The 56148-nt window shown below is 46.6% G+C and carries 57 protein-coding genes; 33 read left to right on the top strand and 24 right to left on the bottom strand.

Annotated elements, in window-relative coordinates; translation table 11 throughout:
* Window positions 1-509: 509 nt before the first annotated feature.
* The gene (locus MHM93_RS01590) at window positions 510-2648 is read left to right on the top strand and encodes a hypothetical protein (RefSeq protein WP_239447697.1); all 2139 of its coding nucleotides are present in this window, start codon (window positions 510-512) and stop codon (window positions 2646-2648) included.
* A gap of 2 nt (window positions 2649-2650) precedes the next feature.
* On the top strand, window positions 2651-3511 hold the full coding sequence (locus MHM93_RS01595; RefSeq protein WP_239447699.1) for a hypothetical protein: 861 nt from the start codon (window positions 2651-2653) through the stop codon (window positions 3509-3511).
* A gap of 257 nt (window positions 3512-3768) precedes the next feature.
* On the opposite strand, the gene MHM93_RS01600 is transcribed toward MHM93_RS01595, so the two are convergent.
* Window positions 3769-4077: a hypothetical protein gene (locus tag MHM93_RS01600; protein WP_239447700.1), complete on the bottom strand. Its 309-nt coding sequence runs from the start codon at window positions 4075-4077 to the stop codon at window positions 3769-3771.
* Window positions 4078-4254: 177 nt separating this feature from the next.
* Here MHM93_RS01600 and MHM93_RS01605 point away from each other — a divergent pair, with 177 nt between their 5' ends.
* The 4 genes from MHM93_RS01605 (at window position 4255) to MHM93_RS01620 (ending at window position 7748) form a co-directional block, all read left to right on the top strand.
* Complete coding sequence (locus MHM93_RS01605) at window positions 4255-4866, top strand: hypothetical protein (protein WP_239447701.1); 612 nt, start codon at window positions 4255-4257, stop codon at window positions 4864-4866.
* Window positions 4867-5095: 229 nt separating this feature from the next.
* Complete coding sequence (locus tag MHM93_RS01610) at window positions 5096-5482, top strand: hypothetical protein (RefSeq protein ID WP_239447702.1); 387 nt, start codon at window positions 5096-5098, stop codon at window positions 5480-5482.
* An 821-nt stretch (window positions 5483-6303) separates the two neighbouring features.
* Entirely contained in the window at window positions 6304-6984 is a 681-nt protein-coding gene (locus MHM93_RS01615; RefSeq protein WP_239447704.1) for a hypothetical protein, read from the top strand.
* A gap of 122 nt (window positions 6985-7106) precedes the next feature.
* A complete protein-coding gene (locus tag MHM93_RS01620) occupies window positions 7107-7748 on the top strand; it encodes a lysoplasmalogenase (RefSeq protein ID WP_239447706.1) in 642 nt (213 codons plus the stop codon).
* Between the two features lie 45 nt (window positions 7749-7793).
* Here MHM93_RS01620 and MHM93_RS01625 read toward each other — a convergent pair whose 3' ends face one another.
* Entirely contained in the window at window positions 7794-8558 is a 765-nt protein-coding gene (locus MHM93_RS01625; RefSeq protein ID WP_239447708.1) for a transporter substrate-binding domain-containing protein, read from the bottom strand.
* Window positions 8559-8729: 171 nt separating this feature from the next.
* Entirely contained in the window at window positions 8730-9776 is a 1047-nt protein-coding gene (locus tag MHM93_RS01630; RefSeq protein ID WP_239447710.1) for a hypothetical protein, read from the bottom strand.
* A 323-nt stretch (window positions 9777-10099) separates the two neighbouring features.
* On the opposite strand from MHM93_RS01630, the gene MHM93_RS01635 reads away from it, so the two are divergent.
* Window positions 10100-10411 (top strand): hypothetical protein, encoded by a 312-nt coding sequence (locus MHM93_RS01635; RefSeq protein ID WP_130147540.1) that lies wholly within the window; start codon window positions 10100-10102, stop codon window positions 10409-10411.
* A 73-nt stretch (window positions 10412-10484) separates the two neighbouring features.
* On the opposite strand, the gene MHM93_RS01640 is transcribed toward MHM93_RS01635, so the two are convergent.
* Window positions 10485-11294, bottom strand: coding sequence for a sulfite exporter TauE/SafE family protein (locus tag MHM93_RS01640; protein ID WP_239447712.1), 810 nt, complete (start codon window positions 11292-11294; stop codon window positions 10485-10487).
* A gap of 487 nt (window positions 11295-11781) precedes the next feature.
* On the opposite strand from MHM93_RS01640, the gene MHM93_RS01645 reads away from it, so the two are divergent.
* Both MHM93_RS01645 and MHM93_RS01650 read left to right on the top strand, forming a co-directional pair.
* Window positions 11782-12759 (top strand): DUF1852 domain-containing protein, encoded by a 978-nt coding sequence (locus MHM93_RS01645; RefSeq protein ID WP_239447714.1) that lies wholly within the window; start codon window positions 11782-11784, stop codon window positions 12757-12759.
* 28 nt (window positions 12760-12787) lie between these two features.
* Window positions 12788-13819 (top strand): methionine synthase, encoded by a 1032-nt coding sequence (locus MHM93_RS01650; RefSeq protein WP_239447716.1) that lies wholly within the window; start codon window positions 12788-12790, stop codon window positions 13817-13819.
* Window positions 13820-13938: 119 nt separating this feature from the next.
* Here MHM93_RS01650 and MHM93_RS01655 read toward each other — a convergent pair whose 3' ends face one another.
* On the bottom strand, window positions 13939-14598 hold the full coding sequence (locus MHM93_RS01655) for a hypothetical protein (RefSeq protein WP_239447718.1): 660 nt from the start codon (window positions 14596-14598) through the stop codon (window positions 13939-13941).
* Between the two features lie 289 nt (window positions 14599-14887).
* Here MHM93_RS01655 and MHM93_RS01660 point away from each other — a divergent pair, with 289 nt between their 5' ends.
* Window positions 14888-15415 (top strand): hypothetical protein, encoded by a 528-nt coding sequence (locus MHM93_RS01660; RefSeq protein WP_239447720.1) that lies wholly within the window; start codon window positions 14888-14890, stop codon window positions 15413-15415.
* Window positions 15416-15512: 97 nt separating this feature from the next.
* Here the strand turns inward: MHM93_RS01660 and MHM93_RS01665 are convergent, their stop codons facing one another.
* Window positions 15513-15857, bottom strand: coding sequence for a mannan-binding lectin (locus MHM93_RS01665; RefSeq protein WP_022946214.1), 345 nt, complete (start codon window positions 15855-15857; stop codon window positions 15513-15515).
* Between the two features lie 321 nt (window positions 15858-16178).
* Between MHM93_RS01665 and MHM93_RS01670 the strand changes: the two genes are divergently transcribed.
* Complete coding sequence (locus MHM93_RS01670) at window positions 16179-18578, top strand: TonB-dependent receptor (protein ID WP_239447722.1); 2400 nt, start codon at window positions 16179-16181, stop codon at window positions 18576-18578.
* A 142-nt stretch (window positions 18579-18720) separates the two neighbouring features.
* A complete protein-coding gene (locus tag MHM93_RS01675; RefSeq protein WP_239447724.1) occupies window positions 18721-19743 on the top strand; it encodes a kelch-like protein in 1023 nt (340 codons plus the stop codon).
* Between the two features lie 86 nt (window positions 19744-19829).
* On the opposite strand, the gene MHM93_RS01680 is transcribed toward MHM93_RS01675, so the two are convergent.
* Window positions 19830-20519, bottom strand: coding sequence for an alpha/beta fold hydrolase (locus MHM93_RS01680; RefSeq protein WP_151173065.1), 690 nt, complete (start codon window positions 20517-20519; stop codon window positions 19830-19832).
* A gap of 115 nt (window positions 20520-20634) precedes the next feature.
* Here MHM93_RS01680 and MHM93_RS01685 point away from each other — a divergent pair, with 115 nt between their 5' ends.
* A complete protein-coding gene (locus MHM93_RS01685) occupies window positions 20635-21720 on the top strand; it encodes a hypothetical protein (RefSeq protein ID WP_239447726.1) in 1086 nt (361 codons plus the stop codon).
* Window positions 21721-21833: 113 nt separating this feature from the next.
* Window positions 21834-22082: a hypothetical protein gene (locus MHM93_RS01690; RefSeq protein ID WP_022945335.1), complete on the top strand. Its 249-nt coding sequence runs from the start codon at window positions 21834-21836 to the stop codon at window positions 22080-22082.
* Window positions 22083-22116: 34 nt separating this feature from the next.
* Here MHM93_RS01690 and MHM93_RS01695 read toward each other — a convergent pair whose 3' ends face one another.
* Window positions 22117-23286 (bottom strand): hypothetical protein, encoded by a 1170-nt coding sequence (locus MHM93_RS01695; RefSeq protein WP_239447728.1) that lies wholly within the window; start codon window positions 23284-23286, stop codon window positions 22117-22119.
* Window positions 23287-23519: 233 nt separating this feature from the next.
* On the opposite strand from MHM93_RS01695, the gene MHM93_RS01700 reads away from it, so the two are divergent.
* The gene (locus tag MHM93_RS01700; protein ID WP_022945333.1) at window positions 23520-23765 is read left to right on the top strand and encodes a DUF3297 family protein; all 246 of its coding nucleotides are present in this window, start codon (window positions 23520-23522) and stop codon (window positions 23763-23765) included.
* Window positions 23766-23843: 78 nt separating this feature from the next.
* Here MHM93_RS01700 and MHM93_RS01705 read toward each other — a convergent pair whose 3' ends face one another.
* Entirely contained in the window at window positions 23844-24005 is a 162-nt protein-coding gene (locus tag MHM93_RS01705; RefSeq protein WP_239447730.1) for a hypothetical protein, read from the bottom strand.
* Here MHM93_RS01705 and MHM93_RS01710 point away from each other — a divergent pair.
* Window positions 24004-26019, top strand: a complete 2016-nt coding sequence (locus MHM93_RS01710) for a TonB-dependent receptor (protein ID WP_239447732.1) — start codon at window positions 24004-24006, stop codon at window positions 26017-26019. The two genes, MHM93_RS01705 and MHM93_RS01710, sit on opposite strands and share 2 nt — an antisense overlap.
* A gap of 45 nt (window positions 26020-26064) precedes the next feature.
* Here the strand turns inward: MHM93_RS01710 and MHM93_RS01715 are convergent, their stop codons facing one another.
* From MHM93_RS01715 to MHM93_RS01735, 5 genes are all read right to left on the bottom strand, one after another.
* A complete protein-coding gene (locus MHM93_RS01715; RefSeq protein ID WP_239447734.1) occupies window positions 26065-26697 on the bottom strand; it encodes an SDR family oxidoreductase in 633 nt (210 codons plus the stop codon).
* Between the two features lie 129 nt (window positions 26698-26826).
* A complete protein-coding gene (locus MHM93_RS01720) occupies window positions 26827-27450 on the bottom strand; it encodes a trimeric intracellular cation channel family protein (protein ID WP_045978255.1) in 624 nt (207 codons plus the stop codon).
* Between the two features lie 122 nt (window positions 27451-27572).
* The gene (gene dbpA, locus MHM93_RS01725; protein ID WP_022945329.1) at window positions 27573-28973 is read right to left on the bottom strand and encodes an ATP-dependent RNA helicase DbpA; all 1401 of its coding nucleotides are present in this window, start codon (window positions 28971-28973) and stop codon (window positions 27573-27575) included.
* 82 nt (window positions 28974-29055) lie between these two features.
* On the bottom strand, window positions 29056-30102 hold the full coding sequence (locus tag MHM93_RS01730; RefSeq protein ID WP_239447736.1) for an NAD(P)-dependent alcohol dehydrogenase: 1047 nt from the start codon (window positions 30100-30102) through the stop codon (window positions 29056-29058).
* Window positions 30103-30155: 53 nt separating this feature from the next.
* Window positions 30156-31217: an alpha/beta hydrolase gene (locus MHM93_RS01735; protein ID WP_239447737.1), complete on the bottom strand. Its 1062-nt coding sequence runs from the start codon at window positions 31215-31217 to the stop codon at window positions 30156-30158.
* A 334-nt stretch (window positions 31218-31551) separates the two neighbouring features.
* Between MHM93_RS01735 and MHM93_RS01740 the strand changes: the two genes are divergently transcribed.
* Window positions 31552-31992 carry a cupin domain-containing protein gene (locus MHM93_RS01740; RefSeq protein WP_239447738.1) on the top strand — a complete coding sequence of 147 codons (441 nt, stop codon included), beginning with the start codon at window positions 31552-31554 and terminating at the stop codon, window positions 31990-31992.
* Here the strand turns inward: MHM93_RS01740 and MHM93_RS01745 are convergent.
* Window positions 31989-32909, bottom strand: a complete 921-nt coding sequence (locus MHM93_RS01745; RefSeq protein ID WP_239447739.1) for an AraC family transcriptional regulator — start codon at window positions 32907-32909, stop codon at window positions 31989-31991. The genes MHM93_RS01740 and MHM93_RS01745 overlap by 4 nt on opposite strands.
* Before the next feature lie 208 nt (window positions 32910-33117).
* Here MHM93_RS01745 and MHM93_RS01750 point away from each other — a divergent pair, with 208 nt between their 5' ends.
* Genes MHM93_RS01750 through MHM93_RS01760 form a run of 3 tightly spaced genes read left to right on the top strand, consistent with a single transcriptional unit; the run spans window position 33118 to window position 35160 of the window.
* A complete protein-coding gene (locus MHM93_RS01750) occupies window positions 33118-33600 on the top strand; it encodes a cupin domain-containing protein (RefSeq protein ID WP_239447741.1) in 483 nt (160 codons plus the stop codon).
* A gap of 12 nt (window positions 33601-33612) precedes the next feature.
* The gene (locus tag MHM93_RS01755) at window positions 33613-33960 is read left to right on the top strand and encodes a cyclophilin-like fold protein (RefSeq protein ID WP_239447743.1); all 348 of its coding nucleotides are present in this window, start codon (window positions 33613-33615) and stop codon (window positions 33958-33960) included.
* Window positions 33961-33963: 3 nt separating this feature from the next.
* Window positions 33964-35160 carry an MFS transporter gene (locus MHM93_RS01760; protein WP_239447745.1) on the top strand — a complete coding sequence of 399 codons (1197 nt, stop codon included), beginning with the start codon at window positions 33964-33966 and terminating at the stop codon, window positions 35158-35160.
* Window positions 35161-35262: 102 nt separating this feature from the next.
* Here the strand turns inward: MHM93_RS01760 and MHM93_RS01765 are convergent, their stop codons facing one another.
* On the bottom strand, window positions 35263-35670 hold the full coding sequence (locus tag MHM93_RS01765) for a hypothetical protein (RefSeq protein WP_053910244.1): 408 nt from the start codon (window positions 35668-35670) through the stop codon (window positions 35263-35265).
* A 462-nt stretch (window positions 35671-36132) separates the two neighbouring features.
* Between MHM93_RS01765 and MHM93_RS01770 the strand changes: the two genes are divergently transcribed.
* On the top strand, window positions 36133-36606 hold the full coding sequence (locus tag MHM93_RS01770; RefSeq protein ID WP_239447747.1) for a VOC family protein: 474 nt from the start codon (window positions 36133-36135) through the stop codon (window positions 36604-36606).
* Between the two features lie 30 nt (window positions 36607-36636).
* Here the strand turns inward: MHM93_RS01770 and MHM93_RS01775 are convergent, their stop codons facing one another.
* Entirely contained in the window at window positions 36637-38520 is a 1884-nt protein-coding gene (locus MHM93_RS01775) for a propionyl-CoA synthetase (RefSeq protein WP_239447749.1), read from the bottom strand.
* A 152-nt stretch (window positions 38521-38672) separates the two neighbouring features.
* On the opposite strand from MHM93_RS01775, the gene MHM93_RS01780 reads away from it, so the two are divergent.
* The 3 genes from MHM93_RS01780 to MHM93_RS01790 are packed head-to-tail and all read left to right on the top strand — an operon-like array spanning window position 38673 to window position 41307.
* Window positions 38673-39506, top strand: a complete 834-nt coding sequence (locus tag MHM93_RS01780; protein ID WP_239447751.1) for a LytTR family DNA-binding domain-containing protein — start codon at window positions 38673-38675, stop codon at window positions 39504-39506.
* Window positions 39507-39553: 47 nt separating this feature from the next.
* A complete protein-coding gene (locus MHM93_RS01785; RefSeq protein ID WP_239447753.1) occupies window positions 39554-40093 on the top strand; it encodes a cytochrome b/b6 domain-containing protein in 540 nt (179 codons plus the stop codon).
* On the top strand, window positions 40090-41307 hold the full coding sequence (locus MHM93_RS01790; RefSeq protein ID WP_239447755.1) for an erythromycin esterase family protein: 1218 nt from the start codon (window positions 40090-40092) through the stop codon (window positions 41305-41307). Before MHM93_RS01785 ends, MHM93_RS01790 begins: the two co-directional genes overlap by 4 nt.
* A 38-nt stretch (window positions 41308-41345) precedes the next feature.
* Here MHM93_RS01790 and MHM93_RS01795 read toward each other — a convergent pair whose 3' ends face one another.
* Complete coding sequence (locus MHM93_RS01795; RefSeq protein WP_239447757.1) at window positions 41346-43385, bottom strand: S9 family peptidase; 2040 nt, start codon at window positions 43383-43385, stop codon at window positions 41346-41348.
* Window positions 43386-43593: 208 nt separating this feature from the next.
* Between MHM93_RS01795 and MHM93_RS01800 the strand changes: the two genes are divergently transcribed.
* A complete protein-coding gene (locus tag MHM93_RS01800; protein ID WP_239447759.1) occupies window positions 43594-43977 on the top strand; it encodes an MmcQ/YjbR family DNA-binding protein in 384 nt (127 codons plus the stop codon).
* Window positions 43978-43984: 7 nt separating this feature from the next.
* Here MHM93_RS01800 and MHM93_RS01805 read toward each other — a convergent pair whose 3' ends face one another.
* Window positions 43985-44410, bottom strand: coding sequence for a CBS domain-containing protein (locus MHM93_RS01805; RefSeq protein ID WP_239447761.1), 426 nt, complete (start codon window positions 44408-44410; stop codon window positions 43985-43987).
* 207 nt (window positions 44411-44617) lie between these two features.
* Here MHM93_RS01805 and MHM93_RS01810 point away from each other — a divergent pair, with 207 nt between their 5' ends.
* Window positions 44618-45208 (top strand): VTT domain-containing protein, encoded by a 591-nt coding sequence (locus MHM93_RS01810; RefSeq protein ID WP_022945313.1) that lies wholly within the window; start codon window positions 44618-44620, stop codon window positions 45206-45208.
* Here MHM93_RS01810 and MHM93_RS01815 read toward each other — a convergent pair.
* Entirely contained in the window at window positions 45198-46697 is a 1500-nt protein-coding gene (locus MHM93_RS01815; RefSeq protein WP_239447763.1) for an amidase family protein, read from the bottom strand. The genes MHM93_RS01810 and MHM93_RS01815 overlap by 11 nt on opposite strands.
* Window positions 46698-46841: 144 nt before the next feature.
* On the opposite strand from MHM93_RS01815, the gene MHM93_RS01820 reads away from it, so the two are divergent.
* Both MHM93_RS01820 and MHM93_RS01825 read left to right on the top strand, forming a co-directional pair.
* Window positions 46842-47192 carry a hypothetical protein gene (locus tag MHM93_RS01820; protein WP_053910254.1) on the top strand — a complete coding sequence of 117 codons (351 nt, stop codon included), beginning with the start codon at window positions 46842-46844 and terminating at the stop codon, window positions 47190-47192.
* 89 nt (window positions 47193-47281) lie between these two features.
* Window positions 47282-47635 (top strand): hypothetical protein, encoded by a 354-nt coding sequence (locus MHM93_RS01825; protein WP_239447765.1) that lies wholly within the window; start codon window positions 47282-47284, stop codon window positions 47633-47635.
* A 17-nt stretch (window positions 47636-47652) separates the two neighbouring features.
* Here the strand turns inward: MHM93_RS01825 and MHM93_RS01830 are convergent, their stop codons facing one another.
* Together MHM93_RS01830 and MHM93_RS01835 are read right to left on the bottom strand one after the other, a co-directional pair.
* Window positions 47653-48039, bottom strand: a complete 387-nt coding sequence (locus MHM93_RS01830; protein WP_239447767.1) for a hypothetical protein — start codon at window positions 48037-48039, stop codon at window positions 47653-47655.
* A 75-nt stretch (window positions 48040-48114) separates the two neighbouring features.
* Complete coding sequence (locus MHM93_RS01835; RefSeq protein WP_239447768.1) at window positions 48115-49284, bottom strand: GGDEF domain-containing protein; 1170 nt, start codon at window positions 49282-49284, stop codon at window positions 48115-48117.
* A 234-nt stretch (window positions 49285-49518) separates the two neighbouring features.
* On the opposite strand from MHM93_RS01835, the gene MHM93_RS01840 reads away from it, so the two are divergent.
* Window positions 49519-50214: a LiaF domain-containing protein gene (locus tag MHM93_RS01840; protein ID WP_239447769.1), complete on the top strand. Its 696-nt coding sequence runs from the start codon at window positions 49519-49521 to the stop codon at window positions 50212-50214.
* A 38-nt stretch (window positions 50215-50252) separates the two neighbouring features.
* Here MHM93_RS01840 and MHM93_RS01845 read toward each other — a convergent pair whose 3' ends face one another.
* On the bottom strand, window positions 50253-51593 hold the full coding sequence (locus MHM93_RS01845) for a sigma-54 dependent transcriptional regulator (RefSeq protein ID WP_239447771.1): 1341 nt from the start codon (window positions 51591-51593) through the stop codon (window positions 50253-50255).
* A 163-nt stretch (window positions 51594-51756) separates the two neighbouring features.
* Here MHM93_RS01845 and MHM93_RS01850 point away from each other — a divergent pair, with 163 nt between their 5' ends.
* From MHM93_RS01850 to MHM93_RS01860, 3 genes are read left to right on the top strand one after another with little or no spacing between them, the layout of a single operon-like run.
* Window positions 51757-52233: a DUF2383 domain-containing protein gene (locus MHM93_RS01850; protein ID WP_239447773.1), complete on the top strand. Its 477-nt coding sequence runs from the start codon at window positions 51757-51759 to the stop codon at window positions 52231-52233.
* A 45-nt stretch (window positions 52234-52278) separates the two neighbouring features.
* Window positions 52279-52920 carry a sulfotransferase family protein gene (locus tag MHM93_RS01855; protein ID WP_239447775.1) on the top strand — a complete coding sequence of 214 codons (642 nt, stop codon included), beginning with the start codon at window positions 52279-52281 and terminating at the stop codon, window positions 52918-52920.
* 58 nt (window positions 52921-52978) lie between these two features.
* Window positions 52979-53551 carry a tRNA-(ms[2]io[6]A)-hydroxylase gene (locus MHM93_RS01860; protein ID WP_053910374.1) on the top strand — a complete coding sequence of 191 codons (573 nt, stop codon included), beginning with the start codon at window positions 52979-52981 and terminating at the stop codon, window positions 53549-53551.
* A 24-nt stretch (window positions 53552-53575) separates the two neighbouring features.
* Here the strand turns inward: MHM93_RS01860 and MHM93_RS01865 are convergent, their stop codons facing one another.
* Window positions 53576-54127, bottom strand: coding sequence for a DUF308 domain-containing protein (locus MHM93_RS01865; RefSeq protein WP_022945301.1), 552 nt, complete (start codon window positions 54125-54127; stop codon window positions 53576-53578).
* A gap of 215 nt (window positions 54128-54342) precedes the next feature.
* Between MHM93_RS01865 and MHM93_RS01870 the strand changes: the two genes are divergently transcribed.
* On the top strand, window positions 54343-55992 hold the full coding sequence (locus tag MHM93_RS01870) for a mechanosensitive ion channel family protein (protein WP_239447777.1): 1650 nt from the start codon (window positions 54343-54345) through the stop codon (window positions 55990-55992).
* Window positions 55993-56148: the final 156 nt, after the last annotated feature.

Here is a 56148-nt window from a genome sequence, read left to right on the forward strand (position 1 = left end):
CAGACTTCAGTCTGACATCTTGATATTCCTGATAAATCTAAACCCAGGCTTTTCAAATTACTCTCTTGTCGGGCCGCCGACTTCGGGTCAGAGGAAATGTGCGCCCATTTCCTCTAACAACTCCTAGGGCGCCCGTAATTCGCTCATGCTTCCGAACTCATATCTTTTGTTAAACGCTGCGCTTATCTGCTGACGCGATTTAACAGCACTTCCCTATGCTGGTAAATCTAGCTCGGCGTCGTGCCTCACTGTCAGCAACAAAAGCTGATATCTACAGCGCGAATTTAAACGGGGGATAGGGTGCTGTGAATTGGGTGAACAAAAATTTCTACTAAGTTTGCTTTAAAGTGGCGAAAAGCGAGACTTGAAAGCGGCTGTGTGCTTCACTCAAATTTGGCATATTAAATCAATGTACAATAATTTGGCTGCGACTAAAGCTGATTTCCATGATAATTGAATTCACTATAACTTAATGATAAATTTGAAAAAAAGCAAGGAGGCGTCCTGCAATGAAAAATAGTGTTATAGATATCTTTCAGAGATATGGATTCACTTACAAAGAAAAGCAATCTAACAATTCTTTTTTAACTTTTACATTTAAATCTGGTTTTTTTCATAACGCTGAGATTGTTAAAATTGGAGATGACTCCTCTGATCGGGAGAGTATAGCTCGGGTCATAACTGACTTGGAGCGTTTAGGTGTATCGCCAAAAATAACAGAATATACAAATTTAACCGAGGTTCATAATAAGCTATTTAATGGTTTCTTCCAAATTGAAGAGTGGATAGAGAGAAACCTCGACGAATACGAAGAATATAAGAATAAAGTTCTAGGTGCTCTGCCAAAAGGTGTTACTGAGTATAAATATATTACAGCACCTTACTCATGCAATGATGGGGATTTACAAAATGATTCAAAGCTCTTAAGTCATATTTTAGAGGTCATCAAGTCTGAAGGCGCTAAACTCATTTTGATAGAAGCGCCGGCTGGCTTTGGTAAAACATGCACATCTTTTGAGATAAGTAAAAAGTTGTCTGATGATGATAATTTACCAACCCCTTTTCTTACAGAATTCTCCCGAGATAGGCAAGCCAGAGTCTTTAATCATGTTTTCGTTCAAGAAGTTGATCGCTATTTTCGAGATGTAAAGTCAGAAATCGTCAGCTACGAAATCCAAAGTGGAAGAATTGCAATGGTTCTAGATGGCTTTGATGAGCTTTTAAGCGATAAAAAGGATATAGACAAAGATGATGATTACGAAAATGCAGAGCCTATGCTCGAGACTATCGGGGAGCTCCTTCGTAAAGAAGCTAAAGTGATAATAACATCAAGACGTTCAGCGATGTTTGATGGTGAGTTGTTTAACGAGTGGCTGGAAAAGTTTGATGATCAATTCGAATTCGTTCGTTTCAGAATATTTTCCCCTAGGGTTTCAGACTGGTTGAACGAATCAAGACTATTTAGCTTACGGGAGGCTGGAATAGATATCTCTAAGTTATCAAACCCTGTGTTGCTTTCCTATTTAAGAGCTTTGGATGCGCAAAAGTTTAATGATGTTATTTCCAAACCGTCAGAGGTTGTTTCTCACTACTTCGAGAGTATGTTGGAGCGAGAACAAGAACGACAAAACCTGTTGATGAATCCGAAAGAGCAGAGTCAATTCTTAACAGCTGTCGCAGCTGATATGATCGAATTAGATTATACCTCTGATACAAAAGACAATATCACATCAGTTATAAAATCTAGATGCATGGAGCTGTTGGAAAAGGCGAGGAAAAACTATCCAGTAAGAGACCGTCCAACAGTAGACTCGTTAGCTAATACTTTATCTAATCACGCATTCTTTGACAGAAGCAATAGTGGTAATAATCGGTTGGAATTTATTAATGAGTTTGTGTTTGGTAATTATATAGTACAAGACATATTAAATAGCAGTTCAGAATGGATAGCTAGTGATGAACGATTTGTTGAGCCAGCCGTAATTTCATATGCGCCAAGAACAAAAGATGAGAAGGAAAAGCTTTGGGAACTATTAATACCCATGCAAGAGTTTCTGAGTGCGTCAGATAAATTTAAATTTGAAATACAGCTTTTAAATAATGTTAACAGTGCTTTTTCCAAAGTTTCGATTAACTCCATAGCTATTAATGAAGCTAACCTTTTCGAAGAGAGCAGAATAGAAAATAGCGTATTTAATGAATGCGTATTCAGAGATTCAAACTTTTTTGTCGATAATATGGCTGATATTGTTTTCATAAACTGCAAGTTTTATAACTGCAAAATAACTGGAAGAAAAGAATCAATAAGCTTTAATTATGAATTCGTTAATTGTTATTCTGATAATGATTTTGATGTATTATCTAAAAGTGATGAAGATAATAAGAAAGTTGATATAAATATTTCAGAACTGTCTACACAAATTTTGGAAAGGTTTTTACCTAAGGGCTCACAAAGTATCGAGAGACTACACATCCCACTTGCAAGTTTATACAAGGCAGACTTAAACGGAGCTCAGAAAAAACAAGTTACACATGAAATTAAGATGCTGAAAAGTAAAGGTTTACTTCAGGATGCAAAAAAAGCTAGTTATATAGCCATTAATAAAAATGAAATCGCAAAAATAAAACTAGCGCTAGGGAGAGTGTGATTTTGAGTAATCTAATACAGGATGGGGTAGTTAATGCTATTGTTAAGGATATATCAGATTCATTAGATCAAGTTGGTTTAATGTATAGAATATTCCAAAGAGTAAAGACTAAGGAGTCGTTAGATAAGAAAATAAGTCGTGATTCTGAATATGGTAAATCAAAGAGGATACAGGACTTAGTTGGTATTAGGGTGGTTTTATATTTCGCTGATGATATATCTATTGCACATAGGATAATTTCTGGAATCTATTCAGAAAGAAGTAAAGATAATAGTATAGATAGCTATAACGAATCTCAGTTTAAACCCGTTAGGTATAATCTTGTATATGACTTTCCTCCCGATAGTCACATTAGTATTGCCAATGATTTTGAAGCTTATATTGATCATACATTTGAATTGCAAATCCGTTCTGTATTATCTGAAGGTTGGCATGAAGTAGAGCATGATTTCAGGTATAAATGCGCTGATGACTGGTGTAGTCATCAGGACAAATCTCGGAAGCTAAATGGAATATATGCTTCTTTGGAAACTAACGAATGGACGATGATTAAAATTTTTGATGAAATCTCATATGGTCACTATAAGGGGTCTAGCTGGGATGCAATGATCAGGCATAAATTTAGACTCAGATTTAAGTCAGAGAAGTTAGATAGTGATGTTGTTTCAGTATTTGATGATGATATTTCTGTAGCTAAACAATTTTTCAGGCTCGACAGAGAGCAGCTGATAATGGAACTACAGCGTTACAATTTCCCATTTCCAATTACACTCTCTAACCTAATATTTTTTGCTAATGAAGTGCTTGTTAAGAACGATCGGCTCTCAGAAATTGTTCCCCAAATGCTTAAGGATGAGCTGTAAAGGACGCGAATAAACTTAAGCAGGTAGCTTTTTGCCAATGTCACAGCCACGCTTGATTTAGCGTGGCTGGAATTCCCTGAACTTCATTTTATTTGTGATAAAAGAATAATAGACAAGATACTCATTCAAAAGGGGGCAAGTCTTGCTTTTTGCCTCCAGAACAATCAAAAGACGAAATAACATAGCCTCCCACTCTAAAAAAGAAATGAGGTGGGCCTTGCGTCCATCACATTCACCTGCCTCATGTTTCTTCTATCTCAATCCTCTGGCCCTTTCAGGGTAAAGGTTAAGTGCTTACGCATATCTTTTAGGATCACACCTTTTTTCAGCATGGCGGCGCTTAAGCGTTTTTGCCATTTGAGTAGTTGAGGTTCGGCGGCCTTGAGTGCTTGGTCATTTTCGAATTGAAAACACAGGAGCAGGGAGCCGGGGAACAAGTGGTACTCCACATCAAACCAGCATAGCAACATGCCGGGTATTTCTGCGCGCGCTTGTTGTTCGAGTGCATCGGCCACATTGAGTACCAGTGCTTGTTGTTTTAGCTGGACCTTGGAGAGCTTTTTCATGGAAGTTTGAGATAAGGATTAACGATGATATAGCATAATTATAACCGGGTGGAGGGCGCTATGGAATGTAGAGTGTATTAGGGAGGGAGTGCTAGGGCAGCTCTTGCATTTTGCATTGACGTTTGAAGTTGTTGTACTTTAGGGATATGAATTCAGATATGGAATTAATCAATAAGAATGGATGTCTACCTTGGTCAAGCAGGTTTAGTCGTTGGTATATTTGTTGGCGTTACATCAATAGCTGTTGCCTTTAACCGTATTTATACAAACTATAGCTCCCAAAACTATAAGAAAGTTGAGCTATATCGGCAGTTGCAAAAGCTTTGCGGCACAGATGCTAGCACCAACTTACCTGAAATATTAGTCACTTTGCGTTTTTTCACACGCGCTCATCTTACAAACAAAGAAATTGAATGGTTTATTTGGGCACCCGGCGCCTTCCGCTACCTTCCTGAATATGGGAGAAAGATTGAGTTTATAGAAATCAATTACGAAACAAACTCATTTAAGTGGAGGAGCAAATTTACTAGTGCATGGTGTCGGCTTTGGGCTCTTACTTTAATGTTTATCGGCTACTTCATTGCTGGCGTACTGGGAGTGGTACTTTTAATGCTCGTTTGGAAATATTTCGATTTCAATGGTGCCATTCAGGTTATATTGCTTAGCTTTCTGGCTTTATCAGGTGTCATTTTACTTGCTCTTGCATATATTTTCCTGCGTCGGTTCCTCACTCTTTTGCCTCCGGAGCGTTTAGTCGATACTAACCTGCGTGGTGATACAGCCGACTAACACGTTGGAGAGGTTGCTACTCATATTAAAGGGAAAAAGCGGCGATATATTCATTTATAGATGGAGCGGTAAATGTTGGACAAGAAGCTGATCACTATAAAGCCTGTCAACAATGCGAGGTGGGGAGCTTTGGGGCTAATTATCGTGTTCTTTGTCTATTTGTTGACAAAGTTCAACGCTGGCGATTAAATGCGTCCCTAATATTTACTAATAAGAAATTCAACTAACAATGAAAATATGCAAGGACGTATCGTTAATCATTTTCACCATGTTAGCTCTACAAGCATGTGTCTCCGCAGATATTGTATACACCGAAACCCATGCCATAGGGGATAAATCAAAAATCACCGAAGATGCGAAGCAAGTGTTTCATCACGACGGCAACTACAAATGGGCAGGTATTGTTGTTGGCCCCGTTGTTCCCCTTCCCATTCCTTTAACCATTCCCTATGGTCAAACAGGCACAACGTCATGGATTGTTGACGGAAAAACAGTGTATTCAGAGTATGTAACAACGAAAGTAGATGGGGCGACCTGTACCATATTAATTGGGCCGTACTGTGGCACTGAAGTTACATGGGGTAACCTTCTTTTTGGCAGCATTCGCTGGCACTAGCTCTATCAGCTAAATTAAGGTATTCACTGCATGAGGTTGGGCTTTGCTCAATGCAAAGCTTACAGAGATGTATGGGCAATTAAAGCTATATAAACAGTTTTACTCAGTTGTGACGCGTTACCTTGTGATTTCGCCTCTGCCTCTAGGTATTGTTGGGGCCTGCGAGGTAAGTTTAGTTAGATTGGATACCATGCTTTCACGCATGGATTAGCTAACTTTACATCTGACTGAATAAACGTGTGTTGTTAGTGCTATCGTCAATTGCTCCTGTATTCCTTATTACCGATAAAAATTGACCTGCAAGGGTTGTATATGTTCGTCAGGCTAAAGCCTGACCTACAAGGGTTGCACTGTGCTTGTTAGGCTAAAGCTCGGCCTACCAGGGTTTCACTATGATTGTTAGGCTAAAGCCTAACCTACAACGATTCACTAGCCCGACCTACGATGGTTGCACTGAGCTTGTCAGGCTAAAGCTCGGCCTACAAGGGGTTGCACTATGCTTGTCAGGCTGAAGCCTGACCTACAACGGTTGCACTGTGTTTGTCAGGCTAAAGGCTGACCTACACGCCTGGAAGGTTGGCCCTCAGCGGCTTTGTGGGTGCCATATTATTATGGGATTTGCTTTGCTAATGATTGAAAAAGTGAGAATATTATCAATCTGCTGTATATGGAGGTGTCAGCGTGGGTGTTATCTTTCCTATGATCATGTCGTTACCGGCTTATTTCTTTGTATTTTTGCCTTTGGTTTGGTTGACGATATCAAGCTATTCGCAGGTTTATGTCTTATCGGTGTGCTCTTAAGCCTGTCTAATATTTACTTTTTGAGTAAGGCTAACTTTAAGGAAAGCTGGCAAGAACTAATAAGGGCTTTTACTGATTCAACACGCCTCGATGCGCTACAAGAGCAAGTGGCTAAAAAAGAGAACCAACATCTCTATGATTGGCACAAAGTAGAACCGTCGAGCTCTTTTACCATGCTAGCGCCCTATGCGGACGGCTACAGGTCAGCATTGTCGTTTAAAGATAAAGTCGTGTCGTTTAAAGATAAAGTCGTGTCGTTAAATATCCTTGGCTTGGTTATGTTTTTCGTTGCAATCGTCGCAGCTATTATCGTGCCAGAGGAAGGAGTTATTCCAGGATATGAACTGACTCGCTCACCCACCTTGGAAGGAGGCATCTTTTTATTACTGTTACTTTTTGCCGCCTATAAAACCTTTTCCCCTAAAAACACGTTCTACTTTGACGGGCAGGGAGTGTATTTGTCGAACGAGGCGTGTTGGTCAAAGGACACCTGTATTATGGATACCAGCGACATCGATAGCTTGCAGATCATCCGCTATGCTAGGCGCAACCAGCCACTACTTATTGACTATCAGCTCAACGTTGTAGCGCGCAGCGGCGAGCGCATCAATATTTTGGAAACTAACAGCTTAAGTGCAGCCTCTGACTACGCTAATAAGCTTGCTAATCTATTCAAGAGCAAAGTGATAACGCTAAGCTAGAGGCATTTTGGATACATGGGTATGGGAATCGCTGAGATAAGAAGCACTCAAAGGCTTAAGTGCCATCGTACTTTATCCACCTCACACGGCAGTTAGAGCCTAAGGTAACTACAACGATTACTATGTTATTTCACACCTTATTACTGTTAATTTTTGTCTCTGCATGCACCCATATTATTGCTGATAGTCGCCATAGCAGCGCGCTGTGCTATATGTTTAAGCCCTTAACGACCGTGCTAATTGCCGTGTTGGCATATACCCAAACAAGCGGGCTTACACTGATAGAGTATTGGGTATTTGCAGGGTTAGTCTTCTCCCTTTTAGGCGACATCTTTTTAATGTTGAAAAAAGACTACTTTTTACAAGGGTTGGTCGCGTTTTTTATCGCTCATTTAGCTTATATCATCGCTTTCATTTACAACACCGAGTTCGTTCTGAGCCCTTTATTGCTGGTGGCACTAGTCATATACGCGGGTGTTCTTATCCGGCTACTAAATAAGCACCTAGGTGCGTTGCGTGGACCTGTTTACGGCTATGCTGCTGTGCTTAGTCTCATGGTTTTGGCAAGTTATACCTTTTGGCAGAGCTCAGGTTATTCGCTCAGCGTGTACGCTTTTATTGGCGCACTCCTGTTTATGGTGTCGGATTCCATCCTGGCTTACGGTCGCTTTGTTAAAAATTATCAATGGGCTCAGCCGATGTTACTTGCAACTTACTACCTAGCCCAGAGCTGTATTGCCCTGAGTGTAACTCATCAAAGTTAGCTATGAGGCTCAGCTAGGGCATATGAATCTTCTCGGTAACGCATCTCAATAAGCTGAGAGAGTCAATTGCCACTTGTTTAGCAAGGCTTGATATTGCCCTGATGCTTTGATGGCTTTAAGTGACTGGCGAAGTCGGATGGCAAGGTCTGCTGAAAGCTTCTTATTGGCAGTAATATGCAGCTCGCTGGGGAACTCGGGGAGGTGCAGTTTCTTTTCAAGCCGATTGGGGTCAAGGCCGATACTGCGAAGTTCTTTATCTAACGACAAGGTGTTGGTAAGTACTAAGTCGGTGCGCTGTTTGTAGAGCATTTTCATTAAGCTGGCAGGCTCGGGCGCCAGCACTAAGTCATGTTGCAACGAAAAGCCAGCTTTTTGTAAGTATTGGTGGCTATAATAACCGCGCACCGTGCTTACTCGTAGCCCGCGAGCACTTTGCAAGTCGGTTAACTTAAATTGCCGCTCTTTAAGGCCAACCAGATAGGCGTGAGCATTGAAAACAGAGCCTAAAAAGATGAATTCAGTCTCTCGCTGTGGAGTTTTTAGTAACGAAATCATCAGTGTGTTTGGTGTTGTTCGCAGCTCTTTAAATGCTCTTGCTTGAGGCATAATTTCCACCTGCCCTTGGCAACGGCACTGTGCTAAAACAATATTGACCACATCGACTAAGAAGCCTTGTGGTTGTTTTTCAGAGTCTGCAAAGTGTAACGGGTATAAATCTTCCGCTACAAACCTTAGCGGTGCTGAGGACCACGCTGAGGTGGGCAAAGCTAGCATTAATAACCACGCCAAAAGAGCAATGCATGTGCGCATAAGTTACACTTTATTTACATCTTAAAAGACTAGCTTGCCGCAGTTATGCACATTTTTCCAGTGCTTTGGCATGCCCAGGTGAGTTTTAATGCAAAAAATAGCTTTATAAATGGTTAAGCGCTGAAAATATAAGCTCGTCCGGTTCTCATCCTCAGCGCTCATTGGGTTTTATCACTCTTTAATTATCAGCTTAAACGGATAGTAGCGGTCGATGCTGTCTTTATAGCCACCAACAATCACCTTGCCGTTGGATGAGATGTTACTGATAGTGACTCTTTTCATCGCTTTATTTGCGTTGAGCTGTTTTACAATGTCATCAAGAAAGTAAATGTGCTTTTGATGCCATAAGATAGGGCGATAAGTATCAATGTAATTTTCACCTTTATACTTTGCTGAGCCGAGGAATTTTGTGCCATCCCCTGACATAGCTGTGATCATGGCTGCTGCCGCCTCAGCTGGTATTGGCAAGGTGCTAAAACCATTAAACTCGTTCCATACCATGGGCGTATCGATGCTACAACGTCCACCAATAGTGTGTCCGTCATGAGAGACGTCCTCGGCAATAAAGTGGCAGCTCTCTGGCGCGATGATAGGGGTTATAGTGTTATCACTTTTCCACACATAAACTTGCCCAGGTGTGCTGCCAACAATCACGCTGGCGTCTTCTGAGCTGTATGTTGCGTTACGCCACTTTACTTTGTCTTTGCCTGTACCAATTTCGTGTAATGATTTACCTATTTCCCAACGGAAGGCTCGTATATCCGATTGCCAGCCGGTATAGCCGACCACGGTTTTACCGTCCGCTGAAATGGATATCGCGGTGTTGATGTAATGGCTTTTTAGTTTGGGCACGGTGCGCATTTTTTGCTGCTTGGTCCACACAAAACTGGCCCCTCCATTATGGCCGACGATGACCTTGCCATCATCAGAGATATCCATGGGGAGCAGTACGTTGCGGTTATTTAACAGGCCAAGGTGGGTATGGCCGTCGCGCTCACTCCAATGAAATGCCATAGGGATTTTATCATCATGCTCATCCACTTTTTTGCCGTACACAACCACGTGCGAGCCGTCACCATTGACTAGTATGGCTCTTGTCCCTTTAGGTGCTTGATAAGGGTTAGGTATCATTTCTAATTGGAAGCTTAACTGGGCGCGGGCGGGTAGTGATTGCAAAAGAAGAAAAAAGCAGGCGATCAGCCAATGGAGTTTGTTCATCGTTTTTCATTTCCCTAAATGATTGAAGTGATAGTGCTGGCGGCACTACAAAAGTCCTTAACTGATTAATAATAAACTGTAATTTTGTCTTATGAAATAGCGAATAGAGAATGGTTATCAGGCTTTCGTGGCAACCTATATGAGCTTGGATTTTTATCAGGGCGGATAAAGTTCATAATTAAAGGGCCCAGCTCTGGGTTGTCGCCTTGTAGATATGGCGTGTTATATTTATTCTTACTGTGTTGGCTTTGCTTTACTCAAGTGCGAGAAGAGTGATTAAGCCAGCTTATAAATAATCTGCAATTAAATAACGAAGAGGCTGTATGCAAGAGTCTGAATTAATGTCACAAGTGGGCCAGCGTAAGCAGCAGCAAAGCGAACTGGTTAACATTGTGCACCAGCACTATGGCGATTATGTGTTTGATTCTCCCGACGCCATCACCACCAGTGAAAGTGTTTATTTCCCCATAAAGGAAGGAGTGTTAGCTGGCTACTGGCTCGATACTGATGCCTCGGATTACCCCATGTTGCAGGGCAGAGCAGTGGCGACAATTGAAAATCTCTATTTCTTTGTATTCACGCCACAACAAATGCAGGAACTGGTCCTTGACGCCAGCGCAGACGAAGAACAATAACGCCGGTATAAAAACGCCCAGAAACCAAGAGCAAGGTAGGTGTTCAGCCCAGACTTTATGGCCGATTTGCTCGCTACTTTAAAAGCATATTAACCGCCATAATAACCAACAACAGTGCAAATATTTTCTTAATGGTGGCCACAGGTAGGGATTGCGTGGCCTTGGCCCCTAGAGGCGCGCTAAACCATGAAGTACAAACTATTCCCGCTAACGCTGGCAGGTAAACAAAGCCAGCAAAACCGTCTGTAAGGGCGAGATGTTGCGCGCCTGCGCTGATGTAACCAATTGAGCCGAACAAGGCAATAACAATGCCGCATGCAGATGCACAGCCAATGGATTTTTTCATATCCACAGAGAAAAAGTTCAACAGCGGCACTAAAACTGCGCCGCCGCCGATACCGATCATAGCCGATAAGCCACCGGTAAGAGTTGTTAACGTCGTTAGTACTGCTTTATTAGGCAAGGAGCGTGCATTGGTGCTGGTACTTTTATTGCCTACCAGCATTTTTATAGCGATGGCAAACACACTAACAGCAAATACCCAGCGCACCACGTGCTCAGGTAATAGCGCTGCCATAAAGCCGCTGATCAGGGCGCCTAAACCAACACCTAGCATCACCCAAGGCGCTAACTGCCAGGGAACGTTGCCATGTTTATGATGAGCGATGGCTGACGACGTAGATGTAAACAAAATCGATGCCAATGAGGTGGCAATGGCGGTAACTACAACCTGCTCAGGGGGCAACACGTCAAAGTGCAGCAAAATCATGCTCAGAATAGGCACAATGACGAGCCCGCCACCAATGCCAAGTAAACCCGCTAAAAAGCCCACAGCACTGCCCAGTATTGCGCAGAAAACAAATAGTACGGCTAACTCACTCATTTCATTATTCTCTTTGTTATTTGCTTGAAACGGCTAATGACCCCTGCAAGGGGGTGTATCGCGTTATCTAGCAATCCACCTATTGTGTCACTTGATTGCCACCTGAGGCGTGAGTATATCAATATCATTACGGCAATTAGTGCTGCTAAGTCATGAATATTCCTCAGCTTTTACTTGAGGAAAATACATCTTTATATATGGATGGCTAGAAGTCTAGGTGTTTTTGGGGCGGTGTGCTCACGATTTGCCAGGGCTTTTTGAGGGAATAGCAACGGCTTTGCCAGCAAATGAATCATGCTCATGTTTTACCTGAAATTAAACCGTTTTTCTTCATCCAAGTATGTACGTATAACTTAAGCCATGTTGCTGAGTAAGTTGGCTCACACAGACACAGTGCACAGCCACAGCGGTCATCACCCTGGCTGCATCAGCATACTCAGCACGAAGACGTTTGCTTTCACCTTAGGAATTTGGATACCAACGAGTCATGAAAAAAGATTTCACATTTACCATTAAGAGCATTTGTCTTGATGAGCACTATACGCCGTCAGACACTACGCGTATTACCACCAACTTTGCTAACCTGGCTCGCGGCGAGAGCCGCCAACAAAATTTACGCAACGCCTTAAGAATGATTGATAATCGTTTTAATGCGTTGGCCAATTGGGATAACCCCGAAGGGAACCGTTACGGCGTAGAGCTAGAAATTGTGTCGGTAGATATGCACATTGACGGCGATGAACAGGCCTTTCCATCGATTGAAGTGCTGAAAACCAACATTATCGATCGTCGCACCAATGAGCGTATCGAGGGCATTGTTGGCAATAACTTCTCCTCATATGTGCGCGACTATGACTTTAGTGTGTTACTGCTAGAGCACAACAAAGATAAAGAGGGCTTTAGTGTCCCCGGTGATTTTGGTGAACTGCATGGCAAGCTGTTTAAGCATTTTGTTGAGTCCAACACTTACAAACAGCATTTTGCCAAGCCACCTGTTATATGCCTTAGCGTGTCAGACAATAAAGTTTATCGCCGCAGCGAGAATCAACATCCAGTCTTAGGTGTTGAGTATCATCCCAACGAGTCATCATTAACCGAGCAGTATTTTAAAAAGATGGGGCTTCAGGTGCGTTACTTTATGCCGCCAAACAGTGTAGCGCCGCTAGCCTTTTACTTCTTTGGTGACTTGTTAAATGATTACACCAATTTGGAATTGATCAGCACCATTAGCACCATGGAAACCTTTCAGAAAATCTATCGGCCAGAGATCTACAACGCCAACGCCGTAGCGGGCAGCTGTTATCAGCCTAACCTGAGAAATGCGGATCATTCGCTCACGCAAATTGTCTATGACCGCGAAGAGCGCAGCCGATTGGCGATTGCCCAAGGTAAATTCGCCGAGCAGCACTTTATTAAACCCTATCAGTCGGTACTTGAGCAGTGGTCTGCCAACACCGCTTTATAAATAACAACAACCTAGAAGAGTGCTGATAATGAACAAGTTATTACCCACCTCAAGCGCTGGCAGCCTACCTAAACCGGTATGGTTGGCTGAGCCGGAAACACTGTGGTCACCGTGGAAATTGCACGGTGACGCGCTGATTGATGGTAAGCAAGATGCCCTGCGGGTAGCACTGCATGAGCAGCAAGTCGCTGGGACCGATATTGTCAGCGATGGCGAGCAAACACGACAACACTTTGTGACCACCTTTATTGAGCACCTTAATGGTGTTGACTTCAATAACCGCAAAACTGTGAAAATTCGCGACCGTTACGATGCCAGTGTGCCTTGCGTGGTTGGCCCCGTTTCTCGCAGCAAGTCGGTCTTTGTCGCTGATGCTGAGTTTCTTCGCCAGCAAACCACACAACCGATTAAATGGGCGCTGCCGGGGCCGATGACCATGGTCGACACCTTGTATGACGAACATTATCAAAGTCGCGAAAAGCTAGCCTGGGAGTTTGCCAAAATACTTAACCAAGAGGCTAAAGAGCTTGAGGCTGCTGGCGTTGATATTATTCAGTTTGATGAGCCGGCATTTAATGTGTTTTTTGACGAGGTTAACGACTGGGGCATCGCATGCTTAGAAAAAGCGATTGAAGGGCTGAAATGCGAAACCGCTGTGCATATCTGCTATGGCTATGGCATTAAAGCCAATACCGATTGGAAGAAGACTCTGGGCACGCAGTGGCGGCAATATGAAGAGGTGTTTCCGAAGTTACAAACATCAAATATCGACATCATTTCCTTGGAATGCCACAACTCCCATGTGCCTATCGAGCTACTGGCGCTGATCCGAGGCAAAAAAGTGATGGTGGGGGCCATTGATGTGGCCACCCACAGCATTGAAACCCCTGAAGAGGTGGCCAGCACGTTGCGTGCGGCACTAAAGTATGTGGATGCTGACAAGCTCTATCCTTGCACTAACTGTGGCATGGCGCCGTTGCCTCGCTCGGTCGCAAGAGCCAAACTCAGTGCGCTCAGTGCCGGAGCCAAGATTGTACGTAAAGAATTAAGTGCCACCTAACTGGCTTGAACTAAGCTTCAAAGTATAAGGTAGCTGATGGCGTCCATTCGCCAGAGGCTACTTTTTTACAACTAGGTATGGCATTGCCGACTTGTACAGTTCATCAGTACACAAGCCCATTAATCAGAACTTTGCCCTTGATACACTTGCCTAAACTTTTGCGCTTGCCACGTTGGTGCGTCTGGCTGTGCATCCATAACGACCAGGGTTGCATAAGCTTTGTAGGTGCCTTGCTTGGACTCATCCACCATCCAAATAACCCAATCGGGTATTGTGCTACTGTTTAAGTCTAAAACGGCTTTCAGTCTGAATTCAAAGTATTGCTGTGGTGTATTTATGAACAGCTGATTGTTTTTATATTGCACTGCCTGTTGAGCAAGAGTTGATAGCGTATAGTTAATCTGATTGAGCTGAGGTCCAAACGAGGAGGGTATTGAGCGTAAGTCTAGTTTAGTTGCTAAGGGAGTTAAATCTGGCAAGGCAAGTTTATTACTAACCAGTTTATTGCTTTTTTGGATTAACCCATGTACTTCACAAGATAAATACTCAGTTTTAGCGAGGTAATTGTCGCTGGTTTCTTTTAAGTGATGTGCTTTTATAAGTGATAAGTAGTCTTCACAGTTGCGAGCAACGTCGCCAGAATCGAAGTAAACGGGATGACGAGGCGCGCCTAAAAATGCACTGTCATTGAGGTTATCCAGAGTGCTTTTATCTAGGTAGTTATACTGTGCACTCGCACATGAAGAGATAAGCGCGCACACAAGTGTTATCTTTTTCATTTTATTTTTTCCAGCAAATCAGCTTCACTATTTCTTCGAGTTGGATACATATCGCCAAAACTTTTTACTTTAAAACCAATGTTTTACATCCGTGGTTTGAATTATATAAAAATAACTGAGTAGCTAATCGGCTATAGGTTATCATGTTATTATAATTGAATGGTTTTTTTCGCTAGTTATTACTTCCAATTAGCTGGCAAATAGGAGCCCTTCAAAATTTAATACAAGAGAGGTTCATAAGGCACGTCATTAATTGCAGAGCCTAGAACGGCAGGTGGGAGGCATTGACATGTTGATTGGTAAGGTATCGATTCTTTCCCTTGTTGCGGGGGCTTTTTTTTACTCCCCTTCAATAGCTGGTGAAACTTCAACTCTAGAACCTAATAAAGCATGGTGGACTGCGAAAAAGTTTTGTGCTGAAAAGTCTAATTTCATGGAGATTCAGGTATCGGAACTAAATCCAGATTGGGAGTATATTACGGTCTTCGATAAGAGCTATTTCGAGGAGACGTTGCCTGAGTATCAATATCTGGATATTCAGAGTTCCCCATTAAAGTTCTCCATTCGAGCGAACTTAGATGACGAGCCTAGTGAAGAGCGTGTTATCGTGGGTGTTTATAAAACGAAATCCGCTCAGCAAGGACAATTTCTGGCGATTTTACGTAACTTTAGCGTAGTAAAAGTCTTTACTCACCAAGGAGATGCCGGATACAGCAGCCTTTTTTATGATGGTGAGGCTGTGAGGTGGTACAAGTGCATGCAGTGTAGTGATTACGACTCTATATTTTGGTCTGGTACAAGCTTTACGCTTAATTAAAGCCCATAAAATTCGAATGTTGCTTTATATATAATAACGGCTGGCTGTTTTGCGGTCGCTAGCCGTTATTATAAAAATAAAGGTAATGTAGAATAACTTAGAACTTGAACTCAACTTCAATCACGCTCATTTTGCCTTCAACAATGGTGTGCCACTCACCGGTAAAGGTGCCGCCGTAAGAGGCTGCTAAGGTTTCCCCCACTTTTTGCGCTTCATCGTTGCTCCATAGCGGCCCTGCAAGGACGTTTGTTTTGAAGCAGTCTGAGCCAGTGTTTTTCACTTGCAATTCAACTTCCACTACACTCATCTCTCCTTGGACGACAGTGTTCCACTGTCCCGTCCATTTTCCCTGGTGTGCTGCCGCTACTAGGGGCGCTTTATCCTCAGCATCTTTTTGGTCCCAAATTGGACCTGCGGGAATGTTTACTTTAAATGTTGACATAATAATCTCCTTTTAATGACTTTAAATTCGATTGCTTTGTGTGGTTGTGATATCCACGCTATAAAATTAGTCGCTATATGAATATTAACTATTACACTCGGTAACAGTTAATTATTATATTAAAAATCAGTTTGTTGCTTATATAGGGTCTTATTTGGACTGCAATAGAACGTGGGAAAACTGCTAGCTTATTTCAACTTTTGCTATTCAGCTATGGCAGTGCTTACATAAATTTTACAAACAAAAATGACAATTGTTATCATTTGTGTGTGGTGCTAGAATGCGCGCGTTTTTTGCTGTATCTCATATAGGGAAGAGATAATGAACGTATTTCAGTTTTCACTCGTAAGTGCTGCCGTAGGCGCAGCGCTGCTGTCGCCTGATGCATCTGCCAACACCTCGTCGTCGCAAGAGCTAGACAAGGTTGAGCGCATTAGCGTCTATGGTCGCCATAACGAACTCGTGCTCAACAGTGGCACGGCAACCAAGTCGAATATGGCCTTGATGCAAACCCCCGCACCCATTGTTGTGGTTGATAAAGCCTTGCTGGATCAGCAATCGGCTGACACTTTGCAAGAAGCGGTGCGTAATGTCTCCGGATTAGCGCAAGCGGGCAATAACTATGGTGTCGGTGATAATCTTATTATTCGTGGCCTAGGTGTTAATTACACCTATGATGGCATGTATGGTGGCGCTGATTTAGGCAACGCCTTTAACCCAACGCGGTCGATGACCAATGTGGACAGTGTTGAAGTGCTTAAAGGCCCGGCTACGGGGTTATATGGTATTGGTGCCGCTGGTGGCGTTATTAACCTAATTGAAAAGAAGCCACAAGACCAAGCCCAGTATGAGGTGGCGGTTAATGTTGGGCAATGGCAAAGCTACGGGGTGATGTTTGATGCAACTGGCGCACTCAGTGAGAACTGGGCTTACCGCGCAGTCGTCAACCACCAATCGAGTGATGGTTACCGCGATTTGGGTAGTGAGCGCAGTGAGTTTTATGGGTCATTGCGCTATCAGGCAAGCGATAACCATCGTTTGTTATTATCAACGGCTTATATTGACGATGAAGTGCAGGTAGACTCCGTAGGTTTTCCGGTACGTATCGTTAACTGGGATAGCATTGACGGTGACTACCCTTTGAGTGGTGCTGATCTCCCCAATGATGCTGCAAGCGAAGCGCTCCAGCTAAGTGCCGAGCAACGTCAACAACTGGCGCTGAGCATTAACCAAAACGATGGGCTTGAGCCCTTTGATCTCGGTGATGGCAATGTAATTTCGCCGCTAAGTCGTCCTAATGCTGGTACCGAGCAACGTGTGAAGCTGCGGTGGGATTGGTATCTCGGTGCCAATACTGAGCTCACGCAACAACTGCAATTTCGCGATTATGAGTCTGATTTCGTGCGCCAAACTGGAGCTTACAACTATGTTTATTGGCAGCGTCGAGGCACCATTAATCTAGCGCCGCGTGCACCGCTAATGGTCGATGGTGAACTCTACCCCTATGCAGCGCGACGCCAAGAATATCGCAAGCAGCATGCGCAAGAGCAAATGTTTCAGTACTTTGCCGATCTTCAGCATACGTGGGATTGGGGCTCGGTAGTTGGTGAGCACTTACTGAGTGTTAATGCAGAAAAACGCGATATTAGCCTTAAAAGCTGGTCAATTTACGATGCCGATGGCGCCGCTGCGGATGCCAACGCCGTTGATTATATTCTTGATATCCGTAACCCCAACTGGCCAACAGGGCATTTTGAAGACTACAGTCCAGTGCTGCGCAGTCACTATGATAAAAGTGTCGAAGCAGTGGGGATAAGCGGCCAAGAAGTTCTTTATTTAAGTGATGCACTCACAGCGCGTGTGGGCGCAGCCTATACGCGCATTAAGCAAAGTTATCAGCATCGAGGCACTGCGCGAGTACCCGAAGTCAGCCTAGAAAACGACAGTGATGATGCCGGTATGACCTATAACCTAGGCCTCAACTATCAGCTGTCATCGCAATTTTCGACCTTTGTGAATGTGTCGAAAGGGCGCACGGCTTATAGTATTTTAGGGTCAGTAAGTGAAAACCAAGCGGATAATCGCCCTGATTCGGAATCCGAATCATTGGATATTGGCGTGCGCTTTACTGCCTTAGAGGAAGACTTACTCGGTTCTTTAGTGCTATTTGACACCCGACGCACTAATTTACGCTACGCCAATGAGGCGTTTAACGACAATCCCAATGACCCCGAGTTCAACATCAGTGTGCCACAATATTTTTATGACGATGAGGACTCTACTAAAGGGGTGGAGTTTGATCTGAATATGGCGCTCAGCGAGGTAATGTCGGTCAATGTTAATGGTACTTACCAGGACGCAGTGACTGTGCGTGCAGGCGAGCGCTCTGGGCAAATAAAAGGGGTGCCAAGGCGCTTTGCCAGCACTTGGTTACGCTATGATATGAGCGCCTTTGAGCTTACGCATCCTGTGGCTGTGAATCTCGGGGTGACTTATGTTGATGAGCGCACTATTAATTCCACCGCATTTGGCTTGCCTAAATCTGTGGTCCCGAGCTACGTGCGTTGGGATGCCGCCTTTGCCTACGAGGCGGATAATTACAAAGTCCAATTAAACCTAGATAACCTATTTAATGAGCGTTACTACGAAAAGGCACTTTTCCTAGGCGGCTTGCCCGGAGAGGAAAGGAACCTCGAACTCAGTGTTCATTATCAGTTCTAACTAAGCGCCTTCGGGCGCTTTTTTGTCACTCATGGGTGTTGATAGGGGGGGTTGTAAGACCTTTAGTTAGTTGTTTTTAAAGCACTGCTCTGTCTATGCTAACGGTTGTTTATTCACCCTGCGGAGTCATCCAATAATTATTATGCGACAGTTAAAATACCCTCTGATGCTGGTGTTGAGTGCTTTATGGGCCGCTGGTTTACACGCTGAGCCACAACATTCGGGTGCATCTCTTGTGGAGCCTATACAGGAGATATACCCGACATTGATAGGCGATAAGATATGGGTAGCGGGTGGAATTTCTAGCCAGCTGCCAGTGTCTCAAGGGCAAATGACAGCGAAAGTGCATTACTGGTCTCCTGGAGATTCGCACTGGCAGAGCGCACCTGATTTACCCCAAGGGCGTCATCATACCTATCTACAAGTGGTTGGCGATAAGCTGTTTGCATTGGGTGGCTTTATCAACTCCGAAAGCGGCCAGTGGTTTAATACTGGTGACATTTTAATGTTGTCTCAATCAGCGGCTCAGTGGCAGCATGTAGCCACTTTACCTATCCCATTAAGTGAGACGGTTGCAGCGGTTATCGATGGCAAAATACACCTCGCCGGTGGGCGCACACCACATAGCGATAAAAATGGTCAGTGGCAGCATAGCCATGATACCGCACGCCATTTTGTGTTCGACCCTAACACATTTAGCGTCACTGAAGCAGCGCCGCTACCCAGTGCTCGTAACAGCGCCGCAACCGTGCAGGTTGATGGACGATGGCTCATCCTTGGCGGGCGCCAAGTCGGTATGCCGCCGATGACGGATGTGTTGGAGTATCAGAGCGAACAAGATACATGGCGGCACTTGCCTTCTATGCCACAGCCAAGGGCAGGGCACGCTGCAACAGTCAATGATCACCATGTATCTGTTTTTGGCGGTGAACACGCCGAGGGGGTCTATACCGATGTGCTGCGCTACAACGCTCGTACGCAGCAATGGCATGTGCAAGGACAGTGGCCTTTGGCTCGTCATGGTTTAGGGGCGATTTCCTTAGGCGCACAAACCTGGCTGATTGGAGGGGCTCAGGCGGTCGGTCTGGCAAAAACCAGTGCGCAGGTTAACACCGCCGCTGAGGCCGTGGTAGTAGCGAATGAAGCCACAAGTTCAACGAAATAGTCACGAGCCGGTATGATGTTACCGGCTATAAATGCGTATATTTAGTTATAAAGCGTGAGTATTGGGTGCCATATACGACAAGGTTGTTATTGAATTAGACTAACCTGTTTAACAGCGGTATCGGTTTGTAGGCCAAAATGGCCAAGAGCGTAAGTAAAAGTAGCGGTTTCATGCCAAATTCGACTGCTGTGAATGCCGTACACGTAGCAACTCCCCGTTGCGCAGACGACCTGATCGGCATAGCTTTTAATGGAATACACTCGGTTTGCGAATTGCTGTCCATATAGACCGTCAAGAAACGGGCTACTCACTGATAGGCCGTGATACCCACAGGTACTGTTCCACACATTGTAAGGATAAACACCGCAACTTAATAAACCGCGCAACGCCCCGGCAATACCGACAAATGCATCGACATCAGCACTTAACCCCAGTTTGTAAACTTGCTGCGCAGCTAGGGTGACACCCATCGAATGGCCAATAATGTCTATTTTTCCACTGCACGATTGGTTGATGGCATCAAGAATTGCTTCGCGCACGGGAAGCTCTTCACTGCCGTTGTGATCGTTGCAGCTGGCGCATGTTTTAGAGCCCCAATTTGGGGCAAAGATTTGTGTATCGGTATAACCTTGAGCATATAGTTGCTCACGGGTGTTGTTCCAACTAGAGGGGGATGATGTGTTGCCATGGACCAAGACGACATTATCGCGACACTGTGCCCAAGCGAATGGACTTAAACCGACCAATAAGGCGATAGCGACAAAAATATGTTTCATGAGTATAAACCTATTATTAACATGGAGTTTACACGGTAGGAAAATGATACGGCGCTGGGTATAGTTCTTTGGTACAGTCAGCCATTATTTATATTCTCAAGCCGGACACATTATCATGAATCTAGAGCCGAGCATGGCAAAGCGAGTGCACACGCAACTCAATAACCAACATGCATTAAAAGCCGCCTTGTACACAAGCATGTGGTGTATACCTATTTTACTGCTGTGGTATGGAACGTTTGCTGTGTTGCCTAAGGCATCTCCTTTGATGTTATTTGTCAGCGGTGCTCTGTTAGGCGTTGCTGTACGTTACCATGGCAAGGGCTTTATGCGGCGTTTTGCCGTGCTCGCTTTGTTGGCGCACATAATAGTCGTAGGCGTTGCTATCAATATCGGCATTGTCCTTTCAGGCACAATTTGGGGAATTATATTGCTGGCATTGTATGTCAGTGGTGCGTGGGCTGCCGCTTTTTTTGCTCGCAGAAGTGTGCCGTTGACAGACAATCGTGCTTTTTACTTGCTCAGTGAACAGCAGCCACACGCTAGTCGCCAACAGCTAAAAAATCGTAGTTATGTTGCGTTTCCTGTGCTACTGCTTGGCGCTTCATTTTGTTGTGCCGCAACTGCGCTAGCGATTCATGTTGTTCATGGCGCTAGGCTTCAGCAGCAGTGGGCGCAGGACTATCAGCAACAATTAACGCAGTATCGTGAAAAAAGCATAGATGTGACACCACAGGCATTGCAGGGCTTATCTACCGAGCAGGCTTTTTATTACGCTTACAGTTATTACACTGGTCGTGATATGCGCCCTCAAGGGCAAATGCGCGGCGCCTATCCTCACTCACCGTTTAAAGCGCAAACGATCCTGCGTTATTTGCTTCGCTATCGCCAGCAGCCCCGCGCTGCGTTTATCTTGGCTCGCACGAGTGAGGGAGCCAAACGAGGTGAGTATCTCCAACGGGCTGTAAGCTTGGGCGATAACTACGCAAAATTTTACTCCGTGGTTGACTACGGGTGTGGGGGCCATGAAACTCGAGCCAAAGAGCTACTCACAGAGATGGCTTCGCTGACGCAAGAAGGCGCTATTGGCGCTGATATTGATACCGTGTTGCATTATGGGTTCGATGTCATGTGCGCAGACTTTGATAACACCGAATTCCAGTTGCGTTTTATTCGTGATTATCGCCCAGATTCGGATTGATAAAACCAACAGACTTAACTTGTTGAGTTCTGATGCAGCATGGCACAGCCATGTTTATCTGTCGGGTAAGAGTTGCTACCCTTTGCGCTTTAAGCGGTAATTGAGAACCTAAAATGATAAACGACAATGACATTATTGATACGCTAGAGGAATTAGAGGCGTTTCTGCGCTCGGTGGAAAGCGGCAAATTAGGCTTAGACAATGCGGCTGGCATTGCCCTGGCGACTAACAATGCCGATGGCCGACCTTTTATTGCGGTGCTTGATGACAATCATCAGCTACTACTTGGGCGCTGGGTGACTCAAGAGGTGTACGATAATGGTAAAGATTTAGTGCGTAATGCACCGCAGCAGCGTCATTAAAGACAAAGACGCGCTGAGGTCAGAGGCTGCTTAGCTAAGCAGCCTTACTTAACAGTTGTAGCGCAGCTAAGCTTTGTTTTAGCATGGCTTTAATTTGCGCTACGATTTTCGCTTCCGTTTGTGGCTCAAACTGCGCAATGCGAGGGGTGTGAATATGCCCTGTCGGTACATCTGAATTAAGCTCATTGCGCAAGCGAATACTGCGGTAAGAGATTTCATTCGATAAGTAGCCACCGCCACCACCATTGACCGCGATTGCACCTTCCAGCTCGGCCAACGAACTAGGCTTAAATGTCTTCTCCAGAGTCGTTACTTCATGGTTATCATTGATTTCATAGGGGCCTTGCGCTTTTTGCATGTGCGCGACTGGCAAACTGAATTCAACAAACTCTGCACCGGGAAGAGGGCGGCCATTAAGGCTGGATATTTTCGGTGCGGTTTGCGTGCCACCATAAACTATATTGGCGTTATCGGGAGCGGTAACGCTGCGGCGCTTACCTGGAAAGCGTTCTAAATCAAAGTGCTCTCGGCCCATACTGATAGTGACGACCATATCAACGTTATTGAGCGCATAATAGGGCGCTAGCAATGCTTCAATCAGGCCTTCATCAAAGTCTTTATAGCGCACCGGGATCATCACGGTGTTAATTTCTGCGCGTACGCCCTTGTGGCTGATCACCTGCCCATCGAATAACAACGCAGCGACCCCTGAAGGATTACTTTGGTTAATGTGTTCATCAAGCAAAAAAGGGTCAAAGCCGGTGATCAGAATCTTTTTCTCAGTGTCCTGGCTGTACGCTAAGTCGTATTGCCCTCGACTGCCTCGCTCTAGGGTGTTGAGTAAGATTTGACGCTGCGCATCGCTGAGCGCAAAGTGTGGGTTAGTGGCACGAATAACCTTACTCGACTGTAACCGTGCCCAATACAATGCGCGGTCATCGTAATCTTTTTTCGTAGTGATACGCTGTTTGGCGTTGCGCCACAACTGGTTGGCGTAATCATAAACCACATCCTGAGCACGTTCGAAGCTCTTTAGTTCTTGCCACTGTTGTGCAAACGCGCTTACATCACTGGCAAAGGCGCTGGTTACGTTGGGCATTGCTTCAGCAGCTGCGGGTAGACGCTGCTCTTCCACCGTAAGGGTGGCGGCCAAAGCGGTGGCACAAGAAAAGACTAAACTCGAAGCTAGCAATAGTTTGAACATGATTATCCTATGTAGTTACAGCATTAAAACCGCATATCACTATCCTACGTCTGAGAGCTGAGCGCAAATAATTCAGCTCTATTGGCGATGAGGCTAAGCACACTTGTTTGTAGTACATGGCCAACGAAAGCAATATAGGCGAGATTATTTTCCTATCAGCAACTTTAATAATTGAGCCTAAGGGTGGGATTACCTACAATAGCGCCCACGTTTATTTGTAGAGATACGTCATCATGACCGACAACAGCAAACCAGATATTCCCAATATGCTTTCGATTAACCCGCGCAGCCCGCATTACAATGAAGAAGTGCTAAAACACGACATTGGCGTGCGTTTCAATGATAAAGAGCGTAATGATGTAGAAGAGTACTGCATCAGTGAAGGCTGGATTAAAGTAGCCCATCCGAAAGCCCGCGACCGTCGCGGTCAGCCTCTGTTGATTAAAAGCAAAGGAACGGTTGAGGTGTTCTACCGTTAATCAGTTGGGCAGGCCGTTGTGAGCTTGCCTGAACTTTACACACCCCCTTGCTCTGGCGCAGTTTGCAGGCGGCTATTGTTAGCCACACGCCTGGTAGTTACCCTTTTCGCTTACCGCTGCATTATCAGTGACACTGACAGTGTGGGCTATCGTTTCTAAATAACTTTCCTTTTTTGCATCCAAAATCAGTGCTTGTCCGTTATCACCTTTGATATTAACTAGTAACAAGGAACATGCCATGAGGTTTAACACATTACTACTTTCTCTCGGGGCGATTACGGCTCATCCGTTGTCGGCTAATGTAGAAACGATCACCGTGTATGGGCACCGCAGTGGCCTTATTGGTGAGTCGATTAGCGCATCAAGTGGCGTGATAGGTCAGGGTGAAATTGATAGCCGAGCCATGTTGCGTAGCGCAGAAATGCTAGAGCTTATTCCGGGTATGGCCGTGACACAACACAGCGGCTCGGGTAAAGCGAATCAGTATTTTATTCGTGGTTTTAACTTAGATCACGGCACCGATTTTGCGACCTATATCGATGGCATGCCCATTAATATGCGCAGTCATGGGCACGGTCAAGGCTATACCGATCTCAATTTTATTATTCCTGAAACGATTGCCACCATCACCTATCAAAAGGGCAGTTATCACGCAGAGCAAGGAGATTTCTCCAGCGCTGGCAGTGCCTATTTTCACCTTGCTGATAACCCCACACATCAACAGTTAACGTTAAGTATTGGTGAGGATAACTATACTCGAGCGGTTGCGATGGCGAGTGTTGCAGCGGGGCAAGGCAAGGTTATTGGCGCTGCCCAATGGCAAGGTTATGACGGCCCTTGGCAAGATATCAATGAAGATATCAGCAAGAAAAATGCGTTGCTACGTTATGTAGGCCGCGCTTGGGACGGCGATATGTCTATAACGGCAATGGCCTACGACAATCGCTGGAATGCCGCCGACCAAATACCACGTCGCGCGGTACGCCAAGGAATAATAACAGAGTTAGGTTCTTTAGATAAAACCTTAGGGGGACACTCTAGTCGCTACAGTGTATCGGCCAATTGGCAAGGGCAACGCCTTAGCGCAAGTGCCTATCTTATTGACTATAAGTTGGATTTGTTTTCGAATTTTACTTACTTTCTCAACGACCCCATCAATGGCGATCAATTTCAGCAATATGATGAGCGGGTGATCAGCGGTGCAGCGCTAGGGTATACCTTTTCACAACAGACGTCCTGGCCCATCGAGCACCGCGTAGGGGTCACCCTGCGTAACGATAATGTCGGTGAAGTAGGGCTGTATAATACACGTGCGCGTCAGCGTTTAAGTACTGTGCGTGAAGACAGTATTGATGAGCGTAGTTACAGTGCTTATTGGCATTCGCAGATAACCATTAGCTCACAGCTCGAAGCTAATCTAGGTCTGCGTTATGACTATCTAGAAGCCAATGTGCAAAGTGATAACCCAAGTAACTCCGGCGATGCCAGCGATGACTTATTCAGCGTGAAGGCGAACATAAACTACCTCTTTACGCCGCAATGGGCCGGCTATTTTAATTTTGCTCAAGGGTTTCATTCCAATGATGCTCGCGGAGCAACGATAAATTTAGACCCTATCACCCTCGAGGCGACAGAGCAGGTTGACCTACTTGTACGCAGCGAAGGAGGTGAAATAGGCGTGCGCTATTTCGATGAGCAGCAGTTTAATTTTTCAACCGCTCTATGGTGGTTAGAATTAGACTCGGAGCTACTATTTGTTGGCGATGCCGGTAATACCGAAGCCAGTGATGCTTCGCGGCGCTATGGCTTGGAGCTGAGTGCTTATTATTGGCTCAATGAACGCTTTAGTGTTGATATGGAAGCGTCGTTCACGCGTTCGCGCTTACGTAATGGCACTCAGGATGACCGCGTCGAGGGCGCAGTACCTGTAGTGGCAAGTGCTGGTGTCAATTGGCATATCAATGAGTTGTGGTTGAGCTCGTTACGTTTTCGTCATATTGGCAAGCGCATACTCAGTGCCGACGGTGAGCGACGTTCGCAGCCTCTGAGTGTGGTCAATGGGTTGCTCAGTTATCGTCAAACCCACTGGAAAGTGGATGTCGAGCTACTCAACATGTTCAACAGTCAGGATCATGATATTGACTACTACTACAGCTCTCGCTTGCCGGGTGAGGCAGATGAGGGCGTTGCGGATATTCACTTTCATCCCATTGAACCACGGACGTTGAGACTCTCGGTAAGCTGGTTGTTTTAATTGGCGTAAAAATGAGCGCCCAGCTTGGGGCTAGGCGCATTGGCTTTAATCTATGAGCGAAGTGATTGGTTCGGGACCATCAAACAGCTCAAACACTTGGCTCGTTTTACTGTCTTTGCCAGCGATATACACCAGCGCCTCTGCCACGTTCTCGCGAGAGATCACCGCGTCTTGGCGCGATTTTGGGCGCTTGATACGATATTTTTTGGTCGCTGGTTCATTGAGCAAAGTACCCGGGCGCACGATGGTGTAATCAAGGCCACTGTTTATCAGTTGCTCATCGGCCATGTGTTTGGCTACCAAATAGGGCTTTATACTGCTTTCAATATTATCAGGTGCGTCGGCACCAATTGAGCTCACCATAATAAAGTGTGCAAGCTTATGATCTTTCGCAAAATCCACGGCCCGCTTTGCAGCCCATAAATCAATGAGTAAGGTTTTATCAGCCCCGGTGCTGGCCCCAGAGCCTGCAGCAAAGATCACTTGTGTGCAATTTTCAAAGGCAGCGCTAAAATCATTTTCCAAATCTTGCTCAATAATAGTTAGCCCTTGTTGGGGCAAGTCACTTAGCTTGCTTTTATCGCGTACTAAGGCCACGACTTCGTGCCCTTGGGCTAACAGTTTCGCGGTCGTCATTTTGCCGATTTGACCACTGGCTCCGATGATCAGGGTTTTCATATCGCGCTCCTTAAAGTTCTGCTATTTTCCCGTGCCGGTGAGGTCATCACCCACGGCTTAAAAAGGTGTACAGTTAAAACCTTGGGGCGGAGCATATGATTTAAACCCCAAATTATAAAATGGTTGGCATCACTGCATTCGGCCTTTCTTGAATATACTCGGCTGCCAACCCCAATGAATTGCGCCAAGGCGCAGCAGCACAGTGACCAACACAGACCCGATAATGCACCACAGGTAAGCAATATCTAAATGAAATAGCACGGCATAAGTCAGCCCTCCCAACAGACAGGCTGTAGAGTAAAGCTCTTGGCGCATAACGAGAGGGACTTCGGCGCAAATCACATCCCGCAGTAAGCCGCCAAATATGCCTGTGGTCATCCCCATGGTGATGGCCACGATCATATCGGTGCCTTGCAGTAGCGACTTCTCAATGCCGACGATATTGAAAATAGCCATGCCAATAGCGTCAAGTAACAGCATGTAGTAACTCGATACATTAGGAAGGTGGCGGATAAACAACACCGTGATAAAAATAGCGCTGTAGGTGGCATAGAGGTAGTTGGGGTTGTCTATCCAGAATACTGGTTGATTTAGCAACACATCGCGCAGGCTGCCGCCGCCAAGCGCGGTGACTGAAGCAACAACGACGACACCAAAACCGCCGATGTTTTTATCATGGCCTAGCAAAGTACCAGAAATGGCAAAAAATGCGACGCCAATAATGCTTAAAAACTCAAAGTAGTCAGATGTCACCTAAGGCCTCCATTGCAGGTGAAAAAGAGTTCCTGAACAGGCAACGCTAACTAAAGCAAGGTGTATTGATACTGAATGACAAAGTGGGTAGCAGGCCGCAGCAATGTGCGGCCAATGGAATGTTACTTAGTGAGTTTACGAGCGCGAAATTGTCGGCCTTTCATTTTGCCTTCGCTGATCACCTTCAAGGCAGTATTAGCTGCTTTTCGCTCCACAGCGACATAAGCGCTGATCGCCGTGACTTTGATTTTACCTATTTGTGCGCCTTTCACCGCATCCTTTGCCGTCAAGGCACCGAGAATATCACCGGGGCGCAGCTTAGACTTTTTACCACCATCGATTTGAATTGTGACCATAGGCGCACGTTTAACGGGATTACCAAACACGTTGTCGTTAGGTAAGTCTGTTGGCTCCACTGTGGTATTTAGATAATCTTCTAAAGCGTTGACCTTGTGGGATTCTTTATAGCTCATCAACGAACATGCAACCCCTTTATTGCCAGCCCGACCGGTGCGGCCTATACGATGCACATGTACCTCAGGGTCGTGCGCAATATGGTAGTTAATGACCATATCAACATGGTCAACATCAATGCCACGAGCGGCGACATCGGTGGCAACTAGCACGCTCATGCTTTGGTTAGCAAAGCGCACTAACGTACGGTCACGGTCTTTTTGTTCCAAATCGCCATGCAGTGCACCACAATCAAAGCCACACTGGCGCAGGCTATCGCAGAGCTCTTGGCATTGTGCCTTAGTATTGCAGAAAATAACCGCTGCACTGGGAGCAAAGTGCAATAACAGCTTTTGCGTTGCTTGCATACGCATGGCATTGTCGTCCACCTCGTAGAAATACTGCTCAATAGTGGCATGATCATGGGTGGACTCAACGGTGATTTTTTCCGGATTGTGCATAACATGTTGAGCGAGCTGTTCTATTTTTGCCGGATAAGTGGCGCTAAATAGCAGGTTCTGTCGCACCGCAGGGCAGTGGTCAACAATGTATTGCAGCGGCTGTTCGAAGCCCATTTCCAGCATGCGATCGGCCTCATCAAGCACAAAGGTATTTACCTCATCTAAACTGAGGCGGCCCTTACGCAAGTGCTCTTCAATGCGCCCTGGGGTACCGACAACAATATGCGCCCCATGCTCCAACGACCCAATTTGTGGGCCCATTGGCGCACCACCACATAAGGTTAACACCTTAATATTATGGATTGCGCGTGCTAACTTGCGGATTTCGACCGCCACTTGGTCGGCCAGCTCACGAGTGGGGCAGACAACCAGAGACTGTACTCGAAAGCGCTGTACATTGAGGTTATGCAGTAACCCCAAAGCGAATGCTGCGGTTTTACCTGAACCGGTTTTGCCCTGACCAATGACATCTTTGCCGGCCAAAATAAGCGGCAAGGTTTGCGCTTGAATATCGGTCATCGAGTGATAACCCAATGATGCCAGGTTATCTAACAACGCAGGGGACAGTGGAGTGGAGGAAAAGGGCAATGCAGTCACGGCAAGGTTCATCTTATTGAGTACAAAACGCCATTATAACACGTTCGTGACGATAATAATGAGGGTCAAGTGCTGCCACTTGACCCACCGAACTTTAAAAAGTGGATTTTTGCATATCAATGACAAAGCGATAATGCACATCGGCGCGCTCAAGTCGTTCAAACGCCTCATTTATCTGCTCCATGGTGATCATTTCCACTTCCGGCAAAATGTTCATTCGCGCGCAAAAATCGAGCATTTCTTGAGTTTCAGCAATCCCCCCAATGAGCGATGCGGCAATACGACGACGACCCATGACTAAAGGCACCGTGTTCATTTCGGCCATCGGGCCTACTTGCCCGACTAAGGTCAAGGTGCCATCTATTTTTAGTAGCGGCACATAGGGCGTAACATCGTGTTTTACTGGCACCGTATCAACGATAAGATCAAAGGTGCTGGCGGCCTGCTCCATACAGTGCTCATCATTGGAAAGTAAAAAAGCGTCGGCGCCCAAGGCTTGGGCATCCGCTTTTTTATGTGCAGAGCGACTGACAACCGTTACATGTGCACCCATAGCAACAGCAAGCTTCACAGCCATATGACCGAGTCCACCCATGCCAATGACAGCGACATGACTGCCTGGGCCTACATTCCATGTTCTCAGGGGCGAATAGGTGGTTATGCCCGCGCAGAGCAAAGGTGCGGTCTTTGCTAAATCGAGCGCCGCTGGCACAGCGAGTACAAATTCCTCGCGCACCACGATGTTCTTTGCATAACCGCCTTTAGTGATCTCTTTAGTATGGGGGTCTGGGCTATTATAGGTTTGGGTAAAACCGTGCTCACAAAACTGCTCCTCGCCTACGTGACATTGGCTGCATTGTTGGCAGCTATCGACCATACAGCCTACCGCCACATGATCACCTTTGTTGTAACCTGTAACTTTGGCACCGACCGCAATGACTCGGCCGACGATCTCATGGCCAGGCACACTAGGGTAAAGCGTCCATCCCCAATCATTTTTTACGGTGTGCAAATCACTGTGACAAACGCCACTGTAGAGGATCTCGATGGCGACATCGTCCTCTCGTAACTGCCGACAATTATATTCATAAGGCACCAATGGTGTGTCATGTGAATGTGCAGCATAGCCTGTGGTTTTCATAAAGCCTCCAAAATAATGATAGGGCAGTGATAGACTGCCCTAGAGTCAGCAAATTATAGGTGGGTGTTGAAAAAGTCGCCGAGCTTAGCAAATGGGATCAATTCAACACGATCATATAAGTCAACATGGCCGGCGCCTTCAACTAGGTAGAGCTCTTTGGGCTCAGCTGCGCGGGCATAGGCATCTTGGCTAAATTCAATGGAATGCGCTTGGTCGCCGGAAATAAAAAGTAGCGGGCGCGGCGAGATCAGTTCCATGTCATTAAACGGATAAAAATTCATAAACTTAGTATTGCTGCTAAGCGTAGGGTGCGTGGTCAGCTTAGGTGAGGAGCCCGCAGGCGTATATTGGCCGCGTGGTGTGCGGTAAAAATCGTAAAACTCTTTAGCTATGGGGTGTGAATCGTCATTGATTTCATGAGGAGTGCCGCCGGTGTATTGAGTTTCACCGCCTGCAAACTCAACGTCACGCTGCGCAGCAGCTTGAGCGATCACTTGTTTACGTTGTGCCAGCGTTTGCGACTGGTTATAAAGGTTGCGAGTGAATGCCCCCATGTTATACATACTCACCGTGGCTATGGCTTTCATACGCGGGTCGATTTTCGCAGCACTGATTGCGAAGCCACCGCTGCCGCATATGCCCAGTACTCCGATACGTTTAGCATCGACATGCTCGTTGGAGCCTAAGTAATCGACTGCGGCACTAAAATCTTCGGCATACATGTCTGGTAGCACGGCATTGCGCGGGTTGCCTTCGCTTTCACCCCAAAATGACAGATCAATGGCCAGTGTAACAAAACCCATTTCCGCAAGCTTTTGTGCATAGAGTACGGCACTTTGTTCTTTCACCGCTCCCATTGGGTGACCCACGATAATTGCTGGTTTGCGCTCATCCGCTTGCATGTTTTCGGGCAGGTATAAATTACCAGTAACCTGCATGTGATATTGATTGTTGAATGTAACTTTTTGCATAGAGATACGCTCGCTTTGATAGAAGTTATTGGCTCCGTGACTCATCTGTGCAGTATGGGTATTACTTGCAGCTAGGGTTGCACTTGCCCATAGGGCCGAGCAGATAAGCACGCTAGTGAATGGATTTATAAATGTGGCTTTCATCAGAACCTCCGGTTGTGCAACACAGTGCTAGTGATTATCAGGATTACCAAGCGCACATAATGTGTTGCGTTGGTGAGCTCATTATCAGGTAAAGGCTGGTTATTAAATAGACACAAAGCTGTTCGGTTCTTGCCTAAAAGTATGAGTGATAGGAAAAGAGTTATCGCTGACTATCGAATATCGGGTTACTTTGCGGGGCTAATGTAGACGTTATTCTTCGTTTTCAACCGTGAGCCACAATCAGGCAATGATGCCGCTGTTTTTGGCATTCTATTAGGCACAAATCATCGCTACTGTAATCACTACTAGGTGTTTTTAGAAACGGGAGAAAACCATGTCAAAAAGAGAAGATATGAGCGTTATCCGGGCGCACCAGAGTGAACCCATAACGGGCCCTGCGGAATGTTTTACTGGCTCGGTAACTATTAGTAGTTTATTTAACGCCCCGGCACCATCACGATTAGGTGTTGCGGTTAATAATTTTGCTGCTGGCGCGCGTACACACTGGCACTCACACCCATTGGGACAAATTTTGGTGGTCACTCAGGGCATCGGTTGGACCCAATGTGAAGGGGGTGAGAAAACGCAGATCGGGCCGGGTGATTTGATTTGGTGTAACTGTGGTCGTCGTCACTGGCATGGTGCAACCAGTAGTGAACCGATGCAGCACATCGCGGTGCAAGAGGCGCTGAATGGTGAGGCTGTGCAATGGTTTGAGGCAGTGAGCGATGAGCATTATTTGGCGCCTGTAGCTAAGGCCAGTGAAGCACCTTAGTTAACTTTAATTTGCTGGCGCTGCGCAGCGATATCGCGTTTGGGGGACGTGCCGAACAAACGCGAATATTCGCGAGAAAATTGCGATGGGCTTTCGTAGCCCACCTTGTAAGCCGCACTTGAAGCATCGAATTGCTCGCCGAGCATAAGCCGACGGGCTTCAAGCAAGCGCAAGCGCTTTTGATATTGCAATGGGCTCATGGCGGTGAGTTGGCGAAAATGATGATGAAAGGTGGACTTGCTCATTTGCGCCATGTCGGCCAGCTCATCAACACTTTGGTGTTCTTGGTAGTGTGTTTTCAGCCACTCGATGGCGCGTGCTACTCGCAGCCCCTGGCTGCCAGCAGAGACTACTTGGCGTAACCGTGCCCCTTGCTCACTGATCAGCACCCGCCAGAAAATCTCACGCTTGATAAGCGGCGCCAATACCGCCTGTGAATCGGGTTCATCGAGCAGTGCAACTAAACGCTGGCAAGCACCGAGTAAGGTCGTGGTCATAGCCCCCAGTACCATGCCCTTGTCATGCTCGCTGGGGGGCTCTTTTTGCAGTGGCGCTTGAACGATTAGCTCGCTCATCACCGCCAAATCAAACTTAAGAACAAGGCCTAGATACGGTGCTTGGTCGTTCGCCTCCAACACTTGCATTCTTGCCGGTAAATCCAGTGATGTAATGAGAAAGTGGTAAGGGTCGTAACGAAACTCTTGGTCCCCTAGGGTCATGCTTTTCGCACCTTGCACCACCAGAGCAATGCTTGGTTCAACCACACACAATGAACACGAATCGGCGGGCTCTGTTTGGCGATAAAATGCCAACCCCTCAATCGCTGTTTCTTGCATCGCTTGGCCCTGATTGTGGCGTTCGATCATTGCAGCCAACTCATTGCTGATGGCACTGATACGGTTTTGCTCTGTGTTCATAGTCTTGATTACGGCGATGGGGTGGGTAGCTGTGAGTGTAATGCACAGAATGAAGCTTGCCTAGAAATTGATCCGTACACTCAGAGTTATAGGCAAGTAAAGCGGAATAATATACTACCGAGATAGGCTGAACTCAGAAAGAATAGATGCAATCAACAGCGCAATTCACAGTTGTTGATTGCACCTACTTAATCTGAGGAGATGACCTATGAAAGCGATTATTCCGACATTGATGTTAATTATTGGCCTGACAATGGCGACCGAGGCCATGGCACAAAGCGCTCCTGAGGCGCAAATCAGCGTACAAGTTAACGGTAGCCAGTTACCTCTGCAGGGGCTTGAGCAATACTTTAGCGGCGCGGTGCGCGTGGAACCCCTATTTCAGCCGCAACCACAGACCCGTGCCGGCGGTGCGAATGTGACGTTCGAGCCCGGCAGTCGCACACATTGGCATAGTCATCCACGAGGGCAAACGTTAATTGTTACCTCGGGTCAGGGGTGGGTACAGCAGTGGCAGGGTCGGCGTTTAGTGATTGAGCCTGGTGATGTCGTACACATCCCTGCGAATGTGAAACATTGGCATGGTGCGACTGCGCGCACGGCAATGACACATATGGCTATTCAAGAGTCGCACCAAGGCAGTGTCGTGACTTGGATGGAGGCCGTGACTGATAAGCAGTATCAGCCTTAGGTGCGGGGGCTTATGCATATTACTTTAACTATAGGCGAGACAGCATTGACTGGCACCCTGCTGGATACCCCTGCCGCACGAGATTTCTATGCTCTATTGCCTTTGCAGGTGTCGCTCAGTGATTTTGCTCAAGCGGAGAAAATTGCCAATTTACCGAAGGAGTTGAGTTTATCCGAAGCAGCAGCGGGCAGTGTAGGTGAGCCTGGAGATATCGCTTACTATGCTCCTTGGGGGAACTTGGCGATTTTTTATCGCCACACCGCCTACGCCAAAGGGTTGGTGAAGCTAGGCGCGTTAACAGGGGATCTCAGTGCACTATTAGCAATTGATGGTGATACTGTGTGTATTCGAGCGCAATAAGCAATGATAGCGAAGCAACAGGCATTTTTTGTCGCCGCGAGTATACAAATTTTGGTGTTTGCTTGCGCCGGCGCGCCAATTTCACTCTTTAATGTATATCGTGCGCAAGATGGCCTTTCGCACAGCGACTTAGGCTGGGTTTCACTAGCCTACTTTATTGCTGCTGCACTGGCTTTATTGGTATTTGGAAGGTTATCGAATCGTCTCGGTCGCAAGCCTATGGCCGTGGCAGCGTTACTGTGTGTCTTACTTTCTTGTGTCACTATGATTGCCATGCAAACCTCGCTTGCGCTGCTCTTTGCGCGCGCATTGCAGGGATTTGCGTGCGGTGTGGCTGCAAGTTCCGTAGGTGCTTATGTCAGTGATTTGGGAAGCTATAGACGTAAATCATGGGTGGCACTGATCACCAGTTGTGCACCCATGATAGGTATCCCTTTGGGAGCGGTAAGCTGTGCCTTACTCGTAAACTATGCTCCTGCGCCAAAATTACTCATTTACACCTTGATAGCCACTGTGGCGGTGATGCTACTTGGATTACTGCTTCAATGCGAGGAAACGGTGCAGCGTAAAGGCAATGTGCGCTCAGCACTAAAGCCTGATTTCTACATGCCCAAAGCAGCATTGAGGCCGTTTGTCACTTTGGCAGCTGTGGTTGTGGCTACTTGGTCTATTGGTGGGTTCTACCAAGCGTTTGGGCCGGAAATTGTCGCCACTGCGCTGGGCACTGATAATGCCCTTATCAGTGCGTTGGCCTTTTCCTCAGTGATGGTGCTCACCCCCTTGGGTGGGGCGCTCGCGGGCAGGTTCGTTGCCCAGCACGCGATTGGGGTGGCGATGTTGATTTTAGTAACGGCCCTTATGGTTGTTGCCTGTGCGCTCCATTTCGGTTGGCTCGAAGTCTTTTTGGCTGCGAGCTTGAGTGTGGGGATTGCGCAAGGGGTTGCCAGTAGCGCGGGAATTTCTGTGTTGATGGCGGATATTAGCCGAGAACATCGCGCCGGGATGCTGGCAAGTGTTTACATGGTCTCGTATTTGGGCGCGGTGTTGCCTGCTTTAGTTGCGAGTATCGCTGCTAACTATGCGGGTGTATTTATTTTATTTTGTGGATATGCGGTGCTTGCCGGTATTGCCGCGCTCATCGCTCTACTTAGCTGCACTCTTCACAGCGCTAGCAGGGCAGAGCCCAGCAAACCCACTTAATTATATATGAGTTACATAGACAGGGTTGTCCTATTAGTCGCTAAGATCTTTAGCCTCTCTGTGACTTTATAAGGAGGTAGTTAACTACCTCCTTGTAACATTTTAAAAGCCTAACTGCTTCGTATATATTCCTGTTGCACAAAGGTTTGTGTTTTCCCATGTTCCATCATTATAAAGAACTCGAGTTACACACGCAGTGGCATCGTATAGGCCTCGGTTAGCATCTCGTCCGTTATCATCAAATCGACAATAATTATCAGAGCCGCAGTCCCAGCTGCCAGAAATAGCCGTACTTGTAGACCAAGTCACATGCGCGACCTCTCGATCGGAAATAAAGCGGAACACAACCCCAGGCTTGGGAACATTAGTCGTCGATTGGCAAAAATCAGGCTCAAAGCTTTGTTGTGTTGGCGTACCGCTAATCAAACATTCAACTTGAGCAGCAGAGGCACCTAGCGAAAACCCGAGAATGGCTATACCAAAAAATAGCTTTATTATTTTACTGTTCATTTTTAACTCCTTTTTTATGTTGTCATTACAATTCTTTGATCTATTTTGTTTTAATGTCAACGAGTTGAGTTTGATTCTATTTTTGCTGGCGGGTTTTGTTTTTATTTTTAGTATAAAGTTGAAGTTTTATGCTGGATTTAATGGTTTTTATTTTGATTTTTAGAACTGTTAAAGTTTGTAAATAGATTTTCCTTTTAATAGATACAAGATGGTACAAATGGCACATTGCGCGATATTTTTTTAATATCTACTAGAGACTCTGATTCTTGGCTTATTTTTTCACTCACTAACTACGCTTCTCTCAGTCAGCTAAATCTAGCGCGTGTGTAGTGTTAGCGCTTACATTGCCGATGACAGCACATAACATTTGTACCTGAATTTGTTTTAACTTGGCTGTAGTCTGTGTTTGTATAGGCTCATCAACTAAGCTAAAGCTGAGCGATTAAAATAACCGGAGGTCATATGAGTGTGTCTGCCAAACCCAAAGGGTTTCACTCGCTTACTGCCTATTTAATTATTGATGGTGCAGCGAAAGCGATGGCGTTTTATCAGCACGTATTTGCCGCAGAAATCGTTATGCAAATGCCGTTGCCTGATGGCGGCATTGCTCACGGTGAGCTTAAAATAGGTGATTCATACTTGATGGTGGCCGATGCCTGCCCCGATGAACATTTTGTTAGTCCTCACCAACTCGGTGGTACTCCCGTGAGTATGATGTTGTATGTGGACGATGTTGATACCACGTTCGCTCGTGCTATTGACGCAGGTGCAAAAGAGCTGCGCCCTGTGCACGATCAATTTTATGGCGACAGAGCAGGAACCTTGGAAGATCCCTTTGGACATATTTGGACCATTGCTACCCATCAAGAGGATCTCAGTCCAGAGCAACTGCAACAGCGTATGGCTGACTTTATGAGCGAGCAACAGGATGCTTAGTGAGGGCCCACTACCGTGGGCACCGGGTCTTTAGGCACTGCGTAATTGTTGTGCTATTTGGGTGAAAATACTGGCGTCATCAATGGTAGAGGGAATTTGCAGTGCTTCGCCATCAACCAGTTGACGGAGGTTTTTACGCAGTATTTTGCCCGAGCGAGTTTTCGGTAAACGCTCAACACACAGCACTTCTTTTAAACAGGCAATGGCGCCGATTTGTGTGCGCACGCTGCTAATAAGTTCGGCGCGAATATCAGCCCAAGTGCCAGAATAACTATCTTTCAGCACCACCATTGCCATCGGCAACTGGCCTTTTAAGGCATCACTAATGCCAAACACCGCACATTCGGCAACAGCGGGGTGGGTAGCAACGATTTCCTCCATTTCGCCCGTGGATAATCGGTGTCCGGCGACATTAATCACATCGTCGATACGGCCCATGATAAACACGTAGCCTTGCTCATCGATGTAGCCGCCATCACCACAGAGATAATAGCCAGGGTAGGTACTTAAGTAACCGGCCTTGAAGCGCTCATTGTTTTGCCAAATGTTTGGTAAACACCCTGGAGGCAGTGGTAACTTAATGGCAACCGCACCACTTTCACCTGCAGCGCAGGGGGTGCCATCAACATCAAGTATATGCACATCAAAACCGGGGGTGGGCACACTGGCACTGCCCGCTTTGATTGGTAAAGGCTCAATGCCTATAGGGTTACAGGCAATAGCCCAGCCGGTTTCGGTTTGCCACCAGTGATCTAATACGGGTAACTGTGTGGTTTCGGTTAGCCACTCATAGGTGGGTGGGTCGAGGCGCTCTCCAGCTAAAAAGAGCCGCTGTAAACTTTGCGTGTTATGGCGCTTAAACCCTGCGCCATTAGGATCTTCTTTTTTTATCGCGCGAAAGGCGGTTGGCGCGCTAAACAGCGCATTTACTTGATGCTCTTCAACCACACGCCAAAAGGCACTGGCATCAGGGGTTCGCACTGGCTTGCCCTCATACAAAACCGTAGTACAGCCGTAGATCAGCGGCGCGTATACAATATATGAATGGCCGACCACCCAGCCGATGTCCGATGCAGCCCAAAACACCTCCGCCGGTTTCATGGCGTAAACCACTTCCATACTGTAATGCATTGCCAGGGCATGGCCGCCATGCTCGCGCACGACCCCTTTTGGGGTGCCGGTTGTCCCCGAGGTGTAGAGAATATATAAGGGGTGATCTCCGGCTACGGGAACAGCGTCAACGGCAGTGGCTGTTTGCATTGCTTGATGCCAGTCAATATCACGCATGGGGCTTAATTCAGCAGGGCATTGTGGACGCTGGTAAATAATACAGTGCTGCACCCGATGACGGGCCTTGGCTAGGGCTTCGTCAATCAGTGGTTTGTAAGCGATGACACGCTCTACTTCAATGCCGCAAGAGGCGCCGAGCACCAGCTTGGGTGTGGCATCATCAATACGTACTGCTAATTCATGCGCCGCAAAGCCGCCAAATACTACCGAGTGAATGGCGCCCAAGCGTGCACAGGCGAGCATCGCTATCACTGCTTGCGGGATCATCGGCATGTAAATCACCACACGGTCACCTTTGCCGACGCCTAATTCACGCATGACTCCGGCAAAGTGAGCCACTTCATCGCGCAGTTCGCGGTAGCTGTATGTTTGTTGCGTGACGGTGACGGGTGAGTCATAAATCAGCGCTGGGCGCTCACCATAACCTTGGTTAACGTGACTATCTAATGCCAAGTAACTGGTATTGAGTTTGGCATCGGCAAACCAATGATAAAGCCCTTGTGAGTCTTGGTGGTAAGCCTCAGTCGGTGGCGTATGCCAATCGATGCGCTGGCTCTGGTGCATCCAAAATTGCACTGGATCGCTTTGAAACTGTTGGTAAATGCGCTGATATTCGCCCGTCATAATGATTTCCTCGTATTACATGTGAGAGACCCTACAAAATGTAGGCTCTTTTTCGAGCAAGCTGTATGCGACCTTGGTCTGTGCTGCACGGCTTTGTTTATGGCGTTAGATTTGGTATTTTTGCCAATCTATAAGGACAATGGATTGACACCATGACTTGGCTGCAGCGCTGGCAACAGCTTAGCCACCCAACGCTGAAACTGGGCGTCTTATGGGTAGCCTCGCTTTTTATATTTAATCTCTATTGCTTGTTTTGGCGCCACTACGTGGGTGGTGCACGCTGGGACTTTATCGACTCACAGTTATTTTGGGTAAAAGAGTGGGGCGCTTTATGGGTGCTATCTATGGCAGCAATATATGCGCTAACACGCTCTCAGCGAGTGTATAAACCGCTGTTGTTGAGCTGTGCTGTGGTGAGTGTGCTGTTGCTAAGTTATATCCGAGTGTCGCTCGATTTCGACTTTTACGGTCCTAATTGGGCTGGCGCGGTCGTTAATTTACTACCTAAGTACACCTTTGCAGTGCTTTTGGTGATGGGAGCCATTTACCTGAGCTTAGTAACCAAGGTGAAAGCGTGCGACTCAGTTAACGGGGCCGATATCGGCCCTGAATGTCTCACAGTGCAGCATCGGGGCATGGAAAAAGCGCTCGCTATCACTGATATTCAGTATGTGCGCGCTGCAGGCAATTATGTTGAGGTTGTCGATGCTGATAGCCGTTATTTAGTGCGCACCACCATTAAGCAACTGAGTGAGCAGCTAGGCGCGGCGCCTATGATACGCGTGCATCGCAGTTACCTGATTAACCTACACCATGTACGTGAGCTTAAGCCATTGGAAAATGGCAAAGCGCAGGTGTTAGTGGGTGAGGATCATTGGGTACCGGTGAGCAAAACTTTTAAACCAGCGCTGAAGCAAGTATTAACTCAAAGCACACAGCCAGGCATTTCGTCACAAACTCAGTTGTTTCATCACAAAGTTATTTAAATCAATGCGTTAATAAGTACCTTTGAAGAAAAAAGAGGAGGTACTTAATGACTTATGCAGGTGTAAACCGACTACTACATTGGCTGATGGCGGGGCTTATTTTGGGGTTGCTGACCCTGGGATATTACATGACCTATGTCGCCGACTATGGCCTATATCACTTACACAAATCCGTTGCCGTGGTGGTGGCATTATTGCTGCTACCCCGACTGGTGCTGCGCTGGTTCAAACCCTGGCAGAGCACGGTTAAAGGTAAGAGCGCGAAAGCAGTGCATGGCTTTCATTGGTTGTTGTTGGTGCTGCTGGTAATAATGGTGGTGTCGGGCGCTGCTTACAGCGGCTTTGGAGGCTATGGCATCGCTTTATTCGATTGGCCATTGTTGGCGCAAAACATAGATGCTCAGCAGCAAGTCCTTGCTCACTCAGCAGCGCTTAGCGACTGGGGGTTAGCGGTGCACATATACTGTGCTTGGGCGCTGTGCTTTACACTGGCTATCCACACATTGGCAGCGTTAAAACACCACTTTATTGACCGAGATGGGACATTAATACGGATGTTAGCCGGCGAAAAAGGAGCGCGACTATGAAGTGGCTAGTGACGTTATTGTTGAGCGTGTATGCGGCAGCGTTAAGCGCCACAACACTAGAGAAAATAAACCTCGATAACCACTGTGAACAGGCTAATTTTGCGCGCTTTGGCGAGGCGATTGGCGATGCACGTATTGTGATGCTGGATGAACTGACCCATGGTGAGCAACAGAATTTTGCACTCAAGACCTGTTTGGTGCGTTATTTACACCAGCATCAAGGCTTTGATGCGTTGATACTGGAGAGCGGTCTATTTGATGTTGCGCAAATCTGGCAACAGCCCGGTCAAACTATCACAGCGCAAGCACCGGGTAATATCTTTTATATGTACGCCGCAAGTGCGCCAGTGCAAGCGCTCATGCGGTATATTGACACACAGCGAGGCAGTGAGCGGCCTTTGCAGCTGGCTGGCTTTGATGGTCGTCTCAGTGGTGAATATTCTAAGGCGCAGGTAAGCGAATTTATCATCCAGCAAAGTCAGCGTTTCACCCCAAGTGTTGCCAAAGAAGTCGACTGGGCTGCGTTTAAACGCACCAACGCAGCAGTGCTGAAGCGCCAACCACAGCAAATTAATGCAAAGCAGCAACAAGCCTATGTTGCTACCTCCTATCGCCTCCAGCACGCTTTAAACACGGCTGTCAGCGACCAGCAAGGGTACCAAGGGCCAAAGTATGTCGCCCGGTTACTCCATGGTTTGGTGCTCGTGGCGCAGTCGATGGCAGGGCAGCGACGTCATGACGAGCACGACTTGGCTATGGCCGACAACGTGAAGTGGTTACTGAGCAGTGAATTGGCGGATAAAAAAGTGATTATCTGGGGTCACTATATCCACTTAAACTACGGCGGTTTTATTGAACATCACTATGCAAACTTAGGCACTGTGCTGAAGCAACACTTTGGCGATAGCGTGCACTCAGTGCATATTAGCGCCGCCAGTGGCGAATATCGCGACTATGTGACGATGGCAAGTAAACAGATTATGGCCCAGCCACAGCAATTTGAACGTCTAGTGGCGCAACAGTATGAACTGCAAACACATCAAGCACTCTTTATTGACCGCGCAGCAATGCAGCGCTTTGTGCAAAATGCGCCCTCTACTAGCGTATTGTTTGGCCATCAATATCGTTACGGGATTGCGTTAGCGCAGTGGCAGCAATACTGGGATAGTCTCTTTGTCTTGGCGCACACCAAAGCATCTAAAGAGCAACCATAAACCTAGGCGGGGCAGTGAATGCCCCGCTGATGTTGAGGTTATTTCCTGTAGCGCTCGAACCAGGCTAATGTATGCTCTATTTTGGCAATCATCCGCGAGGGGCGTCCAGCAATACCGTGGGCAGAGCCGGGTACACGGATCAGTACGGTATCTACTTTTTGCAGTTTTAACGCTTGATAAAACTGCTCGGACTCCGATATGGGCGTGCGGCGGTCCTGCTCTCCTGTCATGATCATCGCCGGTGTGGTGACGTTGCCCACTAATGACAGCGGCGAGCGTTGCCAGTAGTGGCTGAGGTTGTCCCACGGCATGCCCGGAAATTGGTTGCGAATTTGACCTAAATAACTGTCGGCGGTAAGCACTTTACTGACCCAATTGATCACCGGCTTGGTGATTGCCGCAGCATTAAAACGGTCGCTTAAACCAATGGCGTAGGCAGCAGCAATGCCGCCGGCAGAGCCGCCAGCAATGAAGAGATTGTTTTTATCGATAAAGCCTTTAGCGATTAATGCGTCAACGGCGGAATTATGATCGGCAAAATCTTCCTTTGAGGAATACTTACCATCAAGTAACAAGGCAAAGTCTTTGCCGTAACTGATGGAGCCGCGATAATTCATATAGACCACCACATAGCCAGCGGCCGCATAGCGCTGTAATTCGGCGCTAAAGCTGGGGCCATAGGCTAGGTGTGGGCCGCCATGAATTTCCACCAACAGTGGGTATTGCTTGGTCGCATCAAAATCAGGAGGGGTGATATACCAGCCATGAATAGGTTCCCCATCAAACTGCGATTCAACCGTTAACTCATGCACTTGCCCTAAGGTTTTATGGCCGAGCAGGTCTTCATTGAGCGCTGTTAGTGTGCGCTGCTTGTTGCGGTGAAAATACCCTAAATCAGCGGGGCGCTCAGCACTGCCCTGAGTAAAAGCGAGGGCACCATTGTTCGCCATAGAAAACTCACCACTGACATAAGGGCGACCTATGGATGTGCCTGCAACTGAGCTGACGCGTTCAGTGATGTTTCCTGCGCGGGTTAGGGTGGCAAGCTTACGTTGGCCGCGATCGTCGTATTGAATGACAAAACCCCCTTTGCCCGCCCATTGATAATGGCCTACAGCGCGATCCAGTGCTGATGTCAGTGACTTGACGGCCCCGGACTTGAGGCTTAACAAGCTCAGCTCGGTATTAACGTAAGGAACAGCGGCATTACCTCGGGATAGAAAGGCTAGCTGCTGAGCATCATGACTGAATTGGGGGTGGGTCTCACGGCCGGGTAAATCGGTGAGCTGTGTCGTGCTATAGGTACCAATATCCACGCCATACAGGTCAAGCTCAGTGGTGCGATATTCCCAATCAGGGTGCTTATCTGATGCATACACAACTTGTGTCGCATCCGGGCTCCACGCCAATGGACCATAATGTTGATAATCGCCTTGTGTTAATTGCCGTGGTGCGCCGCCTTCGGCTGGAAGCACAAACACATGACGAAAGCTGGGCGTCAAAAAGCCTTGGCCATCGGCTTGATAACGAGCTTTGTCAATAACCGTAACTGGTTTAGACCAGTCGGCGTCTTTGGGTTTTTTCGGTAACTTCACTGATTTTACAAAATCGGAAGGGCCTTGTGGTACCGTCATGGTAAAGGCCAGCTGTGTGCCGTCAGGAGACCACGTGAGGTCGCGTACTGGTTTTGGCAATTGTGATAATAACGCCGTTTTATCTTGCGCTAGCCAGTGCATATGCACTTGCAGAGAGCCACTACGATTACTGGTAAAGGCGATGCGTGTGCCATCGGGAGACCAGCGTGGCTGAGCGTAGCTATGTTGATCTGCAAACAGCGGGGTATGCTCATCAGTGCTTAGGCTATAGAGCCACAGGCTTTGCTTATTGTTATCCTTCATAATGTCGTAGCCACGACGGACATACACAATGTGCTTACCATCTGGGCTGATTTGCGGGTCGCTGGCATACTCGAGGGCAAAAATATCCTCAGAGCTGAAGGTCTTGTTGTCGGCCTGGGCGGGCAACGATGCGCCGCCAAGCAGCGCAGCTGTAAGTATCAAAGGGGTTAACGCATTCATAAGTAAGTACTTTTTTTAACCAGAAAATATCATCCTAGGTGGGCGGGTTAATGCTGGCAACTGCAATGCGATTAACGGCGAGTATGAGTAAGTTGCGGATATGAGGTACTTTTTCAATATGCTTGTGGGGTATTAGATTAAATGGTTAGATTAGGGCCTACTTGGGCGAGTGCTCGCCCTAGTTTGCTTAGCCTTAAAAGGAGTTTATATGGACAGTCAAGGCGTACATGATTATTTGCTCACTAAGCCATTGAGCTCAGTGGGGCAGCCCTTTGGCCCTGGGGTCGACGTCTATAAGGTAAAAGAAAAAATGTTTGCCACCCTAGCGCTTGGAAAAATGGGGAAAGAGGATGAAGATAATCGCCATTGGCGCGTAAATTTAAAATGTGACCCTGATGAAGCCCAGGCCCTGCGCGATATTTTTACTGCGGTCATCCCTGGTTATCATATGAATAAAAAGCTATGGAATACAGTGATACTGGATGGCTCCATTCCAGCGGGCGAAATCCAAAGAATGATAGATAATTCCTACACGTTGGTGGTGAGTAACATGCCCAAGAAAGAGCGTGAACAGATTTTGTCGTTACTTTAGTGCCTGCTTATTTACTGGCCTTGCTTTGATAACGCTCGAGTAACAGACGCATAATATCGCGCCAAGTCACAATCCCCATCGGTTGGCGCTGTTCATTAACGATAGGTACACAGGTAATAATATGTTCGTTAAATAACTTCACCACATCAATAAGTTGCGCATGTACTGGTAAGCAAACAGGGGAATGAGTCATAATTTGGCTAACGCGTTTATTGAGAGTGGCTAAGTCGGCTTTGGATGCCGAAGCCTTACCAACATTCGGGCTTAACGCCTTAAAAATATCGCGATCAGAGACGACCCCAACTAATAACGATTGCTCTACCACCAGCACATGGTGAAATTGCGTGCGTTTGAAAATATCATTGACAACGCGCAGGGTGTCATCGGGTGAACAAGTAACCACTGGCGTGCTCATTAAGTTACTTAACTTCATAGGCGCTGGTTCCCATACAGAAACGGTTAAAGTGACTGCTGATACACTGTTTTTATTATGACATTTAACAGTCTTATACGAGACCAAAAACCTATAAGACTGCATTAAGTATAGTAAATATAAGCTTATAAAGCTTCTTTGCTGAGCGAACAATAGCAGAGCCATTAGTACACACTAAACTTTTGAATTTTATACAAGGCACATTGGATGGCAATTTCAAAAACGTTAAAGCATAAGACCCAAAAACTCGTAGACTCGAAGCATATGCTTAAAGGCATCACTTTCGCTTCTTTTTTAGAGTCGACCATTGTGCCTATTCCTTTAGAGGCGGTGATGGTGCCATTGATGCAAGCACGACGAGATAAACTATGGTTAATCGCGCTTATGGCTACTTTGGGCTGTATAGTCGGTGCCTTGTTTGGTTATGCCATCGGTTATTTTTTGTTTGACCTGGTCGGTCAATGGGTCATTGATACGTTCTCTAGCCCTGAGCAATTTGAACAAGTCAAACAACAGATGCAAGCACAAGGGTTCTGGTTTGTGCTCACGTTAGGTATTGCACCTATTCCTTTCCAAATAGCGATGCTGGCTGCGGGAGCGACCAAATATTCCCTATTAATGTTCGTTTTAGCCAGTGCAATAGCGCGCTCAATTCGCTATTTTGGCTTGGCAGCGGTGGTCTATTTTGCTGGTAATCATGCCGAGCGAGTGATCAGAAAACACAAAACAAAGGCCATTGCTGGCCTCTCTATTGCGGTGCTCTTATTGTGGTGGGCAGCCAACGCGCTTAAAGGCTAGTGTGCTCAAGCAGTGAATCAATGGTTTTGGCCGCTGCAATGGCTTGTTCATCGCCGCCGACATTCGCCATAACAGAAAACCCTACAGGCAGACCCTGAACATCGGCTAAAGGCAGAGTAATGTGGAGCGTACCTGCCACGGCAGCGAGCGTGCTGGCGCCACCGAGATAATGATCGCCATTAATTTTATCAATCTTCCATGGCGGAGAGTTAGTGGGGCTGATGATGGCATCAAGCTGATTTGCTGTGAACCAATGTTGTAGTGCATTACGCGCAGTGAGGCGATACTGCTGTGATGCCTTTAAGTAATCTTCACGTTGGGCTTGTAAATCGATGGCATTTGCTTGATGTAACAGTTCTTGACCGAAGTAGGGCATGGTGCGAGCTTGATGCTGTTCATTAAAGGCGATCAGCTGGCTTAGCGTTTTCACCTTTACCTGCGCTGGCGTGGCGGCCAGATAGGCGTTCACATCGCGTTTGAATTCATACAATAACACTTGGAACTCTTGGCGGTACATACTACCCAGATCAGCTTGAGGCAGTTCGATAAGTTTAATGCCATGGCGCTCTAATTGCTTGAGCTGCTTTTTAAACACAGCCTGGGTCTCGGCGGTAAAGTGGCTGTAATCAACATAGCCAAGTGTTAATTCCTTTGCCCTACTGGGCTTTACCTCTGTGTAATTGATGGTGCGAAAGGCGTGGTGATTTGGGTCTTGGGCGTCGGGTGCAGCGATGACCTGAGTCGCTAATAACACATCCGCTAGCGAATTAGCCATTACTCCAACGGTATCCTGACTTTCAGCTAGCGGCACCACACCCACGCGGGAGACTTGACCATAGCTAGGTTTGAGCGCATAAACACCATTTGTCGCAGCAGGGCAGACAATCGAGCCGTCGGTTTCAGTGGCTAACGCGAGGGGCGCGAAGCCCAGTTTTACCGCCACGGCTGAGCCAGAACTGGAGCCGCATGGGCTACGGGTTGCATCAACGGCATTAGCCGTTTGTCCACCTAGGGTACTCCAACCAGATGAAGAGCTGTTGGAGCGAAAGTTCGCCCACTCGCTAAGATTGGCTTTACCGAGGATAATCGCTCCGGCGCTGCGTAACTGAGAAATGACCTGGGCATCAGCGCTGCTGACATTCTGCGCTAAGGCCAAGGCCCCAGCTGTAGTGGCCATGTTAGCAACGGCTATATTGTCTTTCACCAGTACCGCCATACCATGAAGTGGTCCTTGCCATTGACCTTCACGAGCCAAGTTATCAAGGCGCTGCGCATCGTGTAGGGCGTTATTGTTAATGGCCATCACCGCACGATAGTTATCATTTAGCGCGTCAATACGTGTTAAATAGTGTTGGGTAAGCTTAGTGGCAGAGCTCTGTTCACTATGAAGTTGTTGTTGAAGGTGCGACACTGTTTTGGTCTTTTGCGCATTGGCGCTGAAGGCCATACACAAGAGCAGTGCAGATATCGTAAGCCGGGTGTGGTTCACGAGCGTATCCTTGTTGTTATTATGTGCCTTTAGATTAGCGGCCTTCGTTGTCTGCGGTCAACTGCAATAGGGTGAGTGAAGCGCTTGCCAACATCGGTGTCATTTGCGTTACTATGGCTTTTTCATAACCCATGGACGATAGCTATGAGCCAATATTTACACCAAGCCTTTCAAGACCTTCGTATCCGTAAAAATGACGTCACGAACGACCAAAACAAACACCGTTCGCAAGGTAATAGTGCGCATTTGCAGGCACTGGAAGAAAAAATCGACTCCCTATATTTAATGAATTTAGCCGCGTTGGAGTTGTTGCAAGATATGGGAGTCAGCCGCAGCGATATTTTACGAAAGATAGAGGAAATCGACCTACGTGATGGCAAACTCGACGGTAAAGTCGCATCGTCGAGTCACTGCAAAGACTGTGGTCACAAGGTGAGCCCTCGTCGCCGTCATTGCTTTTACTGCGGCGCTAATATCGCTCAGCTGCAATTTTAGCTCCCTCCTTAGTTGCAGCACTAAAGTTAAGCCTAGGGTCAGTGATCAGCCGCTAGGTTATAAGCTCGAATAGAGCAAAGGGGCAAACAGTGCGATTACTAACAGGGTTGTTACTGACGTTATCACTTGCGGCGTGTAGCGAACCACAAACCCGCTATTACGCAAGTTATGCAGATGCACACAGAGCACAACTATTTGAGCAGGGGGAGCTACCTGAGGTATTGCCGCTATCGGCCAAGGCATTTCAAGTTAACACCGATGCCGATAGAAAACGGGCGACGGGACGCTTTAAAATCGCGCCAGCGGATATTAATACCTTTGCTGGCCGGCTACAGCAAAGCCCATACCCAGGCTACGAATTTGTCTATTATCATGGCGAACAGGTGTGGTTATTTAATATACATGAAGACGGCAAGGTGGAGTATCGCTCACATTCAAAGTGAGGCAATACCCCGTTGCTTTAGACTACTAATTCAGCCTGAATATGGCGTATTAAATTATTGACCCAATTGACATACTGGCGATGAATTTTCTTGCCATCGTATCTTAAATTGACAGAGTCAACATACTCTACCGAAAACTGGCTCGGGGTATAATTAATATCAACCGTCAACTGATGAGTGCGAATATTGAGCACTGCAGCAACGACCCCTTCGCTTTTAGCTGCACACTGCCAGCCGAGCTGCAGGCATGCTTTGATTATGGCTTTTTCAATATCCTTATCACTGTGGTTTTGGCTCTGGGCCATAGGAATGGCGTTATAAGGAAAGTCTCGCACTGGCACTGTGGTTTTGCAGGCACTTAGGGTGAATAAGGCCACCAAGGCAACGACAAGGGTGTGACGCATTTACTGATCTCCGTGTAAAAGCGTTATTGTCTCTTAAAAGTTATTATGACTCAAACCCTTATATGTCGGTTTGTGTTAGCCAGTAGAAACCGTGGTGGTGTCGCTATGATGGGTTTCAACCAAGCAGTTACGGCCACGGCTTTTTGCTTCGTAAAGGCCTTTATCCGCTTCAATCAGCATCTTTTTAATATCAAAATGGCCACTTTCTCGGCAAGTGACGCCGATGCTAATGCTCAGCGGCAGGCGCTGATGGTGCCAATAAAATGAGCCTTCGGCAATGGCCTTACGTAAGCGATCGCCCACTTTGAGCGCCGTGCGTTGATGGGTGTTGGCTAAAATCACAGCGAATTCCTCTCCGCCAATACGCGCAGCTAAATCATCCTCCCTGAGTTGCTCGCGGATGCGCTGACTCACCCATTGCAATGCAGCGTCTCCGCCATCGTGACCAAACTGATCGTTGACCTTCTTAAAGTAATCTAGATCTATCATCATGACTGCAAGCGGCTGCTGCTTAGCAATACACTGCGCGAGTCGTTTTTCGCCTTCATAGAAAAACGCACGACGATTGTACAAGTTTGTGAGTGGGTCGAAATTAGCCAAGTTAGTGAGTTTAGCTTCTGAACGTATGAAAAAAAGCATCGGAAACACCAGTGCCGTGCACGTGGTCAGTAGTAAGTGAACAGCAAGAACTAACTGTTTGGTCCAAGGTGGTAATGATTGCTCCCAGTGCAACAAATTGGTAAGCAACAGGCCCGTTTGAACCAACATTACCAGCGCATGCAAGGTGACGAGAATAAGCAAAGTGGCGGCATATATATTGCCTTTGGTTGTTGTTCTAATAGCCGCTGCAGCGGCAAAGAATAATATGGCAATAGCCATAGAAGTGTAAACCAGCCCCCACAGTGGCTGGTGGTGCAATAACGCAAGTAACAATGCACTGAAACCCAGAATAAAATAGATAAACAACGGGTTATGGTGATTTGAAGAGCAGTACCAGAGTATACCTCTTAGCACCAGCAATGGCGCTGTTATCATCAATAGTTGGGCGCTGTAATGGGTTAGTACCGGTAAGTCGATAAACACACGCAAAGTCGCGCTTATTTCAGCTAAACTAAATACCAGACAAGATAACCCCCAGTACAAAAAGCTTCGTTGTGCACGTTGGTAAAACACCAACAACAAAAAGACGCCAATAAAGGCGTTTAGCAAAGTCGATACCACTATCAATGTTGGTAGATGTAACATGGCACTCGGGATATTGGGGTGACACTTGAAGTTTAGTTCACCTACTTAGCGTCGCAACCCGCGCCATGGGGAGTTACTCAGTAAAGATGATTAAAATATCGTTAATTAAGCGTAAATATGGTGGTTTTGGCGAATGCGGTGAACTGGCTTTATCTCCATCTGACTGAAACTAAAGGAATTAATATTTGGCGCTGATTTTGCTTAGGTAAGCAAAACGACAACAGGAGTGTGAACATGAGTGTTCCTTTAAAGGATAGGCCGTTAGCGCAAGTAAAAGAAGAGATCATCGATCAGCTAATTTTAAATTACAGTCATGGTGAAATTTCAGCGCAGGCGTTCGAACGTCGCCTTGATCAAGCGTATGACTGTAGCTGCCAAGAGCAACTAGCAACATTGGTTGCTGATCTGCCGCTGCACAGCGACCCGCGCTACAACAGCGAGAAGGCGGCACGTATGCGCACTCCTTTCACGCAAAGTAGCGAGCAGGTTAATGGTGAGAAAATTACCGCCATATTAAGCTCGGACCAACGCAGCGGTGAATGGGTTGTCCCTAAAGAGATTCACCTAAACAATTATTTGGGAAGCATTGAATTAGACTTTACCAACGCTATTTTTTCTCACCCTGAAGTACACATTTACGTTAATTGTATTTTGGGCAGTGATGAAATTGTGGTGCCAGAAAATGTAGATGTGCAAACTCAGACCACCAATATCATGGGGTCACTGGTTAATAAGCGAATCTCACTTGGGCCGCGATACGAAGATAAACAGCGACCGCGCATTATTATTCATGGGCGTATTATTCTCGGGAGCGTGGAAGTCAGTATTAAGCGAACGATGAAAGAGAAATTAAAGGCCTTTGCCTTTGACTTACGTGATTTATTTGATGGCCGAGAGCAGGGCAAAAACCGCAACCGATATGATGGCTAAAATGTCGGGGCTTGTTCATAGCAAGCCCCGTAAACTGATTAGTCCTGAGAGTACTTTTCTAGTTTGTTGTAAAGTGTTTTCACACTAACACCTAATTGTTCAGCGGTATCCGTTTTGTTGCCGGCGTTCTCTTCCAAGTTTTTCAAAATTGCCGCTTTTTCCAATGCTTCCAAAGAAACTCCAGTAGGAATATCGACGCTGTTGCTGTCGCTTTTGCTTACTGATTCACCCAATGAAAGATGCTCGGCTTTGATTACGTCATCGGCCAAGATCATCGCCCGTTCAATGGTGTGTTTTAGCTCCCGTACGTTGCCTGGCCAGTTATAAGCAGCAATGCGGCTAAGTGCATCGGTAGCGATACGTTTGTGGCTCAATTCTTGGGCATTACGGTAGGCAAGGAAGTGCTCAGCGAGGCCGGTGATGTCATTGCCTCGGTCGCGCAGTGGTGGCACTCGGATAGGGAAGTGCGCTAAGCGGAAGTATAAATCCTCACGGAAAATGCCATCATCAATGGCTTGTTGCGGGTTACGGTTGGTTGCACAAACAATACGCACATCAGCATGTTTCACTTGTTGACTGCCTACGGCGCGATACTCTCCGCTTTCGAGCACGCGCAGTAACTTAACTTGTTGCTCTAATGGCATCTCTGTTACTTCGTCTAAAAACAGCGTGCCGCCTTTAGCTTGGTCGAAGACCCCTTGGTGGTCGCGGTGTGCACCTGTAAATGCGCCTTTCACATGACCAAATAACTCACTATCTATAAGCTCTGGGGAAAGTGCGCCACAGTTTATCGCAACAAAAGGTGCTTGTGGCTTTTCGCCAGCAATATGAACGGTATTGGCAACGAGTTCTTTACCTACACCACTTTCGCCAATAATCATCACGTTGGCATCAGTGCGTGCGACCTTACGAATAGTGCGATACAACTTGTGCATAGACTTAGAGGAGCCAACTAATAAACCAAATTGGTCAAGGTCGCTGGACTCAACAGCTTTACTTGATTGGCTGGCTTCACCAAACAGTTCGTAGCTGTCTTGCAGAGTTTCGCTAATCAGTTCCAAATCATACGGGGCACGGCAGTGGAACCCGGCACCATCGCGCATCAACTTATCAAGATATGGATTTGGCTTACCTTTACTTAAAAATAGAAACTCAACGTGCGATAACGCGTCGGTGTCATTTAGGGTGTTGTATCCTTGTTCATTGAATTCTTCGAGTTCCACCAATGCAATATCACAACCCGACTGGGCAACTTGCGCTTCCCACGGCTCAAACTCGTTTGCGTAGAACAGCTGAAACTTTTTTAATACTTCTAATTTAGCCAGCTTCGAGACCAGCTCGGGGTCGCTGAGTTGTACAAACATTTTAACCTGGTGCATACATTGCTCTCCTTGAAAGAGTTGTAAAAATAACAAGTCAGCGGGTAGATGTTACTCGGGTTCAGCGAGAAGATCCTTCTAACCTTCTGAATTATAATAAAATAAATAATGGTATATGAATTGCAAGTGAACTAGGTACATCAGCGACCATAGGAGTCTAAATATGGTTCATCTTGACCAAACACAAGCAAAACGTGATAAAAAAATTGCCAAAGACATCACAAAGCTGAACCGAGATGCGGCGACGTTTTATAGGCAGGCAGCCGAGCAGGTCAGTGACTACAACGTCAGGCATGTATTTATCAATATGGCAAAAATACGGGACCAAGCCCAGTTATCTGTCTACGATGTGGATGAACATCCCGATCACAGCAGTATGGAAAATACTTGGCTGGGTACAGCGATCGCTTGGTACGCGCAAGCTAAGAGTCATTTTTCTAACAGGCCTGAGCAGTCAATGATAATCGATCTCATTGAGTTCGAGAAGAAGTTATTGGCGAAAATAAAAAAAGCAGTCAGTGAAGCTCGCGACCCAGCACTCAAAGGCGCTTTAGCGAGTATTACTGCCGACATTCAGATGTGTATCGACCAACTCAGTGCATGTAAACCAGCGAATACTCGCAGCCACGCAACGCAGTGAGTACAATAACGGTCATAGCAATGTTTAACAACCCATACTATGGCCATGTCGAAAATATTTGTGATAGGTTTACCGCGCAGCGGCACCACCAGCGTGTGTGCTGCTGCACTTGATTTAGGTCTTCGCACCGCCCACACAGCTTATACTAAAGCGTGTTTTGAGCGTGCGGAGCTCGTTGCCGACACACCCTGCTTTAGCCACTACCCGGAGCTGGCCGAGCGCTTCCCTGAAGCAAAATTTGTGCTCTTGCAGCGTCAACCAGAGTGTTGGCTGGAGTCTATCCAACGCTTATTGCAGCGAATGAGTACCAATTTATTGAGCGATACAGGGGGGTTTAGTCCGCTTCTTAAAGCAAGTTACCATCGTGTATTTTCGCCTTTGAATGAACAAAGCCTAGTTGATGGTAAGCACCTTGAATATTGCTATAAGCGGCATCAGCAACAGGTATCAACGTATTTTGCTCAGCAAGCGCACCGTTTACTGACAATTGATATCAGTGAGCCCCATAGTTTTCAGCAATTTTGCCAGTTTGTTGGAGCCAATAGCACGAGCAAGCAATTTGCGCACCTTAACCAGCATAATAAGGTGATGGCTTGGCGCGACTTAAAGCACCCCCTGAAAGTACCCTCCACGCGCAACGGCAAGGTCGACAGCCTTGAGGCGTGGCTTAGGGGTGAAGCGGTATGAGTGCGTGTAAATTTGGTATAGAATGCCGGCCATTGTTTACATACCCATCATATTGATCATGTTCGAACTCAAATACCACACGCCAGCACAATGGACTGACGCTGTACTGGCCGATTTTGACACGTTTTTACAAGACCATGCTGGCGCTGAGAAAAAAGCCTCGGGCATGGCGTTGTCGATGCTGTCTCACTACCCAGATAAACGCAAGCTCGTTAAAGCGATGACTGATTTAGCGCTCGAAGAGATGATTCATTTTAAACAAGTGGTTAAGTTGCTAAGCGAGCGCGATGTGAACCTAGGGGATGATAAAAAAGACCCTTATGTGAATCAGCTGCGAGGCATGTTTCGCCATGGAAAAGACGTGTTTATGATGGACCGGCTGCTGGTCGCGGCTGTGATTGAAGCTCGAGGCCATGAGCGCTTCGCGCTAATAGCTGAAGCGTTGCCACCTGGTAAAGACAAAGAATTTTATGTCGCGATTGCAAAATCAGAAGAAAAACATAAAAACTTATTTGTTGAGCTTGCTTATGAGTATTTCGACAAGGCTGAAGTCGATGCGCGGTTAGCCCAAGTGATTGAGCGCGAGGCACAAATTTGCGCCTCTTTACCATTTCGTGCAGCCTTGCACTAATAACTTAAATTCGACTAGCGCGAGCTAGTCGAATTGCTTTTCGAGGGTGCGTAACTTAACCCCTAGCCAACATAAAATAAGGCCAAACACAAAGGCATACAGAGCGACTAGCCAAAGCATGGCAATAATACCTTGTCCGGGGTTGAAAATAAGGTAGCCACCGAATAACACCGACAATATACCACTGATTAATATAAGCGTGGTGCCCTGTAAATGTTTAGCTAATTTCACTGCCGCAACGATTTCTGTAACACCGATAGCAACTGCCCAAAAGGCGATGAGGTAGAGCATCACGTAGGCCGTTAATTGTGGCATGATCAAGGTGATAATAGCCGCAACAATCCCCAAAAGGCCGGCTATTAAGGTGACAAACCAATAGCCGTTCTGGCCTTTTTGTTTTAACGCCAGCCAGACTCTTGAGCCGCCATCAAGTAAAAAGAAGGCCGCAAAAATAAAAATTAACACGTTGATAGTTAATTGCGGTGATAACCAAGCGATGGCCGCAAATATGATTGCTACTAAGCCTTGCAGTATGAAAATGGGCCATTGTCCGGGTAGTGACTTTGCGATACTCATCATCCCTCCTCGCGATAACAACACAGTCCAAGAGATTGTGCCCGTGCTATTTATCGATGCAGCCTGCAAACAGGCTAAGTGGTTAAATTGATAGTGCCAATTGCTTAGTCAATCTAGCAAGTGCCTGCTTTGAAGGCAATTTATATCGACCCACGTGCGCAAGTTTGGCGCTTATAGCTATGCTTTATAGAGTGCGAGAACAGATGGATGATGTGATGAACCCTTGGCGTAGTTTCAAATGTGGGCTCTTGGCCCTTGCCCTTGTTTTACCTTACTCGCTTGAAGCCAAAGTTACGGTGAAAGAAATTTTAAACAATGAGCAACAACAGGCAAAGGATAACAGTGAGCACGCTGAGCAGTCTACGTTACCAGACGATGAGGTTGCTACTAACGAGCACCTAATAATCGATGAGTTTAATCGACAAACGCCGCGCAGTGCTATGCAGGGATATTTGCATGCGGCCCACCAACGCGACTTTGAGCGTGCGGCGCACTATTTGGACTTTCGCAATTTATCGCTGCAAGCTCAGGCGATGAATCATGCTGAGCTCGCGCACACCCTCTATTTGGTGCTTAATCGCACTTTATGGGTAGATACGCAGGCGCTGAGTAATCACCCCGCAGGCAGTCGTAATGAGCCTGTGCCTAGTTATCGTGACCTAGTGGGAGAGATAGACACCTCACGAGGAGCGGTGCAAATTTTATTGCAGCGTGTGCCCGGTGACACCCCGGGTAACTACATATGGAAAGTATCCAATGCGACCGTAAACAAAGTGCCATTTTTACGCCAAGAGTTTGGTTATTCTCAAGCGGGTGAGTGGCTGTATCGCCACCTACCTCATGGGGCATTTTTAGGGGTTGAGGTGTGGCAATGGGTTTATTACAGCCTGAACCTGCTCGCATTTTTACTGATTGCTTATCTAAGTACGCGCATTTTTCTGTATTTGCTATTGCGTACTAAAGCAGACGTGAGCCAGCCAGCAAAAGCGTTAGTAACCGGGCCATTATGTTTTTTACTGGGGATTGTGTTGGCCCGCACTTTCTCCTCGGAGGCTAATTCCACCCTGGCCACCCGGGCTATATTCGAAGGCGCAACTTTGTTAATTCTGGCGTGGACGTGGTTTTTGCTTAAAGTCGTTGATGTTATTCGTTTGCGTCTAACGTTACGCTTGCAACGCAACAACAATACTCAGGCCGAATTTTTACTGCGCCCTGCAGGGAATGTCGTGAAGATTCTGCTGACTCTTATTGCCTTATTAGTCTGGTTTGAGAATTTAGGTTTTAGTGCCACAACACTGATTGCCGGGCTTGGAATTGGGGGCTTGGCGCTGGCCTTAGCAGCACAAAAGTCGGTAGAAAACATTATTGGTGCGATTACCCTGTATGCTTCTGCGCCGGTCAAAGTTGGTCAGGTATGTCGTGTTGGTCGCTATTTTGGTGTTGTTGAGGAGATAGGCCTGCGTGCGACGAGAATGCGCACTTTGGAACGCAGCGTTATACACATAGCAAATGCCAAGTTTGTCGATATGGAAATTGAGAACATATCTGAGCGTGAGCGCATAGCCTATAGACCCGAGATTGTGCTTGAACGCTCAACTCAACATCAGGTGTTAGCGCAGTTATTAGAGCAGATCCGTGAGATACTTGAGCGGCACCAAGATATTGCCGACCAACCGTGTCGAGTACGACTCAGCGGGTTTGTGCCCAGAGGCATAAAAATAGATGTGTTAAGTTATGCACAAACCACAGACTTTGACTATTATCTGCACATAGTTGAATCGTTAAACCTACAAATTATCGAGTGCTTGAACCGATTAGGGATCGCATTAGCTGCGCCTGAACCATTGAGTTTTGCAAAACTATAATGTAGGCAGAGCGAGATATAGCAAATGTGTCTAGGTATGCAAGGGTTAATTTGCATTTAAAAGGACAAATGTCCTTATTTGCATCTAAAGTCGGTTAAAAAAATCAAACCTGTATCTAAAAGTAGATAAATGTTGCAAATTAATGAATTTTTACTG

It is taken from the genome of Pseudoalteromonas sp. MM17-2, from assembly GCF_022347945.1.
GTDB classification, from domain to species: domain Bacteria; phylum Pseudomonadota; class Gammaproteobacteria; order Enterobacterales; family Alteromonadaceae; genus Pseudoalteromonas; species Pseudoalteromonas ruthenica.

What these genes read in the sequence shown, in the direction of transcription:
- MHM93_RS01590 (WP_239447697.1), top strand. Translation starts at nt 510, where the DNA reads ATGAAAAATAGTGTTATAGATATCTTTCAGAGATATGGATTCACTTAC.
- MHM93_RS01600 (WP_239447700.1), bottom strand. Translation starts at nt 4,077, where the DNA reads ATGAAAAAGCTCTCCAAGGTCCAGCTAAAACAACAAGCACTGGTACTC.
- MHM93_RS01605 (WP_239447701.1), top strand. Translation starts at nt 4,255, where the DNA reads ATGGATGTCTACCTTGGTCAAGCAGGTTTAGTCGTTGGTATATTTGTT.
- MHM93_RS01610 (WP_239447702.1), top strand. Translation starts at nt 5,096, where the DNA reads ATGAAAATATGCAAGGACGTATCGTTAATCATTTTCACCATGTTAGCT.
- MHM93_RS01620 (WP_239447706.1), top strand. Translation starts at nt 7,107, where the DNA reads ATGTTATTTCACACCTTATTACTGTTAATTTTTGTCTCTGCATGCACC.
- MHM93_RS01625 (WP_239447708.1), bottom strand. Translation starts at nt 8,558, where the DNA reads ATGCGCACATGCATTGCTCTTTTGGCGTGGTTATTAATGCTAGCTTTG.
- MHM93_RS01630 (WP_239447710.1), bottom strand. Translation starts at nt 9,776, where the DNA reads ATGAACAAACTCCATTGGCTGATCGCCTGCTTTTTTCTTCTTTTGCAA.
- MHM93_RS01635 (WP_130147540.1), top strand. Translation starts at nt 10,100, where the DNA reads ATGCAAGAGTCTGAATTAATGTCACAAGTGGGCCAGCGTAAGCAGCAG.
- MHM93_RS01640 (WP_239447712.1), bottom strand. Translation starts at nt 11,294, where the DNA reads ATGAGTGAGTTAGCCGTACTATTTGTTTTCTGCGCAATACTGGGCAGT.
- MHM93_RS01645 (WP_239447714.1), top strand. Translation starts at nt 11,782, where the DNA reads ATGAAAAAAGATTTCACATTTACCATTAAGAGCATTTGTCTTGATGAG.
- MHM93_RS01650 (WP_239447716.1), top strand. Translation starts at nt 12,788, where the DNA reads ATGAACAAGTTATTACCCACCTCAAGCGCTGGCAGCCTACCTAAACCG.
- MHM93_RS01655 (WP_239447718.1), bottom strand. Translation starts at nt 14,598, where the DNA reads ATGAAAAAGATAACACTTGTGTGCGCGCTTATCTCTTCATGTGCGAGT.
- MHM93_RS01660 (WP_239447720.1), top strand. Translation starts at nt 14,888, where the DNA reads ATGTTGATTGGTAAGGTATCGATTCTTTCCCTTGTTGCGGGGGCTTTT.
- MHM93_RS01665 (WP_022946214.1), bottom strand. Translation starts at nt 15,857, where the DNA reads ATGTCAACATTTAAAGTAAACATTCCCGCAGGTCCAATTTGGGACCAA.
- MHM93_RS01670 (WP_239447722.1), top strand. Translation starts at nt 16,179, where the DNA reads ATGAACGTATTTCAGTTTTCACTCGTAAGTGCTGCCGTAGGCGCAGCG.
- MHM93_RS01675 (WP_239447724.1), top strand. Translation starts at nt 18,721, where the DNA reads ATGCGACAGTTAAAATACCCTCTGATGCTGGTGTTGAGTGCTTTATGG.
- MHM93_RS01680 (WP_151173065.1), bottom strand. Translation starts at nt 20,519, where the DNA reads ATGAAACATATTTTTGTCGCTATCGCCTTATTGGTCGGTTTAAGTCCA.
- MHM93_RS01685 (WP_239447726.1), top strand. Translation starts at nt 20,635, where the DNA reads ATGAATCTAGAGCCGAGCATGGCAAAGCGAGTGCACACGCAACTCAAT.
- MHM93_RS01690 (WP_022945335.1), top strand. Translation starts at nt 21,834, where the DNA reads ATGATAAACGACAATGACATTATTGATACGCTAGAGGAATTAGAGGCG.
- MHM93_RS01695 (WP_239447728.1), bottom strand. Translation starts at nt 23,286, where the DNA reads ATGTTCAAACTATTGCTAGCTTCGAGTTTAGTCTTTTCTTGTGCCACC.
- MHM93_RS01700 (WP_022945333.1), top strand. Translation starts at nt 23,520, where the DNA reads ATGACCGACAACAGCAAACCAGATATTCCCAATATGCTTTCGATTAAC.
- MHM93_RS01710 (WP_239447732.1), top strand. Translation starts at nt 24,004, where the DNA reads ATGAGGTTTAACACATTACTACTTTCTCTCGGGGCGATTACGGCTCAT.
- MHM93_RS01705 (WP_239447730.1), bottom strand. Translation starts at nt 24,005, where the DNA reads ATGGCATGTTCCTTGTTACTAGTTAATATCAAAGGTGATAACGGACAA.
- MHM93_RS01715 (WP_239447734.1), bottom strand. Translation starts at nt 26,697, where the DNA reads ATGAAAACCCTGATCATCGGAGCCAGTGGTCAAATCGGCAAAATGACG.
- dbpA (WP_022945329.1), bottom strand. Translation starts at nt 28,973, where the DNA reads ATGAACCTTGCCGTGACTGCATTGCCCTTTTCCTCCACTCCACTGTCC.
- MHM93_RS01730 (WP_239447736.1), bottom strand. Translation starts at nt 30,102, where the DNA reads ATGAAAACCACAGGCTATGCTGCACATTCACATGACACACCATTGGTG.
- MHM93_RS01735 (WP_239447737.1), bottom strand. Translation starts at nt 31,217, where the DNA reads ATGAAAGCCACATTTATAAATCCATTCACTAGCGTGCTTATCTGCTCG.
- MHM93_RS01740 (WP_239447738.1), top strand. Translation starts at nt 31,552, where the DNA reads ATGTCAAAAAGAGAAGATATGAGCGTTATCCGGGCGCACCAGAGTGAA.
- MHM93_RS01745 (WP_239447739.1), bottom strand. Translation starts at nt 32,909, where the DNA reads ATGAACACAGAGCAAAACCGTATCAGTGCCATCAGCAATGAGTTGGCT.
- MHM93_RS01750 (WP_239447741.1), top strand. Translation starts at nt 33,118, where the DNA reads ATGAAAGCGATTATTCCGACATTGATGTTAATTATTGGCCTGACAATG.
- MHM93_RS01755 (WP_239447743.1), top strand. Translation starts at nt 33,613, where the DNA reads ATGCATATTACTTTAACTATAGGCGAGACAGCATTGACTGGCACCCTG.
- MHM93_RS01760 (WP_239447745.1), top strand. Translation starts at nt 33,964, where the DNA reads ATGATAGCGAAGCAACAGGCATTTTTTGTCGCCGCGAGTATACAAATT.
- MHM93_RS01765 (WP_053910244.1), bottom strand. Translation starts at nt 35,670, where the DNA reads ATGAACAGTAAAATAATAAAGCTATTTTTTGGTATAGCCATTCTCGGG.
- MHM93_RS01770 (WP_239447747.1), top strand. Translation starts at nt 36,133, where the DNA reads ATGAGTGTGTCTGCCAAACCCAAAGGGTTTCACTCGCTTACTGCCTAT.
- MHM93_RS01775 (WP_239447749.1), bottom strand. Translation starts at nt 38,520, where the DNA reads ATGACGGGCGAATATCAGCGCATTTACCAACAGTTTCAAAGCGATCCA.
- MHM93_RS01780 (WP_239447751.1), top strand. Translation starts at nt 38,673, where the DNA reads ATGACTTGGCTGCAGCGCTGGCAACAGCTTAGCCACCCAACGCTGAAA.
- MHM93_RS01785 (WP_239447753.1), top strand. Translation starts at nt 39,554, where the DNA reads ATGACTTATGCAGGTGTAAACCGACTACTACATTGGCTGATGGCGGGG.
- MHM93_RS01790 (WP_239447755.1), top strand. Translation starts at nt 40,090, where the DNA reads ATGAAGTGGCTAGTGACGTTATTGTTGAGCGTGTATGCGGCAGCGTTA.
- MHM93_RS01795 (WP_239447757.1), bottom strand. Translation starts at nt 43,385, where the DNA reads ATGAATGCGTTAACCCCTTTGATACTTACAGCTGCGCTGCTTGGCGGC.
- MHM93_RS01800 (WP_239447759.1), top strand. Translation starts at nt 43,594, where the DNA reads ATGGACAGTCAAGGCGTACATGATTATTTGCTCACTAAGCCATTGAGC.
- MHM93_RS01805 (WP_239447761.1), bottom strand. Translation starts at nt 44,410, where the DNA reads ATGAAGTTAAGTAACTTAATGAGCACGCCAGTGGTTACTTGTTCACCC.
- MHM93_RS01810 (WP_022945313.1), top strand. Translation starts at nt 44,618, where the DNA reads ATGGCAATTTCAAAAACGTTAAAGCATAAGACCCAAAAACTCGTAGAC.
- MHM93_RS01820 (WP_053910254.1), top strand. Translation starts at nt 46,842, where the DNA reads ATGAGCCAATATTTACACCAAGCCTTTCAAGACCTTCGTATCCGTAAA.
- MHM93_RS01830 (WP_239447767.1), bottom strand. Translation starts at nt 48,039, where the DNA reads ATGCGTCACACCCTTGTCGTTGCCTTGGTGGCCTTATTCACCCTAAGT.
- MHM93_RS01835 (WP_239447768.1), bottom strand. Translation starts at nt 49,284, where the DNA reads ATGTTACATCTACCAACATTGATAGTGGTATCGACTTTGCTAAACGCC.
- MHM93_RS01840 (WP_239447769.1), top strand. Translation starts at nt 49,519, where the DNA reads ATGAGTGTTCCTTTAAAGGATAGGCCGTTAGCGCAAGTAAAAGAAGAG.
- MHM93_RS01845 (WP_239447771.1), bottom strand. Translation starts at nt 51,593, where the DNA reads ATGCACCAGGTTAAAATGTTTGTACAACTCAGCGACCCCGAGCTGGTC.
- MHM93_RS01850 (WP_239447773.1), top strand. Translation starts at nt 51,757, where the DNA reads ATGGTTCATCTTGACCAAACACAAGCAAAACGTGATAAAAAAATTGCC.
- MHM93_RS01855 (WP_239447775.1), top strand. Translation starts at nt 52,279, where the DNA reads ATGTCGAAAATATTTGTGATAGGTTTACCGCGCAGCGGCACCACCAGC.
- MHM93_RS01860 (WP_053910374.1), top strand. Translation starts at nt 52,979, where the DNA reads ATGTTCGAACTCAAATACCACACGCCAGCACAATGGACTGACGCTGTA.
- MHM93_RS01865 (WP_022945301.1), bottom strand. Translation starts at nt 54,127, where the DNA reads ATGAGTATCGCAAAGTCACTACCCGGACAATGGCCCATTTTCATACTG.
- MHM93_RS01870 (WP_239447777.1), top strand. Translation starts at nt 54,343, where the DNA reads ATGAACCCTTGGCGTAGTTTCAAATGTGGGCTCTTGGCCCTTGCCCTT.